General features: G+C 70.4%; 32 protein-coding genes (2 of these 32 only partly in view). 10 read left to right on the top strand and 22 right to left on the bottom strand.

Translation table 11 applies throughout. The annotated features are described in order from the left end of the window. From ACE1OC_RS15510 to ACE1OC_RS15595, 18 genes are all read right to left on the bottom strand, one after another. Nucleotides 1–275 carry the 5' portion of a galactose oxidase-like domain-containing protein gene (locus ACE1OC_RS15510; RefSeq protein WP_407837526.1) on the bottom strand. Its footprint begins 2143 nt before the window's first position, so only the first 275 of its 2418 coding nucleotides appear in the window; it begins with the start codon at nt 273–275; its stop codon lies off the left edge, out of view. A gap of 36 nt (nt 276–311) precedes the next feature. After that, a complete protein-coding gene (locus ACE1OC_RS15515; protein ID WP_407837527.1) occupies nt 312–1505 on the bottom strand; it encodes a glycosyltransferase in 1194 nt (397 codons plus the stop codon). A gap of 6 nt (nt 1506–1511) precedes the next feature. Next, nucleotides 1512–3146: an ArnT family glycosyltransferase gene (locus tag ACE1OC_RS15520; RefSeq protein ID WP_407841571.1), complete on the bottom strand. Its 1635-nt coding sequence runs from the start codon at nt 3144–3146 to the stop codon at nt 1512–1514. Nucleotides 3147–3220: 74 nt separating this feature from the next. Further along, the gene (locus tag ACE1OC_RS15525) at nt 3221–4537 is read right to left on the bottom strand and encodes a glycosyltransferase (protein ID WP_407837528.1); all 1317 of its coding nucleotides are present in this window, start codon (nt 4535–4537) and stop codon (nt 3221–3223) included. A gap of 291 nt (nt 4538–4828) precedes the next feature. Then, complete coding sequence (locus ACE1OC_RS15530; protein ID WP_407837529.1) at nt 4829–6892, bottom strand: thioredoxin domain-containing protein; 2064 nt, start codon at nt 6890–6892, stop codon at nt 4829–4831. 81 nt (nt 6893–6973) lie between these two features. Then, nucleotides 6974–8275 (bottom strand): cation:proton antiporter, encoded by a 1302-nt coding sequence (locus ACE1OC_RS15535; RefSeq protein ID WP_407837530.1) that lies wholly within the window; start codon nt 8273–8275, stop codon nt 6974–6976. 44 nt (nt 8276–8319) lie between these two features. Next, a complete protein-coding gene (locus ACE1OC_RS15540; protein WP_407837531.1) occupies nt 8320–20490 on the bottom strand; it encodes an amino acid adenylation domain-containing protein in 12171 nt (4056 codons plus the stop codon). A 126-nt stretch (nt 20491–20616) separates the two neighbouring features. After that, on the bottom strand, nt 20617–21453 hold the full coding sequence (locus ACE1OC_RS15545) for a siderophore-interacting protein (protein WP_407837532.1): 837 nt from the start codon (nt 21451–21453) through the stop codon (nt 20617–20619). After that, entirely contained in the window at nt 21453–24041 is a 2589-nt protein-coding gene (locus ACE1OC_RS15550) for an amino acid adenylation domain-containing protein (protein ID WP_407837533.1), read from the bottom strand. Before ACE1OC_RS15550 ends, ACE1OC_RS15545 begins: the two co-directional genes overlap by 1 nt. 67 nt (nt 24042–24108) lie before the next feature. Further along, nucleotides 24109–24909, bottom strand: coding sequence for a 2-keto-4-pentenoate hydratase (locus tag ACE1OC_RS15555; RefSeq protein ID WP_407837534.1), 801 nt, complete (start codon nt 24907–24909; stop codon nt 24109–24111). Between the two features lie 14 nt (nt 24910–24923). Beyond that, nucleotides 24924–25916 (bottom strand): SAM-dependent methyltransferase, encoded by a 993-nt coding sequence (locus ACE1OC_RS15560; RefSeq protein ID WP_407837535.1) that lies wholly within the window; start codon nt 25914–25916, stop codon nt 24924–24926. A 29-nt stretch (nt 25917–25945) separates the two neighbouring features. After that, complete coding sequence (dmpG, locus tag ACE1OC_RS15565; RefSeq protein ID WP_407837536.1) at nt 25946–26983, bottom strand: 4-hydroxy-2-oxovalerate aldolase; 1038 nt, start codon at nt 26981–26983, stop codon at nt 25946–25948. Further along, on the bottom strand, nt 26980–27837 hold the full coding sequence (locus ACE1OC_RS15570) for an acetaldehyde dehydrogenase (acetylating) (RefSeq protein WP_407837537.1): 858 nt from the start codon (nt 27835–27837) through the stop codon (nt 26980–26982). Before ACE1OC_RS15570 ends, dmpG begins: the two co-directional genes overlap by 4 nt. 107 nt (nt 27838–27944) lie before the next feature. Beyond that, entirely contained in the window at nt 27945–29117 is a 1173-nt protein-coding gene (locus ACE1OC_RS15575) for a prephenate dehydrogenase (protein WP_407837538.1), read from the bottom strand. Between the two features lie 23 nt (nt 29118–29140). Then, complete coding sequence (locus ACE1OC_RS15580) at nt 29141–30631, bottom strand: tryptophan 7-halogenase (protein ID WP_407837539.1); 1491 nt, start codon at nt 30629–30631, stop codon at nt 29141–29143. A 56-nt stretch (nt 30632–30687) separates the two neighbouring features. Beyond that, entirely contained in the window at nt 30688–31782 is a 1095-nt protein-coding gene (locus tag ACE1OC_RS15585) for an alpha-hydroxy acid oxidase (RefSeq protein ID WP_407837540.1), read from the bottom strand. A gap of 1 nt (nt 31783) precedes the next feature. Further along, nucleotides 31784–32869 carry a 4-hydroxyphenylpyruvate dioxygenase gene (hppD, locus tag ACE1OC_RS15590; protein WP_407837541.1) on the bottom strand — a complete coding sequence of 362 codons (1086 nt, stop codon included), beginning with the start codon at nt 32867–32869 and terminating at the stop codon, nt 31784–31786. A gap of 62 nt (nt 32870–32931) precedes the next feature. Next, the gene (locus tag ACE1OC_RS15595; RefSeq protein ID WP_351376935.1) at nt 32932–33144 is read right to left on the bottom strand and encodes an MbtH family protein; all 213 of its coding nucleotides are present in this window, start codon (nt 33142–33144) and stop codon (nt 32932–32934) included. A 772-nt stretch (nt 33145–33916) separates the two neighbouring features. On the opposite strand from ACE1OC_RS15595, the gene ACE1OC_RS15600 reads away from it, so the two are divergent. The 6 genes from ACE1OC_RS15600 (at nt 33917) to ACE1OC_RS15625 (ending at nt 49365) form a co-directional block, all read left to right on the top strand. Next, the gene (locus ACE1OC_RS15600; protein ID WP_407837542.1) at nt 33917–35005 is read left to right on the top strand and encodes a ParB/RepB/Spo0J family partition protein; all 1089 of its coding nucleotides are present in this window, start codon (nt 33917–33919) and stop codon (nt 35003–35005) included. A 216-nt stretch (nt 35006–35221) separates the two neighbouring features. Further along, the gene (locus ACE1OC_RS15605; protein WP_407837543.1) at nt 35222–44104 is read left to right on the top strand and encodes an amino acid adenylation domain-containing protein; all 8883 of its coding nucleotides are present in this window, start codon (nt 35222–35224) and stop codon (nt 44102–44104) included. Between the two features lie 75 nt (nt 44105–44179). Beyond that, nucleotides 44180–45511, top strand: coding sequence for an MFS transporter (locus ACE1OC_RS15610; protein ID WP_407837544.1), 1332 nt, complete (start codon nt 44180–44182; stop codon nt 45509–45511). Between the two features lie 53 nt (nt 45512–45564). Then, on the top strand, nt 45565–46905 hold the full coding sequence (locus ACE1OC_RS15615; RefSeq protein WP_407837545.1) for a PLP-dependent aminotransferase family protein: 1341 nt from the start codon (nt 45565–45567) through the stop codon (nt 46903–46905). Between the two features lie 30 nt (nt 46906–46935). Then, nucleotides 46936–48201, top strand: coding sequence for a cytochrome P450 (locus ACE1OC_RS15620; protein ID WP_407837546.1), 1266 nt, complete (start codon nt 46936–46938; stop codon nt 48199–48201). A gap of 66 nt (nt 48202–48267) precedes the next feature. Beyond that, nucleotides 48268–49365: a hypothetical protein gene (locus tag ACE1OC_RS15625; RefSeq protein WP_407837547.1), complete on the top strand. Its 1098-nt coding sequence runs from the start codon at nt 48268–48270 to the stop codon at nt 49363–49365. A gap of 275 nt (nt 49366–49640) precedes the next feature. On the opposite strand, the gene ACE1OC_RS15630 is transcribed toward ACE1OC_RS15625, so the two are convergent. Further along, the gene (locus ACE1OC_RS15630) at nt 49641–49988 is read right to left on the bottom strand and encodes a hypothetical protein (protein WP_407837548.1); all 348 of its coding nucleotides are present in this window, start codon (nt 49986–49988) and stop codon (nt 49641–49643) included. 933 nt (nt 49989–50921) lie between these two features. Between ACE1OC_RS15630 and ACE1OC_RS15635 the strand changes: the two genes are divergently transcribed. Both ACE1OC_RS15635 and ACE1OC_RS15640 read left to right on the top strand, forming a co-directional pair. Next, entirely contained in the window at nt 50922–51788 is an 867-nt protein-coding gene (locus ACE1OC_RS15635) for a helix-turn-helix transcriptional regulator (protein WP_407837549.1), read from the top strand. Nucleotides 51789–51920: 132 nt separating this feature from the next. Continuing rightward, nucleotides 51921–55154 (top strand): tetratricopeptide repeat protein, encoded by a 3234-nt coding sequence (locus tag ACE1OC_RS15640; RefSeq protein WP_407837550.1) that lies wholly within the window; start codon nt 51921–51923, stop codon nt 55152–55154. A 141-nt stretch (nt 55155–55295) separates the two neighbouring features. Here ACE1OC_RS15640 and ACE1OC_RS15645 read toward each other — a convergent pair whose 3' ends face one another. Together ACE1OC_RS15645 and mca are read right to left on the bottom strand one after the other, a co-directional pair. Then, nucleotides 55296–55514 carry a hypothetical protein gene (locus ACE1OC_RS15645; protein WP_407837551.1) on the bottom strand — a complete coding sequence of 73 codons (219 nt, stop codon included), beginning with the start codon at nt 55512–55514 and terminating at the stop codon, nt 55296–55298. A 2-nt stretch (nt 55515–55516) separates the two neighbouring features. Beyond that, nucleotides 55517–56398: a mycothiol conjugate amidase Mca gene (gene mca / locus ACE1OC_RS15650; RefSeq protein WP_250751581.1), complete on the bottom strand. Its 882-nt coding sequence runs from the start codon at nt 56396–56398 to the stop codon at nt 55517–55519. Between the two features lie 121 nt (nt 56399–56519). On the opposite strand from mca, the gene ACE1OC_RS15655 reads away from it, so the two are divergent. Together ACE1OC_RS15655 and greA are read left to right on the top strand one after the other, a co-directional pair. Continuing rightward, a complete protein-coding gene (locus tag ACE1OC_RS15655; RefSeq protein ID WP_407837552.1) occupies nt 56520–56933 on the top strand; it encodes a DUF4307 domain-containing protein in 414 nt (137 codons plus the stop codon). A 113-nt stretch (nt 56934–57046) separates the two neighbouring features. After that, the gene (gene greA / locus ACE1OC_RS15660) at nt 57047–57544 is read left to right on the top strand and encodes a transcription elongation factor GreA (protein ID WP_250751585.1); all 498 of its coding nucleotides are present in this window, start codon (nt 57047–57049) and stop codon (nt 57542–57544) included. A 73-nt stretch (nt 57545–57617) separates the two neighbouring features. On the opposite strand, the gene ACE1OC_RS15665 is transcribed toward greA, so the two are convergent. Next, a protein-coding gene (locus ACE1OC_RS15665; protein WP_407837553.1) for an ABC transporter permease crosses the window boundary here: on the bottom strand, nt 57618–57671 show its end. Its footprint extends 798 nt past the window's final position; only the last 54 of its 852 coding nucleotides appear in the window; the start codon falls outside the window, past its right edge; the stop codon is at nt 57618–57620.

The raw sequence follows: 57671 nt of genomic DNA on the forward strand, positions 1-57671 counted from the left end.
CGGCGGGTGAGCGAGACCTTCATCGCCTTGGTGCCGGAGTGCGCGTCGGCGACGGTCGCGAAGGTGAAGTCGTTGTCGCCCCAGCCGGATTTCGACCAGCAGGACGGCATGTCGGAGCCGGCCGGGCCGGCGGTCTCGAAACCGGGGTTGGTGAGCAGGTTGGGCGGTCCGGCCGTGGCCTGCTGCGGCGCGGTCAGCAGCAGGCCCGCGGTCATCGCCCCGACGGCCAGCAGGGCGGCCCGCCACCTTGCCCTGCCCCGGATCTTCCTTCGCATGGGGAGCATCCCTTCGTGCGGCTCAACTCGTGCGGGTCAACTCGTGTGCGTGCGGCCCGCCTTGCGCGGGAGGTAGACGAGCGCCTCCGTCGCCGCGAAACGCAGGACGAAGGTGGTGACCAGGGCGAGCGCGGTCGCGGACAGGACCCCGAAGCCCCATGTGCCGACGAACACCGCGATCAGCGGGATCCGCAGCAGCAGATCGGCATTGGCCAGCAGCGTGAAGCGACCGAGGCGGTCGGCCCAGTGCCGGTGCCGGCGCCGGTCGCGGAAGAGCAGGGTCTCGATGAGGAGGAAGTTCCACAGCACCCCGGCCTGGTTCGCCACCACTTCGGCGACCAGGTAGTTCATGCCGGTGTGCGTGAGCATCCACAGCGCGGCCAGGTTCGGGACGAAGCCGGAGAGCCCGATCAGCCCGAAGCCGATCATGCGGGCCAGCGGGGTCGAGGAGCGCAGCGAGGCCAGGTGGGTGAGGAAGCGCAGGCCCTCGCGGGCGGTGGACTTCGACTCCCCCGAGAAGCGGTCCTGGAAGACGAAGGGCACCTCGGCCACCCGCGCCGGCCGGCAGCGCACGGCCAGCTCCAGCAGGATCTTGTAGCCCAGCGGCTTCAGCGCCTCCTCGGTGACCGCCGAGCGGCGCATCGCGAAGAACCCGCTCATCGGGTCGCTGATCCCGCGCAGGGCGCGCGGGAAGAGCCCCTTGGTCAGCCATGTCGCTCCGCGCGAGACGGCGATCCGGTAGTTGCCGGCGAGCCCGGCCCGGCTGCCCCCGGCGATGTAGCGGGAGGCCACGACCAGGTCGGCGCCGGTGCGCGCCCCCTCCCCGACGAGCTCGGGGACCAGGTGGGGCGGGTGCTGGAGGTCGGCGTCCATGACGACGATCCAGTCGGTGTCCGCCCGGCCGATCCCCTCCACGACGGCCCCGCCGAGTCCGCCGTCGGGGCTCTCGCGGTGCAGGACCTCCACCGGGAAGGCGCAGTCCAGGGCAGCCTTCTCGATGACGGCCGGGGTGTCGTCCGTGGAGTCGTCGACGAACAGCACCGACACGGGCAGGTGAGCGGGGAGCGCGGCGGCCAGCCTGCTCAGCAACTCGTCGATGTTTCCGGACTCGTTGAAGGTCGGGATGATGAGGGTGACGCTGCCCGGGGCGGGCGCCTCGTCGGCGGCCTCCGGCAGGTGCGGGGCGCTCGGTGCGTGCAGGGCGTGCGGGGCCCACAGGTCTTCGCTCATTCCGGATCAACTCCCGTTGACGGTGCGGGACGTGGCCGTGGGATCGGTGCTGTCCGTACGCCGGATCTCGATGCGGTCCTCGCCCTCGCCGAAGACGGCGACCGGCGTCGAATGCTCCAGCGCGGCCTTCACGTTGGGCAGTTGCGCCGCGTCGCGCCGGACGGTGGGCGAGGAGACCACGTAGTCGATGTCCCGCCAGCCGCCCGGCAGGGTCTTGGTGACCGCCGGGTCCAGGTCGGCCTTGTAGAACCAGATGGCGCCGAGCCCCGGGTCGAACCCGTGGTGTACGGCGTCCAGCCACAGCGCGTCGTCGACCAGCACCCGGGTCGTGGCGGGCTCGCGCACCTCGCGCCCGAGCCAGGCCGCGGCCTGCCGGTACGGGGCGTTCGCGTCGACCGTGAGCGCCGTGCGGTTGCCGTCGTACCAGCGCGGCAGGAGGTACAGGGCGGCCGAGGCGGCCAGGACGCCGATCAGCGCCCACCGCCCGTAGGCCAGGGAGCGCCGCTCCCCCGGCGCGCGGCGGCGGCGCAGCACGGCGTGAGTGACGCTGGCCGCGCCCCCGGCGAGGACCAGCGCCAGGAACGGCAGCGCCTGGATCACGTACATCGCCGGGAGGTAGCCGGAGGGGCGCAGCGCGACGAGGCCGAGGATGACCACGGCCAGCGCCGGGCCGGCGAGCGCCCGGGCCGTGACCGACCAGCGGATGGTGACGAGGAGCAGCACCGCGCCGGCCAGACCGCCGAGCGGCAGCACGGTGTCGTAGTACAGCCAGGACTCGAAGACCCCGTGCGAGCCGGAGCCGGGGTCGAGGATGAAGCCGGAGCCTTCCCGGCCCATCTGGTAGACGATCCCGCCGATGAGGGAGACGTGGCCGGAGCCGGGCAGCAGCTCGGCGTTGAGCAGCGCGTACAGGGGGTACGTGACCCCGATGAGCACGCAGGCGGTGACGGCTCCGGTGACGGCGAACTTGCGGGTGTCCCGGTGGCTGTGGCGCCACATCGTCACCAGCAGCGCCGGGAGCACCACCAGCATCGTCTCCTTCGTCAGCACGGCGGTGGCGGCCGCCAGGCCGGAGGCGAAGTGGTGCCACAGGTGGCGACTGGGGGACGCGGCGAGGCAGAAGGCCAGCAGCATCCACATCACGGCGATGTTGTCGAGGAAGATCTCCCGCTGGAGCACGACGGAGAGCGGGGAGAGCCCGAACAGGCCCATGGCGAGACCGGCCGCCCAGCGCGGCAGCCAGAGCCGGCGCGCGAGCACGTACAGCAGGACCGCGCTGGCGGCGGACACGGCGAGCATCGAGAACCGCATCGGTGCGACGGTCATCGACTCGGGCACGAACAGGGACGGCAGGTACGTCAGGCCCGCTATCTGGATCCAGCCGAGCGGGGGATGGTCGTACCAGTAGGTGTAGTGGGCCAGGCCCTTGCCCTGCTGGACGGCCCAGGCCTGCGCGAGGTAGGTGCCCTCGTCGTCGCTGAGGGTCGGGAAGTTCGTGATGTTCCAGCCCTGCACGAGGAGGATCGCCAGCAGCAGCGCACCGCAGAGCAGCAGGTCGGGCCGGGAGGAGCGGAAGCGGACGAGCGGCCGGGCCGGCGCGGTCGGGCGGACCCCGAGGCCGCCGGTGCGCTGGCGCGGGATGAGGGCGGCATCGGCGGCGGAGTCGGTGGCTGTCGAACCGGGCGCGGGCTCAGTGGCCGTGGGCAGGGTGGCGGTCACCGCTGGCTGTCCTCTCGGGTGAGGGTCTTCGGGCTGCTCGGGCTGCTCGGACGGCTCGGGACGTCGCCGGACGGGGTCGCGAGGTGGGCTCCGGTGTGGCTCGTGAGCTCCCACTCGTTGCGTCCGCGCTGCTCGCGCCAGACCGCGCGGATCGCGGCGCCGGCCAGCATCACCTGGTAGAACGGGCCGCCGACCACGAGCTTGACGTAGTGCACGAAGCGCACCCGCATCCCGTACTGGCGGCCGAAGTCGTGCAGGCCGACCACTTCGAAGACGAAGGTCACCATCGCCGTGATCATCGGCAGGAAGGTGACGATCGCGACGCCGACGGGCACGTCGAGGAAGACGGCGACGGCGAAGTTCACCGGGATGATCACCCCGGAGGTGGCCTGCATGAACGGGGTCATGAGCGTGTAGCGGGCCAGCCACCGCTGGCCGCGGCCGGGCAGCTGCTGCCAGTCCTTCTTGCGGTAGACCTGGAGGAAGCCCTGGTTCCAGCGGGTGCGCTGCTTGAGCAGGCTCACCAGGGACCCCGGGGTCTCCTCGCGGGTCACCATGTCGGAGTCGTAGGCGACGACGACCTTCTTGCCGACGGAGGACAGCCGCACGCCCAGGTCGCAGTCCTCGGCGAGGCAGTTCGGGTCCCAGCCGCCGGCCTCGCGCAGGACCTCGGTGCGCACGAAGACGGTGTTGCCGCCGAGCGGGATGAAGCCCTTCTCGGCGTGCAGGTGCAGTCGGGAGCGGAACCAGAAGAAGTACTCCAGGCAGTTGCGCAGGCTGTACCAGCTGGAGTGGAAGTTGATGAGCTGGACCCCGCCCTGGACCACGTCGGCGTCGGTGGCGCGGAAGGCGTGGTCCACGTGGGACAGCAGCTCGGGATGGACCTGGTCCTCGGCGTCGAAGACCCCGACGATGTCGCCCCGGCAGTGCGGGAGGGCGGTGTTGAGGGCCTTCGGCTTGTTCTTGACCTCGTGGTGGTCGGTGACGACGCGTACGAGACCGGGCGCACGGGCGGCGGCCCGCTCGGCCACCTCCGCGGTCCCGGGGTCGTCGTGGCCGACGATCACGATGATCTCGTAGTCGCGGTGGCTCGATTCCAGGAGCCGTTCGATGGTGTGCTCCAGGACCGCCTGCTCGTGGCGGGCGGGCAGCAGCAGGGAGAAGGCCAGCCGGCCGCCGCCGTCGGGGCGGTCGAAGCGGGTCGAGGCGAGCGTCTCGGGCGTCCGCCACGCGTGCATCTGCCACCAGAGCGTGAACGCCGCCATCCAGAAGAGCGCGAGCGATACCACACAAATGAACACGGATATGAACAAAGCGTCCCCCACAGACATGCCGCAACCCCAGGCGGCGATCCCCAAACCCCCCGGGGGACGGGCGTGTACGGCAGGCTCCCCAGCCCGCCGTCCTCGCTCGCCCCCGATTCCCCCCTGTGCGCAACCCCCGGTGCGCGTTACCCCGGCGCACCCTGGCGCCGAGAGTGACCGATCAGTGACTCCGAAGTCATGAGACTAGGCAGCGAACATGACGCGCAGGCGCTTTCGAGATAAAAACCACGTTGCCGAACTGACCTTGAATCAAACGGAATTGACGCTACTCCATTGCTTTCAGGGATGAATCGTACCCAACTGGTCGGCCAGCTCGACCGGATCGGTCGTAGGCCGCGCGCAGACGAAATGTCGACAGACATACGCCGTCGGGAGGTCGTGCACCAGCGTGCGCTCAGCCAGAAGGGGGAACTCCCCACCACTGCCGTCCGCCGCCCCCGGCAGACCCGTCGCCACGACCGCCCCGGGAGCCGTCCCCAGCAACGCGACCCGGTGCAGCTCCGCCCGCGCCGGATCCTCCGGATGACCCACCACGGCGACCTCGCGCGGCCCGTCGACCAGCGCCTCGGCGACCGCCAGCCCGTGCCCGATGAACCGCGGAGCGCGCGGCCCGAGCGCGTGCACCACGGCCAGCGCCCGCTCGGCCGCCGTACGGTGCGCCTGCGATCCGGTGTGTGCGGCGTACGAGAGCAGCGCGCCGGCGGCGGCCGTCCAGCCCGAGGGGGCCGCGGTGTCGGTCGGGTCCTGCGGGCGCCTGATCAGCTGCTCCGCGTCGTGCGCGGTGTCGTACAGCGAGCCGTCCTCGGCGGTGAACCGGTCCAGGACCAGATCGACGAGGAACCCGGCGAATTCCAGCCAGACCCCTTCGCCGGTGACGGCAGCCAGCGCCAGGAACCCCTCGGCGACGTCCCCGTAGTCCTCCAGCACCCCGGCGTTGACCCCGACGACCCCGTCCCGGCTCGTCCGCGCGAGCCGGGCCCGGCCGGCTGCCGCGTCGAAGTGCACCCGCACGAGCAGATCGGCGGCCTCCGTGGCCCGCTCGACCAGGTCGGGCCGGTCGAAGAAGGCCCCGCACTCGGCGAGGGCCGCGATGGCCAGCCCGTTCCAGGCGGCGACGATCTTGTCGTCCCGGCCGGGCGCCGGCCGCTCCTGCCGCGCGGCGAGCAGCCGCTCCTTGAACCCGGCGAGCCGCTCGTCCCCGATGTCCGGGCCCTGCAGGGGCAGTTGGAGGACCGACATCCCGTGCTCGAAGGTCCCCTCCTCGGTCACCCCGAAGCAGGCGGCGGCCAGGTCCCCGTCCTCCTCCCCCAGCACCTCGCGCAACTGGGCGGGAGTCCAGGCGTAGTAGACGCCCTCCACGTGCTTGCCGGTCTGCGGGTCCTCGCTGTCGGCGTCCAGCGCGGAGGCGAAGCCGCCCTCGTGGGTGCGCAGTTCGCGCACCATGAAGTCGGCGGTCTCCAGGGCGACCCGTCGCGCCAGCTCGTCCCCGGTGCTGCGCCAGAGGTGGGCGTATGCCCGGCAGAGCAGCGCATTGTCGTAGAGCATCTTCTCGAAGTGCGGAACGACCCAGTCCCGGTCCACGGAGTACCGCGCGAACCCGCCCCCGAGCTGGTCGTAGATCCCGCCCCGCGCCATGGCCCCGCACGTATCGGCCGCCATCTGCAGCGCCCCCTCGGACCCGGTCCGGGCGTGGTGGCGCAGCAGGAACTCCAGCACCATGGACGGCGGGAACTTCGGCGCCCCGCCGAATCCGCCGCGCGTGGCGTCGTACTCCCGCACCAGCCCGAGCAGCGCCTGCGCGAGCTCCTCGGGCCCGGGGGTGCCGGCCTTCCCGTAGTCGAGCTGCCGCCCCGCGAGGTCCCGTACGATCCGCTGCGCGACCTCCGCCACCTCCTCGGGCCGTCCGACCCACGCGGTGCGCACGCCTTCGAGCACCTGCATGAAGGAGGGCATCCCGTGCCGGGGCTCGGGCGGGAAGTAGGTCCCGAAGTAGAAGGGCTCGGCGTCGGCCGTCAGGAACACGGTCATGGGCCACCCGCCCTGCCCGGTGGCGGCCTGCACGGCCTCCATGTAGACGGCGTCGATGTCGGGCCGCTCCTCGCGGTCGACCTTGACGTTGACGAAGTGCTCGTTCATGTAGGCCGCGGCCAGCTCGTCCTCGAAGGACTCGTGGGCCATGACGTGGCACCAGTGGCAGCTCGAATAGCCGACGCTGAGCATCACCGGCACCCCGCGCTCCCGTGCCTCCGCGAAGGCCTCCGGGGACCAGGGCCACCAGTCGACGGGGTTGTCGGCGTGCTGGAGCAGATACGGCGAGGTCTCGTTCGCGAGGCGGTTCGGCATGGTCCCATCCTCCCGTACGGATCTCCGCGGGCCGCTCTGCCCTCCGCTCTTCGTGCCGGTCGTGTCCTTCGCAGGCCGGCCTCAGCGGGCCACGGCCCGTCCCCCCTGCTTCAGGGGAAGGGAGCGCCGCTGGGCGGCGATGCGGTCGATCAGCGTGAGTGCGGGCGCCGTCAGCACCGTGGTGACCAGCGTCATCACCACCAGCATGGCGAACACGGTGGGCGTGATGATCCCCAGTTCCAGTCCGACGCCGAGCACCACGAGCTCGGTCAGCCCCCGGCAGTTCATGAGCGCGCCGAGGGAGAGCGCCTCCTGCCAGCCGAGCCCGGTCACCCGGGCCGCACCCGTGCTGCCGGCCCACTTGGTGACGGTCGCCACGGCGACGATGACGGCGCACCAGCCCCACAGGCCCGGCTCCGCGCCGATCAGCCGGAAGTCGGTCTTCAGTCCGGAGTAGGTGAAGAACAGCGGCAGGAGGAGCACCACGGTGAAGCCGCGCATCAGCTCCACGGCCGCCGCCTGGGCCGCACCGCGCGGAACGACGGCGCCGAACAGGAAGGCTCCGAAGATCGGGTGGATGCCGATCCAGTCCGTGGCGAACGACGACAGCAGGATTCCGGTGAGGAGCAGGGGCAGGACGGTGATGCCCTCGCCCAGCCGGTCCGCGTGACGCTCGGCCAGCCGGGCCAGCAGGGGGCGCAGCCCGTACATCATCCCGAAGATGAACACGGCGGTCAGGGCGACGGTGACGGCCACCCCGGTCAGGGAGGTGTCGTGACCCAGGGCCGTCGCCAGGGCGAGCAGGCACCAGGCGGTGATGTCGTCGACGGCGGCGCACGTGAGGGCGAGTGCCCCGACGGGGGTGCGGTCCATCTTCCGGTCCGTGAGGATCCGTGCGAGCACCGGGAAGGCGGTGATGCTCATCGACAGGGCCATGAAGAGCGCGAACGCCGGGAACCCGATGCCGGTGTCGGCGAAGCGCCCGTACATCGCCACCGCGAGGAGGATCCCGCCGGCCATGGGCACGGCCACGCTCACGTTGCTGACCAGGGCCGCGACCTTGCCGCGGCTGCGGACCTGCGCCACGTTCAGCTCGTATCCGACGAGGAACATGAAGAGGACCAGGCCGACCTGGGCCAGTGAGTTGATCACGGGCAGCAGGTTCGCGGGGAAGAGCCACCGCTGTCCCTCGGGCCAGACGGCTCCGAGGAGGGAGGGGCCCAGGGCGATACCGGTCATGATCTCGCCTATGACCGGGGGCTGCCCCAGCCGCCTGCAGAGGTGGCCTGCGGCGCGGCAGGCGACCATGATCAGGGCGATCATCAGGAAGAGGTGGGAGAGGGGAGATACAGCGGGTAGATCGAGTGCGAGCTCAGCCGGCATGGGCGTGGCCTCCGTTCTGTGAAGTGTCGGTCGGTTCTCTGGAGTCAGACGGCGCGCGGCCTGGTCATGCCCTGCCAGACCTCGGCGAGCACGTCCGGGCGGGCCATTTCCGCGTGGCTGCAGGCCAGGCTCTCGATGTCGAGGCGGCCCGATGTGAAGGCGTTCCAGACGGTCGCGTCGAGCGCGTCGGCGGGCCGGTCGTGGGCCGCCTCGAAGAACCGGACGTCGCCGTCGAACTCTCCGGGAACGTGCTCCGTGATGATCCGGTGGTTGTTCCGGTAGACCGCGGCGATGTCCGGGAGGTGGCGTTCGGCGAGTTCGGTGAACATGCTCCCGTCGCGGCGCAGCCCCGTCAGGATCCCCGCCATCGTGAGCGGCCCGTCGCCTCCCCCGGCCCGTACGCCGAAGAACTCGGCGAGCCCCGCCGCCACTTCCTCCTCCGTGAGGGGAAGCGGCGCCCCGGCCGGCAGCACCGGGTAGGAGTCCAGCAGGGCGAGGATCTCCACCTGCTCGCCCCGGGCCCTCAGCTGGACGGCCATCTCGTGGGCGACGACACCTCCGAAGGACCATCCCATCAGGCGGTACGGACCCGATTCCTGCACCCTCCGGATCTGCCGGACGTAGTCGGCCGCCATGTCCCGGATCGAATCCGGGAGGGCTTCCCTTCCGTCCGTTCCCCGCGCCTGGAGGGCGTGGACGGAGTGCTCCGGAGAGGAGATTCCCGCCAGCGGCGAGTAGCACCAGCCGATGCCGCTCACGGGGTGGACGCAGAAGGTGACCGTGCTGCCTCCCTGGTCCTTGATGGGCAGCAGCACCTCGAACGTCTCACCGGCCGTGGAGTCGCCGAGCTGTTCGGCGAGGGTGGCGGGGGTCGGCGCGGCGAACAGGGCCCGCAGGGCGAGGGTGTCGCCGAGGGTGTCCCGGATGCGGCCGGTCAGCTGGACCGCCAGCAGGGAGTGGCCGCCGAGCTCGAAGAAGTTGTCGTCGATACCGGCCTCGGGCACGCCCAGGACCTCCGCGAACAGGCCGCACAGGACCTCCTCGCGCGGGGTCCGGGGAGCACGCCCGGAGGCGGCCGCCTCGTACACGGGCGCGGGCAGGGCCCGCCGGTTCAGCTTGCCGTTGGCGGTCAGCGGCAGCCGCTCCAGCACCACGACGGCGGAGGGGACCATGTACTCCGGGAGGAGTCCTGCGGCGTGGGCGCGCAGCGCCTCGGTGTCCACGGCGGACACGGCGGACACGGCGTCTGCGGCGTCCACGGTGTCCGCCGTGTCCTGGCCGGCCTCGGCGACCACGTAGGCCACCAGGCGCTTGTCGCCCGGCTGGTCCTCCCGGGCCACCACCGCCACCTGGGACAGTCCCGGGAAGCGGGCCAAGACCGTCTCGATCTCGCCGAGTTCGATGCGGAAGCCGCGGATCTTGACCTGGTCGTCGACCCGGCCCAGGTACTCCAGCTGCCCGTCCTCCGACCAGCGGGCCAGGTCACCGGTGCGGTACATGCGGCTGCCCGCCGGACCGTACGGATTGGCGACGAACCGATCCGCCGTCAGGTCCGGGCGACCGAAGTACCCCCGGGCCAGACCCGCGCCCGCCAGGTACAGCTCCCCGGCCACGCCCGCCGGCACCGGCTGCAGATGTCCGTCCAGGACGTACGTCTGCATGTTGTGCAGGGGGCGGCCGATCGACGGCGCCTGCGTGACGGGCCCGTCCGTGGACCACACCGTGGCGTACACCGTGGCCTCGGTCGGGCCGTAGATGTTGTACACGCGGTCGGCCCGGACTTCGGCCTTGACCTCGGCGGCGGCCTGCACGGGCAGGGCCTCGCCGCAGAACAGCAGGGTGCCCGCAGTGGTGCGTACGTCGCCCTGGGACACGATCCGGGAGAGTGCGGACGGAACCCCGCTCACCAGGGACGCCGTACGGCCGTCGGCCTTCCGGTCGCCCAGGGCCAGCAGGTCGCGGAGCACCTCGATGCAACCGCCGGTCAGCAGCGGACCGAACATCTCGAACACGGAGACGTCGAAGTTGAGCGACGTGGTGAACAGGACGTGGGCCAGCCGCTCCGGACCGAACTCGTCACGGGCCCACACGGCCAGGTTGGCCACGTTGGCGTGGGTGACGACGACCCCCTTGGGGCGGCCGGTCGATCCCGAGGTGTAGATGACGTACGCCGGGTGCAGCGGCCGCAGGACCGTGCGGCGGTCGCGATCGGTCGGGTCGGTGGCGGGCCTGCTCTCCAGGGAGGCGACGACCTCGGGAGCGTCCAGGACCAGCCGCGGGGTCCGCGAGCCGGCCGGGAGCACCTGTGCGGTCTCCCCGACCGTGAGGACGAGCGCCGGATCGGCGTCCTCCAGCAGGTAGGCGATCCGGTCCGCCGGGTACGCGGGGTCGACGGGCATGTAGGCGGCCCCCGTCTTGAGCACGGCGAGCAGCGCCACCATCGTCTGCGCGGTGCGCGGCAGGGCCAGCGCGACGAACTGCTCGGGTCCCACCCCCTGCGCGATCAGCTCGTGGGCCAGGCGGTTGGCCCGCTCGTTCAGCTCGGCGTAGCTCAGGTCGGCGTCCGGGGCCAGGACGGCCGGGCGCTCGGGGGTCAGGGCGACCTGCGCCTGGAACAGCTCGGGAAGCGTGGCCCGGGGCACCTCGACCGCGGTGTCGTTCCAGTCGTCCAGGACCGTGCGCCGCTCCGGCGAGGAGAGGATGTCGATCCGGCCGACCGGCCGGTCCGGGTCGGCGACCGCTGCCTCCATCACCCGCACCATGCGGGTCACGAGGGTTTCGACGGTCTCCTGGTCGAACAGGTCCGTGCTGTAGTGCAGCAGACCGCCGATGCCGGCCGGGCCGCTGTCGGTGCCGTGGTGCTCGGTGAAGGTGAAGCCCAGGTCGAAGCGGCTGAAGACGACCGGGACCGCCTCCTGGGCCACGGTCAGGCCCGGCAGGCTCACCGGACCGTCGCCCGCGGCGTCCAGGCCGAAGATGACCTGGAACAGGGGGTGACGGGACAGGGACCGCTGGGGGTTGACCGCCTCGACCAGTCGTTCGAAGGGGACGTCCTGGTGGGAGTAGGCGGCGAGGTCGGTTTCCCGGGTGCGGGCGAGGAGTTCGCGGAAGCTGGGGTTTCCGGAGGTGTCGTTGCGCAGGACCAGGGTGTTGACGAAGAACCCGACGAGGTCGTCGAGGGCTTCGTCGGTGCGGCCGGCGACGGGGGTTCCCAGGGGGATGTCGGAGCCCGCGCCGAGCCGGGTGAGCAGGGTGGCGACGGCGGCCTGGAGCACCATGAACAGCGTGGTGTTGGTTTCCTGGGCCAGGTCGGCGAGCGCGCGGTGCAGGGCGGCGTCGATCCGGATCGGGACGGTGTCACCGCGGTAGTCGGGCACCTTCGGCCGCTGACGGTCGAAGGGCAGCGCGAGCTGGTCGGGAATCCCGGCCAGGGTGCTCTTCCAGAAGTCCAGCTGCCCGCTCACCACGGAATCGGGGTCTTCCTCCGTGCCGAGGAGCTCGTGCAGCCACAGGGTGTAGTCGGCGTACTGGACCGGGAGCGCGGACCACTGCGGTGCGCGACCCTCGAGCCGGGCGCGGAACGCCGTCTCCAGATCGCGGCCGAGGGGACCCATCGAGGCGCCGTCGCTGGCGATGTGGTGCATGAGCAGCAGGAGGGTGTGCGCGCCGGGAGCCGCGGTGAACAGGGTTGCCCGCAGAGGGAGTTCGACGGTTAGGTCGAACACGTACTGGCCCGCGTCGCTCAGCGCCGTGGACAGCTCGTCGGCTCGGCAGGCGGTGTGGTGCAGCTCCAGGTGGACGGCGTCCGCCGCCAGCACCACTTGGGCCGAGCTTCCGTCGAACTCCTGGAAGACGGTCCGCAGGCTCTCGTGGCGCACCACCACGTCGTTCAGCGCCCGTTCGAGAACACCGGCGTCCAGGTCACCGGTGATCCGGAAGGCCACCGGGACGTTGTACGTGGCGTTCGCGCCCTCCAGCTTGTTGAGGAACCAGAGGCGGTTCTGCGCCGGCGACAGCGGAATCCGCTCCGGGCGTGCCACCGCGGTCAGCGCGGTCCTGGCCGATCCGGCCTGCGTGATCTGCTCGGCCAGTCCGGCGATGGTCGGGGTCTCGAAGAGGGTGCGGACGGGGAGCTCGATGTCGAGGGTGGTGCGGATGCGGCTGATGAGACGGGTGGCGAGGAGGGAGTGGCCGCCGAGCTCGAAGAAGCTGTCGTCGATCCCGACGGTCGGGAGACCGAGGGTGTCGGCGAACAGGCCGCAGAGGATCTCCTCGCGCGGGGTGCGCGGTCCGCGTCCGGTTCCGGGGGCGGGCAGGTCGGGGGCGGGCAGGGCCCGGTGGTCCAGCTTGTTGTTGGTGGTCAGGGGGAGCTGGTCCAGGACCACGAGGGCGGAGGGCACCATGTACTCGGGCAGGAGTTCGGCCGTGTGGGTGCGCAGGGCTTCGGTGTCCACCGGGTCGTGGCCGGTCTCCGCGACGACGTAGGCGACGAGTCGCTTGTCGCCGGGCTGGTCCTCGCGGGCCACCACCGCGACCTGGGCCAGTCCCGGGAAGCGGCCGAGTACGGCTTCGATCTCGCCGAGTTCGATGCGGAAGCCGCGGATCTTGACCTGGTCGTCGGCGCGGCCGACGAAGTCGAGGAGTCCCTCGCCCGCCCAGCGGGCCAGGTCTCCGGTGCGGTACATGCGGCTGCCGGCCGGACCGAACGGGTCGGCGACGAAGCGTTCCGCCGTCAGGTCCGCACGTCCGTGGTAGCCGCGGGCCAGTCCCGTGCCCGCGAGGTACAGCTCGCCCGCCACGCCTTCGGGGAGCAGGGAGAGGGTGTCGTCGAGGATGTAGGCGCGCATGCCGTCCAGCGGACGTCCGACCGGGACCGGCGCCGGCACCTCGTCGCCCGCGCTCCACAGGGCCTGGGTCGCGAACAGGGTCGTCTCCGTCGGCCCGTAGGCGCAGCGGACCAGGGTGTCGGGGCTGTGTTCCAGTACCCGGCGGACCGCGGTGGGGGAGATGAGGTCGCCGCCGGTGATGACTTCCCGGACGCCGGTGAAGCAGTCGGGTGCTTCCTCGGCCATGACGCGGAACAGGCCCGCGGTGATGTCCAGTCCGGTGATCTCCTCCTCGATGATCAGTCGGGCGAGTTCGGCGACCGCGAGGTCGCCTTCGGGGGTGATGACGGTGCGCCCGCCGTGCAGCAGGGGCACCCAGAAGGCGTAGGTCGAGGGGTCGAAGGCGTACGAGGCCAGGAGCAGGACCCGCTCGTGGGCGCCGGGCCGCTCGAACATGCCGTCCACGACCAGGTCCAGGATGTCGCGGTGGGTGACCGCGACTCCCTTCGGGCGGCCCGTGGAGCCCGACGTGTACATCACGTACGCCAGCTGCTCGGGGTGGCATGCCACACCCGGGTTCTCGACGGGGAGCGAGGCCAGCTCGCTGTCCTGGTCGATCACCACGAGCTGCGGGGTGTCGGGCAGACCGCTTTCACGTGTCGCGGTGTCGGCCAGCAGCACCGGAGCGGACGTCTGGTCGACGATCCACTGCATGCGCTCCAGCGGGTACCCGCTGTGCAGCGGAAGATAGAACGCTCCGGCCTTGAGCACCGCCAGCAGTGCGATCACGAGGTCCACGGAGCGTTCCATCAACACCGCGACCGGAGCCTCCGGAGCCACACCCAGACCCACCAGCCGGTGTGCCAGCTGGTTCGACCGCTCCTCCAACTCCCGGTAGGACAACTCGCGTCCGGCGCAGCGCACCGCCACCGCGTCCGGGGACAGCAGTGCCTGCGCCGCGAAAGCCTCCTGCACCGAACCGGCGTCGAGACCCTGACGGGGCTCCGCACCCGCCCACGACTCCAGCAACCGCACGCGCTCGGCCGCATCGAGCACGTCGATGCGACTGATCGTCTGCTCCGGATCGGCGGCAACGGATTCCAGGACGCGGACGAGCGTGGCGAACAGACGCTCGACGGTCTCCCGGTCGAAGAGATCCGTGGCGTAGGTGATGTAGGCGCGCACCGGACCGGGAAGGCCGTCATCGGTGTGCTTCATGAGGAAGTTCAGCGACATGTCGAACTTCGCCGTCTGCTGCTCCCCGACGATCTCCCGGGCTGTCAGACCGGGCAGGTCCAGGGTGCTGCCGTCGCCGGTCTGCAGGTTGAGCAGGACCTGGAACAGCGGGTGCCGGGCCAGGGACCGCTGGGGGTTGACGGCCTCGACGACGCGCTCGAACGGCACGTCCTGGTGGGAGTACGCGGCCAGGTCGGTCTCCCGGACCTGCTCCAGCAGGCTGCGGAACGTCGGGTTGCCCGAGGTGTCGGTGCGCAGCACCAGGGTGTTGACGAAGAATCCGACGAGGTCGTCCAGCGCTTCGTCGGCGCGGCCCGCGACCGGGGTGCCGATCGGGATGTCCGTCCCCGCGCCCATCTTCGTCAGCGCCACCGCCAGTGCCGCCCGCACCACCATGAACGGGGTGGCACCCGTGGAACGGGCCAGGTCGGCCATCCCGCGGTGCGCTTCCGCGGCCAGCTCGAAGAAGACCGTGTCGCCGCGGTAGCCGGCCGTCTTCGGCCGGGGGCGGTCGTAGGGCAGTTCGAGCTGGTCCGGGATGCCTTCCAGGGCCTTGGTCCAGAAGGTGAGCTGCTCGCTCACCAGGGAGTCGGGGTCGTCCTCCGCTCCGAGGAGCTCGCGCTGCCACAGCGTGTAGTCCGCGTACTGCACCGGCAGCGCCGGCCACGAAGGCTCGGCCCCCTCGGCGCGGGCCTGGAAGGCGACCTCCAGGTCGCGCGTCAGCGGTCCCAGTGAGGCGCCGTCGCTCGCGATGTGGTGCAGGAGCAGGAGCAGGACGTGCTCGGCGGGGGCGACGGTGAACAGCGTGGCCCGCAGCGGAAGTTCGGCCGAGAGGTCGAAGACGTACTGACCGGCCCCGCCCAGGAGCGCGTCCAGCTCGTCCGCACCGCAGGCGACCCGGTGCAGCTGCACGCCGGCGGCGTCCTCGTTCAGGATCACCTGGACCGGGTCCCCGTCCACCTCCTGGAACACCGTCCGCAGGCTCTCGTGGCGTGCCACCACGTCGCCCAGGGCGCGTTCGAGCACGTCGGGGTCGAGCTCCCCGGCCAGCCGGAAGGCCACCGGGGCGTTGTAGGTGGCGCTGGTCTCCTCGAGCTTGTCGAGGAACCACAGCCGGTTCTGCGCCGGGGACAGCGGGATCCGCTCGGGGCGGGCCACCGCGGTCAGCGCGGGCCGGGCCGCCCCGGCCAGCGCGACCCGCTCGGCGAGGGCGGCCACCGTGGGCGCCTCGAACACGGTCCGCACGACCAGCTCGACGCCCAGGACCGCACGGATGCGGCTGGCCAGCCGGGTGGCGAGCAGGGAGTGACCGCCGAGCTCGAAGAAGTTGTCGTCGACACCGACCGCGGGCACGCCCAGCACGTCGGCGAACAGGCCGCACAGGACCTCCTCGCGCGGGGTGCGGGGAGCGCGCCCGGCGCCGGTCGACGGCAGTTCGGGGGCGGGCAGCGCGCGCCGGTCCAGCTTGCCGTTGGTGGTCAGCGGCAGCCGGTCCAGCACCACGAGGGCGGAGGGGACCATGTACTCCGGGAGGAGTCCTGCGGCGTGGGCGCGCAGCGCCTCGGTGTCCACGGCGGACACGGCGGACGCGGCCGACGCGGCCGACGCGGCGTCCTGGCCGGCCTCGGGGACCACGTAGCCCACCAGGCGCTTGTCGCCGTCCTGGTCCTCACGGGCTATGACGGCCACCTCCGACAGCCCCGGGAAGCCGGCCAGTACGGCCTCGACCTCGCCGAGTTCGATGCGGAAGCCGCGGATCTTGACCTGGTGGTCGACCCGGCCGACGAACTCCAGCAGTCCGTCCTCCTGCCAGCGCACCACGTCACCGGTGCGGTACACCCGTGCCCGGGGATCGTCGGAGAACGGGTGCTCGACGAACCGCTCCGCGGTCAGCTCCGGGCGGTTCCAGTAGCCCCGGGCGAGGCCGGGGCCGCCGACCCACAGCTCGCCGGGGATCCCGGGGGGAAGCAGGGCGCCGTTCCCGTCCACGACGAACACCTCGGTGTTCGTGATCGGCCGGCCGATGGGGAGCTGCCCCGTCCGGGGCGTGGTGCGGTCCACCTCGTAGCACGTGGTGAACACCGTCGCCTCGGTCGGGCCGTACCCGTGGATCAGGTGCTCGGGGGCCCACGGCCCGGCCACCAGCTGGTCCACCACGGGCCGGTCGATCGCCTCGCCGCCGAAGAACACGTACTGCAGGCCGGCCAGGAGGTCGGGGCAGTCCAGGAGGTGCTGGCGGAGCAGGGGGGCCGTCAGCCACATCATCGTGACACCGGAACGGTGCAGGGCGGCCTTGAGCTCGACGGCGTCGAGGAGGACCTCCTTGTCCATGACGACCATGGCGGCGCCGGACGTCAGCGCGGGCCAGCATTCGAAGGTGAAGGCGTCCCAGGCGAAGTTGGAGGGATGGGCGACCACGTGGCCGGGCCCGATGCCGGCGAACACGTCGCTGTCGACGAGCCGGCAGACCGAGCGGTGCTCGATCATGACGCCCTTGGGCGTACCGGTGGAGCCGGAGGTGTAGATGACGTGGAACAGGCTGTCGGGGCCGACCTGAACGGACGGGTCCGTGTGGGGCCGGGTGGCGATCTCGTCCCACTCCCGGTCGATCAGGAGCAGCTCGGCGTCCACGGCCCCCAGCCGGTCCCGGAGGTGTGCGTGGGTGATGACCAGCGACGCCTCCACGTCGGCGATCATGAACTCCAGCTGGTGGGACGGGTAGTCGTGGTTGAGCGGCACGTAGGCGGCGCCCGCCTTCAGTACGCCCAGGACGGCGACGACCGCGTCGATTCCCCGCTCGACACAGACCGGGACCCGCTGCTCCGCGCGCACTCCCAGGCCGATCAGGTGGTGGGCGAGCCGGTTCGCCCGCATGTCGAGCTCGCGGTAGGTCACCGCCTCCTCGCCACAGAGCACCGCCGGCGCGTCCGGAGTCCTGGCGACCTGGTCCTGGAACAGCTGGTGCACGGTGGTGGTGTCGGGGTACGGGACGGTCGTGTCGTTCCACTCGACGACGAGCTGGTGGTGTTCCTCCGGGGACAGGAGGCCGATCCGGCTCAGGGGCAGTTCCGGGTCCGCCGCGACCGCGGCGAGCAGTCGCTGCAGGGACGCCGTGATCCGCTGCGCGGTGTCCGCGGTGAACAGGTCGAGGGCGAAGCCCAGCCGGCCGGTCACCCCGTCGGGGGCTCCGTCTCCGGCGTGCTGCTCGAAGAGTTCCAGGGTGAGGTCGAACTTGGCGACGTCGGTGTCGCCCAGGGTCACGTCCGTGGTCAGGCCCGGCAGGTCCAGGCGTACGGCCGTGTTGTTCTGCATGGCGAGCAGGACCTGGAAGAGCGGGTGCTGGGCGGCGGAACGCTCCGGGTTGACGGCGTTCACCACGTGCTCGAAGGGGACGTCCTGGTGGGCGAAGGCCTCCAGGGACACCTGGCGCACCCGGGCCAGCAGGTGGCCGAAGGAGGGGTCACCGGTGGTGTCGGTCCGGATCACCAGGGTGTTGACGAAGAAGCCGACGAGGTCGCCCATGGCCTCGTCCGTCCGGTTGGCGATGGGGGTGCCGACCGGGATGTCGTGCCCGGCGCCCAGCCGGGAGAGGACCGCGGCGAAGGCGGCCTGCATCACCATGAACAGGCTGGCCTCGTGGGTGCGGCCCAGGTCGGTCAGGCGTCGGTGCAGCTCCGCGTCCAGCTCGAAGGAGACCGTGTCGCCGCGGTGGCTGGCCGTCTTCGGGCGGGCGTGGTCGTAGGGCAGTTCGAGCTGGTCCGGGATGCCTTCCAGGGCCTTGGTCCAGAAGGCGAGCTGCTCGCTCACCAGGGAGTCGGGGTCCTCCTGCGCACCGAGGAGCTCGCGCTGCCACAGCGTGTAGTCCGCGTACTGCACCGGCAGCGCCGGCCACGACGGTTCCCGCCCCGCGCACCGCGCCGCGTAGGCACGGCTGATGTCATGGGTCAGCGGGGCCAGCGACCAGCCGTCGGACGCGATGTGGTGGACGAGCAGGAACAGGACCTGTTCGGTCTGCGACAGGGAGAAGAGCCGGATCCTGACCGGCGGGTTCACGGCCAGGTCGAACCGCTCGGCGGAAAGGTCCGCGATGCTGGCGGTCAGAGCGGCCTCGTCGGTCTGCACGACCTCGAAGTCCTGCAGCGCGCGGTGCGCCGGCAGGATCTGCTGGAACGGCACGCCCCGGGCGTCCTCGGGGAAGACGGTGCGCAGGCTCTCGTGGCGTTCCACCACGTCCATGAGCGCGGCCCGCAGCGCGGCCCGGTCCAGCGGACCGGACAGCCGCACGGTGAGGGGAAGGTTGTAGGTGGCGCTGGTCTCCTCGAGCTTGTCGAGGAACCAGAGGCGGTTCTGCGCGGGAGACAGCGGGATCCGCGCGGGGCGGGCCACCGCGGTCAGTGCGGGCCGGGCCGCCCCTGCCTGCGCGACCCGCTCGGCGAGGGCGGCGACGGTGGGCGCCTCGAAGACGGTCCGCACCACCAGCTCGACGCCCAGGACCGCACGGATGCGGCTGGCCAGCCGGGTGGCGAGCAGGGAGTGACCGCCGAGCTCGAAGAAGTTGTCGTCGATGCCCACGGCCGGGAGGCCGAGGGTGTCGGCGACCAGGCCGCAGAGGATCTCCTCGCGGGGGGTGCGGGGAGCGCGCCCGGCGCCGGTCGACGGCAGTTCGGGGGCGGGCAGCGCGCGCCGGTCCAGCTTGCCGTTGGTGGTCAGGGGGAGCTGGTCGAGGACCACGAAGGCGGAGGGGACCATGTACTCCGGCAGCAGGCCGGCGGCGTGCGCACGCAGGGCCTCGGCATCCGGCGTCCCGTCGACGTGGCCCGGCTCGGCGACCACGTAGGCCACCAGGCGCTTGTCGCCCGGCTGGTCCTCACGGGCGACGACGACCACTTGGGACAGTCCCGGGAAGCGGGCCAGCACCGTCTCGATCTCGCCGAGCTCGATGCGGTGCCCGCGGATCTTGACCTGGTCGTCGGCCCGGCCCAGGAACTCCACGAGTCCCTCGGCGGACCAGCGGGCGAGGTCTCCCGTGCGGTACATGCGGGTGCCGGCCGGGCCGAAGGGGTCGGCGACGAACCGCTCCGCCGTCAGGTCCGGGCGGCCGAAGTAGCCGCGGGCCACGCCCGTGCCCGCCAGGTACAGCTCACCGGTCGTGCCGACGGGCACCGGCGACAGGCCGTCGTCGAGGACGTGGGCCTGCATGCCGTCGAGCGGAAGCCCGATCGGCAGCGGCGCCGGCAGCTCGCCGTCGCCGGACCACGGGTACTGCGTCGCGTACAGGGTGGTCTCGGTGGGACCGTACGCGCTGCGCACGACGATGCCCGGGCAGTGGTCGAGGACCCGGCGCACCGCCGTCGGGGAGACCACGTCCCCGCCCGAGATGATCTCCCGTACTCCTGCGAAGACGGTCGGGTCCTCCTCGGCCATCACCTGGAACAGCCCTGCGGAGACGTCCAGGGCGGTGATCTCCTCCTCCGCGATCAGGCGGGCGATCATCGCCACGCTCGGCTCGCCCTCGGGCGTGATGACGGTGCGCGCGCCGCGCAGCAGCGGCACCCACAGGCCGTAGATCGAGGGGTCGAAGGCGTACGGAATGACCATGAGCACCCGCTCGTGCGCGCCCGGCCGGTCGAACATGGTGTCCACCACCAGCTCCAGGACATCGCGGTGGGTGACCGCGACCCCCTTGGGACGGCCCGTGGAGCCCGACGTGTACATCACGTACGCCAGCTGGTCCGGCCGGCACCGCACACCCGGGTCGGTGACCGGGAGCGAGGCCAGCTCGGCGTCCCGGTCGACGAGGACGACCCGCGGGGCATCGGGCAGGCCCCGCTCAGCCATCGCGGCATCGGCCAGCAGCACCGGAGCCTTCGTCTCGTCGACGATCCACTGCATCCGCTCCAGCGGATACGCAGGGTGCAGCGGCAGATAGAACGCGCCGGCCTTCATGGCCGCCAGCAGCGCCACCACCAGGTCCACCGAGCGTTCCATCAGCACCGCGACCGGCGCCTCCGGACCCACCCCCAGACCCACCAGCCGGTGCGCCAGCTGATTCGCCCGCTCGTCCAGCTCCCGGTACGACAACTCCCGCCCGGCGCACCGCACCGCCACCGCACCCGGAGAACGCAGCACCTGCGCCGCAAAAGCCGCCTGCACCGAATCACCGATCAACGTCGTGCCCGACTCGAACGACCGGTCCTCGGCACAATCAACAGCAGTTGCAGCACACATGGCCAATTACTCTCTTTCAGGGATGGGGGATGCCCGGGAGAAGACCGGGAATTACGCCGGGGTCGGGTCCGCCACGTCGCGGTTCCACTCGGACTTCGTGGACTGCCAGCCGTCCTCGTCCACTCCGCGTCGCCAGTAGCCGGAAATGGACAACTGCTCGCGTGCCAGGCCGCGTTCAACCCTGAGGTGGTGCCGCAGCGACTTCACGAAGTGGGCCTCGCCGTGGACGAAGGCCTGGACCGTGCCGGCCGGGAACTCCGCTGCGGAGACGGCCTCGTGGAGCGCCGTGCCGATCTGGCCGTCACCGCGGTGCAGCCAGACGATGTCGGCATCGGCCGGCGTGTGGATCTTCTGTTCCTCGTCCGGACCGGCGACCTCGATGAACGCCTTGGCGATCGCGCCCGGGGGCAGCGCCTCCAGGGAGGCCGCGATCGCGGGCAGGGCGCTCTCGTCACCGGCGAACAGATGCCAATCGGCCTCCGTGCCGGGCGCGTAGCCGCCTCCGGGACCGACGAAGTGGATCTCGTCCCCGGGCCGGGCGTTCGCGGCCCAGCGGGCGGCCAGACCGTTGTCGCCGTGACAGGCGAAGTCCACGGCCAGCTCGACGGTCTCCGGGTCCCAGCTGCGCACGGTGTACGTACGGGTCCGGGGCCACTGGTCCCTGGGGAGGTCCTTGCGGACGGCCGCGAGGTCGAACGGCTCGGGGTACTGCACGTCCTCCAGGGGGAAGACGAGCTTGACGTAGTGATCCGTGTACTGGCCTGCGTCGAACCCCTGCAGGCCCTCGCCGCCGAGCACGACCCTGACCATGTGCGGGGTCAGCCATTCGACCCGCAGCACCTGCCCTCGGTGCATCGCCGACCTGTTGGGCTTCGGATTGTCGGACATTAGTGGCCCCTCTTCCCATCCGGTCCATCTGCGGTGTTCTTCAGCGCTCGTGCCAGAACCGGAGCGATGTCGGCGAGTGCGTCCGCACTCATCAGCTGCATGTGCGTGAAGGGAGTGACGTGGTTCTCGATCCGGCCGCTCACGTACGGCTCCCAGACCTCGGAAAGTCCGGTGGGAGCACCGTCCGGCCCGGCCGCCTCGAAGAAGAGCACGTCGCCGTCGTACTGCTCGGAGCCCGCGACCCGGCTGATCCTCAGGTTGTTCGCGGTGATGTCGATGAGAGCGGCCACCGTCCGCTCCTCCAGGCTGGCGAGCGTTCCGCCGTGGGACCTGAGGATCTCGAGGATGCGCGGCATCTCGATCGGCTCGTCACCCGGCTCGGCGTGAAAGGCGCCGATTCCGTCGAAGGCGAGTTCCAGGAGGTCGCGCTGGGTGCGCGTGCTGTCCTCGCTGGCGTGGCCACCGGTGCCGGCGTCGAGCACGGCCAGCAGGGACACCTCCTCGCCCTCCTGCTGGAGGCGGGCGGCCAGGGTGTGGGCGACCTTGCCGCCGAAGGACCAGCCCAGGAGGGCGTACGGGCCCGACGGCTGGATCGCCCGGATGCGGCCGAGGTAGTCCTCGATCAGCTCGTCCATGTCGGTGGGCAGCGCCTCGTCCGCGGCCAGTCCGCTGGCCTGGAGCCCGTACACCGGGTGGTCCTTCGGTACGTAGCGCAGCAGCCCCGCGTAGCACCAGGCCATGCCGCCTCCGGGGTGCACGCAGAACAGCGGCGTGCGGCTGCCGACCGGCCGCAGGTTCAGCACGTGCTCCAGCCCGCTGTCCTGCGCCTCGCTGTCCGCCTGGCCCAGGTTCGACAGGGCGGCCACGGTCGGCGTGTTGAGCAGGCTGCGGATCGAGAGCCGCACGCCCAGGATCGCCCGGATGCGGCTGATGAGGCGGGTGGCGAGGAGGGAGTGGCCGCCGAGCTCGAAGAAGTTGTCGTCGATGCCGACGGTGGGCACACCCAGGATCTCCGCGTACAGGCCGCAGAGGATCTCCTCGCGCGGGGTCCGCGGGCCGCGCCCGGTTCCGCGGGCGGGGGCGGGCAGGTCGGAGGCGGGCAGGGCCCGGTAGTCGACCTTGCCGTTGGTGGTCAGCGGCAGCCGGTCCAGGACCTGGAACGCCGAGGGCACCATGTACTCGGGCAGGAGCCCGACCGTGTGGGTGCGCAGGGCCGCGGTGTCCACCGTGGCCAGGCCGGTCTGGGCGACCACGTAGGCCACCAGGCGCTTGTCGCCGTCCTGGTCCTCACGGGCCACGACGGCCACCTGGGACAGTCCCGGGAAGCCGGCCAGGACGGCTTCGATCTCGCCGAGTTCGATGCGGAAGCCGCGGATCTTGACCTGGTCGTCGGCGCGGCCGACGAAGTCGAGGAGGCCCTCGCCCGACCAGCGGGCCAGGTCTCCGGTGCGGTACATGCGGCTGCCGGCCGGGCCGAAGGGGTCGGCGACGAAACGCTCGGCCGTCAGGTCGGAGCGGCCGTAGTAGCCGCGGGCCAGGCCCGTGCCCGCCAGGTACAGCTCCCCCGCCACGCCCTCGGGGAGCAGGGAGAGGGCGTCGTCGAGGATGTAGGCGCGCATGCCGTCCAGCGGACGCCCGATCGGGACCGGCGCCGGCACGTCGTCGCCCGCGGTCCAGGGGGCCTGGGTCGCGAACAGGGTCGTCTCCGTGGGCCCGTAGGCGCAGCGGACCAGGGTGTCGGGGCTGTGTTCCAGTACCCGGCGCACCGCGGTCGGGGAGATGAGGTCGCCGCCGGTGATGACCTCCCGTACGCCGGTGAAGCAGGCGGGGTCTTCCTCGGCCATGACGCGGAACAGGCCCGCGGTCACCTGGAGCCCGGTGATCTCCTCCTCCGCGATCAGCCGCGACAGCGTGGCCACGCTCAGGTCGCCCTCCGGCGACACGACCGTCCGGCCGCCGTGCAGGAGCGGAACCCACATCTCGTACGTCGAGGGGTCGAAGGCGTACGGGGCCACCATCAGCACCCGCTCGTGCGCGCCCGGCCGTTCGAACATGCCGTCCACCACCAGCTCGAGGACATCGCGGTGGGTGACCGCGACCCCCTTCGGGCGGCCCGTGGAGCCCGAGGTGTACATCACGTACGCCAGCTGGTCCGGCCGGCACCGCACACCCGGGTCGGTGACCGGGAGCGAGAGCAGCTCGGCGTCCTGGTCCACCACCACGAGCCGGGGGGCGTCGGGCAGGCCCCGCTCACGCGTCGCGGCGTCGGCCAGCAGGACCGGAGCGGACGTCTGGTCGACGATCCACTGCATGCGCTCCAGCGGGTACCCGCTGTGCAGCGGAAGATAGAACGCGCCGGCCTTCAGCACCGCCAGCAGCGCGACCACCAGGTCCACGGAGCGCTCCATCAACACCGCGACCGGAGCCTCCGGAACCACACCCAGACCCACCAGCCGGTGTGCCAGCCGGTTCGACCGCTCGTCCAACTCCCGGTAGGACAGCTCCCGTCCGGCGCACCGCACCGCCACCGCGCCCGGAGAACGCAGTACCTGCGCCGCGAAGGCCGCCTGTACCGATTCGCCGATCAACGCCGTACCCGACTCGAACGACTGATCCTCGGCAAAACGAACAGAACTTGAAATAAGCATGTGTCAATCACCCTCTTTCGGGGTCTGATGCGGAAAGGGATACCGATCCCAGGGACCCGAACGACGCCTTGACGGTGGAACCTGGCGTGAGATCGACCGCCGCGGCCAGCGATCCGGCCAGGACCACGTCGCCGGCACCGATCCCCGCACCGAAAGAGGCCAGCAAGCGCACGAGGAAGGCCACGGACTCCGCCGGATGCCCCAGCACGGCCGCACCGGTCGCCGTGAGCACGCGGTCACCCGACTCGAAGACCATGGTCTCGGCGGCGAGATCGCGTCCGTCGAAGGGAACGGCCTCACCCAGGACGACCATGGCCGACGAGGCGTTGTCCGCCACGGTGTCCACCCAGGCGATGTCCCAGTTCTCGATGCGGCTGTCGAGCACCTCCAGGGCCGGGAAGACCTCGGTGGTGGCGTCCAATACGTCCGCGGCGGTCGTACGGGGATCAGAGAGGTCGGCGCCGATCCGGAAGGCGATCTCCCCTTCGACCTTGGGCGAGATGAACCGTCCCGGATCGAGGCGGGCGCCGTCGGCGAGGATCATGGCTTCGGTCAGGAAGCCGAAATCCGGTTCGTCGACGCCGAACATCTCCTGAATGGCCAGGCTCGTCGCGCCGATCTTGTATCCGGCGTGCACCGCGCCGCTCTCGTGTTCCAGGGCGCGGAACGCGCTCTGGATGACGTAGGCGTCCTGTGCGGTGAAGTCGGGATACCGGGCCGAGATGGGCGGTATCGGCTTGCGTTCCTTCTTGGCGTTCCACAGTTCGGCGGCTATCCGCTGGTGAACGGCTCGGGGTTCCTGAAGCATCGTGCGCGACCGGGCTACTTGGTCGCCAGGAACAGCCGGCCGCCCGGCATGACCTGGGAGGACGCCTCGACGTCCGAGAAGCCTGCGCTGCGGAACTTCTCCACCCACTGGTCCTCGGTGGGCAGGTTGATGCCCATGAAGTTCGAGTGCAGGTAGGTGAAGAGGGCGCTGAACTTGCGCTCGCGGGCCTCCTGCCCGTAGGAGACCGCGTCGACCACGGCGAGGATGCCGCCGGGGGCGAGGGCCTTGTGGCAGGTGCGCAGCACGTCGTCGAAGGCGGCCTCGTCCTGCAGGACGTCGTGCATCACGAAGCAGGCCTGGATGACGTCGGCCCCCTCGAGCGGGCTGGGGTCCTCGATCAGGGACTCGACCGAGCGCTCCACGACCCGGAGACGGCCGTCGACCCCGGCGCGTACCGCGTCCTCCCGCGCGGCGGCGCAGGCCCCCGAGCTCAGGTCCAGGGCGACGCCGGTCCGGCCCTCGTCCTGGGCGAGGAGGCCGATGAGCAGGCCGGCCGCGCCCGCGCCGAGGTCGACGACGTGCTTGGCGCCGGCGGCCACGACCCGCTCGACGACGGCCGGGTAGAAGGTGCGGTCCCCGATCCAGCGCGAGCTGACCGCCACGCGGCGCCCGTCACGCTGGTAGGTCTCGGCGGCGGACTCGTCCTCGGAGAGGAAGGCGCGCGCATTCTGCAGGAACGGGCTGTTGGCGGTCAGGGACCAGGACAGGTAGCCGACCTGGTGGCGCCAGTCCGCGTAGTCGTCGGAGGCGCGGTACAGGCCGTCTCCGTCCTCGGCGGCGAGCAGTCCGGCGGACGACAGCGCGAGGACGAACTCCCCGAGGCGCTTCTGGGAAAGACCGGTCACCTCGGCCAGGTCGGCGACACTGAAGGTGCGGCCCGAGTCCAGCACCTGGTCCACGCCGATCTCGGCGCCGATCTGGAGCAGTGCGGCGACCGCCGCGTAATCCGCTCCCACTTCGCGTGCGGAATCCAACGTCAACGTCATTTCGTGCTCCTCAGTTTTCGGAAGGTCCGTCACATGACGGCGTAGAGAGAGTTCTTCTCGGCGAGATCCATCGCCACTTCGATGATCGAGTCCTCTTGGCCGGCGACGACGCCCCTGCGGCCGAGCTCCATCAGGATTTCCCGCGGGTCCACCTGGAACTGCTCGGCGGCGCGGCGCGTGGGGCCGGCGAATCCGGAGAAGACACCGGCGATTCCGCTGGTGATGGTCACGCTGTCGTTCGTCGGAACGCGCTTGACGAAGGTGGATTCCGCGAGATCGCCCGCGTCGAGGGCCGCGAACAGCTGGAGCTTGGTGTCGATCTGCTCCAAGTGCAGGTTCGCTGCGACGAGTTCGAGCGGTGCGTTGCCTGCGCCGGCGCCGAAGCCGCGCGCCGTGACGTCCACGATGGTCGCGCCGGCCTTGATGGCGGCCATGCTGTTCGTCACCGAGAGGCCGAGGTTGTTGTGGCCGTGGAAGCCGATCTCGATGTCGAGTGCCTCGACGAGCGCGCCGACCTTTTCGGCGACGGTGGCCGGGGTGTACGCACCGGCCGAGTCCATCAGGACGACCGCGTTCGCTCCGTACCCCTGCATGAGCCGCGCCTGCTCGATGAGCGTCTTGGTCGACGCCATGTGGCTCATCAGCAGCAGGCCTTTGACGGTGACGCCCATCGAACTCAGCATGGTGATCTGCTGGCGGGTCACATCCGCTTCCGAGCAGTGCGCGCCGACCCGGACCTCGTCGACCCCGCAGTCCAGTGCGGGCTTCAGATCGCGTTCGACGGTCGCGAAGCCGGGGATGGACAGGACACCGAGGCGCGTGTTCTTCAGCTGGGCGCGGGCGGCCGTGAGCATCTCGATGTCGCTCAGCGCGGCCCGTCCGACCTGGATGGACGAGGCGCCGAGTCCGTTGCCGTGCCCGACCTCCAGGAGGTCGGCGCCCGCCAGCTCGGCGGCCTTGGCGTACGCGACGATGTCCGAATGACCCAGCTGGTGCGCCACGGCGTGATTTCCGTCGCGCAGGGTCGTGTCACAGATTTCGAGCCGACGCTCGTTGGTGGTCTTCATCGACGTGCCTCCGCGCGGCCCTCGGCGACGGCCACGGCCGCGCAGGTGATGACGTCCAGATTCCCGGCGTAGCGGGGAAGCCAGTCGCCGAGCCCTTCCACTTCGATGGTCACCATGATGCGATCGCCCGTCGCAACCGGCGGAACGACCACGCGATACCCAGGTACATAGGAATTGATCCGCTTCTCCATGAGGTCGACCGAGACGCGCAGCGCCTCCATGTCGATGTTTTCGGAGGCCGGGACCGCGATGGTGTTCCTCATGACGATTCCCGGCTCTGCCGGATTGATGATGAGGATCGTCCTGGCGGTCTCCACCCGGCTGAATTCGTGTGTCGCCTTCTGGGTGGTGAAGGCGTATTCGTCGATGTTCGCCCGCGTCGCGGGGCCGACGCTCTGCGACGAGCTGGCCGTGGCGATCTCGAGGTAGCCCAGGCCGTTCTCGGAGGCTTCGCTGAAGCAGTGCGCGATGGGAACCGCGGCCTGTCCGCCGCAGGACACCATGCTCACGTTCGGCTCGGTGAGGCACTCCTCGAGGTTCAGCGCCGGAACGCAGAACCTGCCGAGGTTGGCCGGCGTGAGGTCGACGACCGGGATGCCGAGGGCTTCGAGCACCTTGTAGTTGTGGACCGCGTCCGCGGCCGAGGTGGAGTCGAAGACCAGGTCGATCCGGTCCGCGATCGCGACGATGGCGTCGAGCCCGTCGGCGGACGTCGGAACCCCGTGGGATTCGGCGAGTTCGATGCCCGGCGAGGTGGTGCGCCGCCCGGCGAACATGTCGCAGCGCAGATAGGGCGAGGCGATGACCTTGAGCAGCAGGTCGCAGCCGATGTTTCCCGTGCCGATGATGGCCACGCGAAGAGGGTTAGCAATGGTGTCATCGTATGTGAGCATTCACCCGTCCTCTTTTCCTCTGATTCGATCCGGTGAAATGTGTGTGGGGGGCCGTTCCGAAAACGGACCTACGCCACATGGAATTGATCAGCTGCGCGGCCTGCCCTTTCCGGGCTTTCATCGGCCGTCTTTCGTGCCACGGACACCGGGTCCGGGCTGACGGATTCGGCGTTCCAGCCGGCTCCGCCCAGTTCCCGTACGATCTGGCCGGCCCGCACCGGCGGGACCGCGAACACGAGCGAGAGGGTGTCGTCCTGCGCGGAGTACCGCGGTACGGCGTCCTCCTGCTCCACGTGGAGCGTCCTCAGCACGTCCAGCAGACGGACCAGCTGTCCGGGCCCCTCCGGGACCAGAACCTCCACGTACGTCTGCCGGTCCGCGACCTGCCGTTCCTGGATCGCCGCCAGTCCGGCGGCGCCCCTGTTCAGCAGATCGACCATGGGTTCCAGGGTCTGGCCCCTGGCGTCCAGCGGCGCCGTGGACAGGTCGTCGAGCGTGGCCATCAGGGTCGTCAGGTCGTCCCTGAGCTCCCGCAGCACTCCGGCGACGGCCGGCGCGTTGGCCTGCAGGATGTCGTTCCAGAGCTCGGTGTCCCGGACGGCCATCCGCGTCACGTCGCGCAGCGCCTGCCCCGCGAGCCGGAACGAGGCCCGCGAGCCGTGCTCCAGCCGCGCGGCCATCAGGCTGGCCACCACGTGCGGAGCGTGCGAGGCCAGCGCCACCGCGTCGTCGTGGGCGCGGTCGCCCATGATCGCGGGGATCGCCCCGCACAGCGCGATCATCTCGAACACCCGGTTCACCGCGTCCTGGGACGTCGTCTCCGACGGAGTCAGGACCCAGGGCCGGTCCTCGAACAGATCCGCGCGAGCGGCGAGCGGACCGCCGCGCTCGCGGCCGGCCAGCGGATGGCCGCCCACGTAACTGGCCGACGTACCGCCGGACTTCCAGATGTCCCGGGCCGTCTGCGCCTTCACGCTGGCCACGTCGGTGTAGGTCCGTGCCAGCCCTCGGGCCTGCATCCTGGCGAGCACGGCGCCCACCGCGCCCGGCGGTACGGCGATCACCGCCAGGTCGGCCGACTCGTCCGGAGCGCCCAGCACGCCCGCTCCCAGAGCGGCTGCCGTGCGGGCGGCCACCTCGTCCTTGTCGAGCAAATGCACTCGTACGCCGTGCCGGCTCACCGCCAGGCCGATCGAGGTGCCGATCAGGCCCGTGCCGACCACGGCCATGGTTCGTATCACCGCTACCCCCGTCAGCCTCTAGGTCAGTAGCTGGGGTGGGCCCAGCGCATTCCGTCGGCGGACGGCACGAGCCCGCCCTCTCGGATCGGCTCCTCGTCGTCGAGGACCTCTCCCAGCGCGGCGTGGACCTGGATCTTGGCGCCCTCCTCCAGTACGGACTGCACGAGCGTCGAGTCGAACAGGTCGCGGTCCGCTCCGGTCTCGCCGGCCGGCTCGTCGACCAGGTCGGAGAACTCCCGGAAGGTGGACTCGTGCTGCTCGGCGTAGGAGCCGGCGTTGACCAGCCCGCTTTCGCGCGAGGCGCCGCCGCCGACCAGTTCCACGAAGGACTCGAGTCCGGACGAGGAGCTGTTCATGACCTTCTTGGCGGTCCAGAAGTACGAGTCCTCGTCCCGGTGCATGTCGTAGAACGCCACCAGGAAGTCGTGGAAGAGCGCGTACTCGTTCCGGTACCGGGCCTCGTACTCCTCGAAGACCTTCTCCTCCTCGAAGTCCCCGCCCAGGACCGAGTTGATGGAGCGCGCGGCCAGCAGACCGCTGTAGGTGGCGAGGTGCACGCCGGAGGAGAAGACCGGGTCGATGAAGCACGCCGCGTCGCCCACCAGCACCATGCCGGGGCGCCAGAACTTCTCCTGGATGTACGAGTAGTCCTTGCGGATCCGGATCTCGCCGTACGGGCCGCTCTCCACCCGGCGCGCCTCGGACAGGTGCTCCGCGATGAGCGGGCACTCGTCGATCAGGCTCATCAGAGCCTTCTCCTTGTCGCCCTGCACGCGCTCCAGCGCCTCGCGCCGCAGCACCGCGCCGACGCTGGTGAGCTCGTCGGTCAGCGGGATGTACCAGAACCAGCCGTCGTCGAAGGCGGCGCAGAGGATGTTGCCGGAGTTGGGTGCCGGGAGGCGCTTGCCGCCTTCGAAGTAGCCGAAGAGGGCGATGTTCTGGAAGAACTCCGAGTAGTGGCGGGTGCCGCCGATCTTGCTGTGGATGCGGCTCTTGTTGCCGGAGGCGTCCACGACGAAGCGGCTGCGCACCTCGTGGCGCACCCCGTCGGCGTCGGCGTACCGCACACCGCGGATGACGCCGTCCTCCTCGATGACGTCGACCACGGAGCTCTTCTCGCGGACCTCGACGCCCTTGGAGCGCGCGTTGTCCAGGAGGATCTGGTCGAACTTCATCCGCTCGACCTGGTAGGCCAGCGAGGTCGGGCCCGAGAAGGTCTCGGAGACGGAGAAGGAGAACGTCCAGGGTTCGGGGCTGCTCCCCCACCGGAAGGTGCCGCCGCGCTTGGGCATGAACGCGGCCTTCTCCAGCTCCTCCGAGACACCGAGGAGCTTGCAGATGCCGTGCACCGTGGAGGGCAGCAGGGACTCTCCGATCTGGTACCGGGGGAACTCCTCCTTCTCCAGGAGCAGGACGCGGTGCCCCTGCATGGCCATCAGGGTCGACGCGGTGGAACCGCCCGGACCACCACCTACGACGACGACATCGAACTGATGGTCGTTCTGCTCAGACATGACTTCATTTCTCCTTCGATGGCACCGGAGGGCGTCCAGGCCGCAAACAGCGGTACTCAGACCCGCAAACCGGAAATAATTGAGCGCAAGGTGCGTGCGGCGGCCAGATCGGCACAGCCGGCTAGGAGGAGGGCCTCTTCGAGTTCCGTCCGCAGGATCGAGAACACCTGGGCGACTCCCGGCGCCCCGGCCGCGCTCAGCCCCCACAGCACCGGGCGCCCGATCAGGACCGCGTCGGCGCCCAGCGCGAGAGCGCGCAGGATGTCGGTGCCGCTGCGGACACCGCTGTCCATGAGGACCCGGCACTGCCCGCCCACCGCTTCGGCCACCCAGGGCAGTGCGGTGATGCTGGCCGGCGCGCCGTCCAGCTGCCGGCCGCCGTGGTTGGACACCACCACGGCATCCGCCCCGAGCCGTACGGCCTGTTCCGCATCCTGGGGATCGAGGATGCCCTTGACCACCAGGGGAAGCCGTGTCTGCTCCCGGATCCATTCCAGGTCGGACCAGCCGAAGGTCGGGTCGAAGGCCAGCTTCGTGTGGGCGGCCACGGCCGACTCGCCCGGCCGGCGCGCATGGGCCGCGGAGGGCCCGTCGGACTCCAGGTTGGCGCTGCGGATCCAGGACGGGAGCGTGAACTCGTTGCGCAGGTCGCGCAGCCGGCGGCCCATGATCGGGACGTCCACGGTCACCATCAGGGCCCGGCAGCCGACTTGTTCGGCGCGGCGGATCAGCTCGACCATCCGGCCGCGATCGTGCAGCCAGTAGAGCTGGAACCACAGGTCCGCTCCGACCGCGGCGATCTCCTCCAGCGAGTGACTGCTGATGGTGCTGACCACGAAGGGCACCCCCGCCGCCAGAGCACCCTGCGCGGCGGCGAGTTCGCCCTCCGGGTGCAGCAGGCGCTGGTACGCCATCGGTGCGACCGCGAGGGGCAGCGCGGCCGGTCCGCCCGGCAACTGCGCTCCGGTGTCGACCGACTTGACGCCTGCCAACACCCGGGGCACCAGCGAAACGCCGTCCAGTGCAGCCCGGTTGGCCTGCAGGGTCGATTCGGTTCCGCTGCCGCCGGAAATGAAGTCCCACACCGCCGGCGCCAGGCGTGCGGCGGCGGACCGTCGCAGGTCCTCCACGCACAGGGGCTGATGGGTCATGTCACTTCCCGACCTCTGCGTCGGCCCGCTGACGTTCGACCGCTTCGTAGAGCGCCTTGATGTTTCCGCTTCCGAAGGTACGGGCGCCCATGCGCTCGATGACCTCCATGAACAGCGTGCGGCGCGGGTGGACCGAGGCGGTGAAGATCTGGAACAGCTGGCCGTCGTGGTCCTCGTCGACCAGGACGTCCAGTTCCTTGAGTTCGGAGACCGAGTACTTCGTCAGATCGACGCCCAGCAGCCGGTAGTAGGCGGCGGGAGTGCTCAGGAAGGACACGCCCCGCGACTTCATGAGGCCGACCGACTCCACGATGCTGTCCACGGTGAAGGCGATGTGCTGGACACCGGCCCCGTCGTGGTTCTTCAGGAATCCGTCGATCTGTCCCGGCTCCAGCGAGGTGTCGGGTTCGATCAGGGTGAGCGTGACACCACCGGACCGGCTCTGGACCACCTTGGAATCCATGGCCTGGCTGCCCACCACGATGCGCTCTTCGAAGATCGTCTGGAAGTCCAGGACCTTCTCGTAGAACTCCACGGTGGGTGCCAGCTGCCCGGCTTCGAGGCAGATGGCGAAATGGTCGATCGTGTTCAGGCCGCTGTCGAACCGGGGGCCCGTCCCGGGAACCGGGGAGAGTCCCGGAAGCTCCCGTACATCGCTGCCGCCCGGACGCTGCACGAAGGTGTGGAACACGTCCCCGAAGCCTCTGATCGAGGCCGTCAGCACGCCGTCCCGCTCCTCCGGCTCCGCCACCGCCACGGCACCGCGACGCACCGCCTCGGCGAACATTCCCCGGGCGTTGGGGGTCGTCAGGGCGATGTTGGCCACCCCGTCACCGTGCTGCGCCACGTAGGCGGCCGCGGGATGGTCGGCGCCCTGCGCCGACGTCAGGACCAGCCGGATCTCGTTCCTGCCGAGCGCCACCGACCGTACGGGCGTGGCGGATTCCGCCGAGTCGGCGGAGGCTCCGTAGATCTCGAATCCGTAGCCGTCGATGAACTGCTCCGCGGCCACCGCGGTGTCCTGGACGTAGAACTCGACGTGATCGACGGCGAGCCCGTCGAATATGGACGCGTTCGAATGAGTCATGCACTTCACCGTTCCGGTCGTCTGCCTGGGCAGGAACTGGAGGTCGTCGGAGAGGAGAACGCTCACGCCGTCGCGCTCATCTGCTGGACCAGGCTGTACGGCCGCATTTCCGTCCAGGTCGAGTTGATGTACTCGATGCACGAGGCGCGGTCACTCCGGTGAACGGCGGACCAGCCTGCCGGCACCTCGGCGAACTTCGGCCAGAGCGAATACTGCTTCTCCTCGTTGATCAGTACGAGGTATTCCGCTTCGGGGTCTTCGAAAGGATTGGTCACGACCTCACTCCTTCTGCTTATTCATCCTTGACGAACTGAAGGCATGAAAGAAATCGCCGGCACGGACACAGCGGCCTTCTGGAGCGAGATTTGCATGATCACGGGGAGGAATTCAACTCGTTTGCCGTTGCGTTGAATACGCCGCTTCACAAGGAATTCCTCACACGCCGGCGGCCTCACCGGTAAGGCGCCGCACGGTAATCGGGGGGTCTCCCTGCTCACCGTGCGGCGTCACCCGCAAAGGCCTGGTCCGGCGGGGTGTTCATCTGCGGCACTGCCGCAGTTGGACGCCCCCGGTCTCTCCTCACTCACCTTCACAGCCGTCGGACCTGCGTTGTTGCGCCGGTGCCGTGGCTGTCCCCGCAGCATGGTCCATGCCCTCGAGTCCGGTCCAGGCGGCGAGTGGACACCGGAGAACGGCTCCACCAGGGGCTTTTCGGGGAATGGCCGCTAGAGGACTGGCCGGTGAATGCCAATGCGAAAACACGCTGGTCGACCGCTTTTCCGGGAGCCCCCGACTGGCACCAAACGGCCCGGGCTAGTCCTGCCACCCACAAGTCCTTACGAGCAGGGTGTGCAGAGGGAGAAGCTCTCTCCATCACCACCGGGAACGGCCTCCGAACAGGCCAGATGCCCGGCCATCGACCACATCTCTCTCTTGGAGGAGCACCGCTATGCCTCGCGCCCCGCGTGGCCGGATCGACCCGCGTCGTCTTGAGGGCCTGCGCACCGGCCCCCTCCTCATCACTGCCCACCTTCGGAGGCCGACCCAGTGAGAGCGACGTACGCAGCGACCGCCGACGACGGAGCCGAGAGCCCGATCCGACCGACCGGATCCGGAGCGGAACCACACGGAACACAGTGCGCCGAGGTTCCCGTCACCGCGGTGACCGTCGGCGAGTCGCCCCGGTCCACGGGGGCCGACGAGGAACACATCGCCCGGCTGGCCGAAACCGAGGAGCAGCTTCCGCCCATCCTGGTGGACCGCCGGACCATGCGCGTCATAGACGGGGTGCACCGCCTCGCCGCCGCCCGGCTGCGCGGTCGGCAGACCATTTCGGTGAAGTTCTTCGACGGCTGCGCCGACGACGCGTTCCTGCGCGGCGTCGAGGCGAACGTCGCGCACGGGCTCCCCCTGTCCCAGGCAGATCGGCGCGCTGCCGCGGCAAGGATCGTGGCGACCCATCCGCACCTGTCCGACCGTTCCATCGCCCGGGCCTCGGGCCTCGGCGCCAAGACGGTGGCGGCGCTCCGCCGGAGTTCCGGCGCGGGCACCCGGGACAACCTCCGGGTCGGCGGGGACGGCCGGGTCCGGCCGCTGAGCAGCGTGGAGGGCCGGCAGCGCGCGGCCGAGATCCTGGCCGAGCAGCCGCAGGCATCCCTGCGCGAGGTGGCACGGATGGCCGGCATCTCGCCGACGACGGTGAGCGACGTCCGCAAGCTCCTGGAGGCAGGCCGGGATCCCCTCACTCCGGGCGGCGGTCCCGGAGCCCGCGCCGACGTCAACTCCTGCTTGGAACAGGGACGCTCGAGCACGTCGATCACCACACCGATCACCGCGGTGGTCAGCCCGGCGGGGCGGCGCGCACAACCGCACCGGGTGGACCCCGCGGCGGTGCTGCAGAAGCTGGTGCGCGACCCCGCACTGCGCCAGCGGGAATCCGGCCGCCACCTGCTGCGCCTGCTGCAGCACAACGCCGTCGAGCAGCACATGTGGGCCGACCTGGCCGCCGCGGTACCGGCACACGCCGGCGGCCTGGTAGCGGATCTGGCCCGCCAGTACGCACAGACCTGGGCCGCGCTCGCGCAGGAATTGTACGAACGATCCGAGGACCTGGAGAGCCAAAGGATGACCGGGTGAGCCGCCGCCCCGACGACTGCCGTTCATCAGGCCGATCGCGCAGCGGAAATGCACCGCGACGATCCCCCTGACATCCGTGTAGCCGCGTTGCCGGCCCACCTGAATTCGCGCGACCCCAACCCCGAAAGAGAGTTATTGGCAATGCGTGCTGCAACTGCTGTTGATTTTGCTGAGGATCAGCCGTTCGAGTCGGGTACGGCGTTGATCGGTGATTCCGTGCAGGCGGCTTTTGCGGCGCAGGCATTGCGTTCTCCGGGCGCGGTGGCGGTGCGGTGCGCCGGGCGGGAGCTGTCGTACCGGGAACTGGACGAGCAGGCGAACCGGCTGGCGCACCGGCTGGTCGGCCTGGGCGTGGGTCCGGAAGCGCCGGTCGCGGTGCTGATGGAACGCTCCGTGGACCTGGTGGTCGCACTCCTGGCGGTCCTGAAGGCAGGCGCCTTCTACCTGCCGCTGCACAGCGGGTACCCGCTGGAGCGCATGCAGTGGATCGTCGACGAGACGAACGCTCCGGTCCTCCTGGCCGACGCCGCGAAGCGTGAGCGGGGCCTGCCCGACGCCCGGCAGACCGTCCTCGTCGACCGGGACGCCGAGCTGGCCTCGCTGCCGGTCACCGACCCGGGTGTGGCCTGCCGGCCGGACCAGCTGGCGTACGTGATGTACACCTCGGGCTCCACGGGCCGTCCCAAGGGAGTCGCGGTCACCCACCGCGATGTCCTCGAGCTCGTCGTGGACGGACTGTTCGAGCGGCCCGGCGCCCACGAGCGGGTGCTGATGGTGGCCCCGTACGCCTTCGACCCCTCGACGTACGAGATGTGGGTTCCGCTCCTGCACGGCGGCCGGACCGTGGTGTCGCCGGAGGGCGACCTCAGCGTGGCCACGCTGTCACGGCTGATCGCGGAGGAGGGGATCACCGGACTCCAGCTCACGGCCGGCCTGTTCCGCGTCATCGCCGACGAGGCCCCGCACTGCTTCACCGGCGTACGGGAGGTCATCACCGGCGGCGACGTCATCTCCCCGACCGCGGTCCGCCGCGTGCTGGAGCACTGCCCCGACACCGTGGTGCGCTCGACGTACGGACCCACCGAGACGACCCTGTTCGCGACCCAGGCCCCCTGGACCGCGGCCGACACCGTGCCCGCGCCGATCCCGATCGGGCGTCCGCTGGACGGCATGCGCGCCTACATCCTCGACGACCGCATGGAGCCCGTCGAGGACGGGACCGGGGAGCTCTACCTGGCGGGTGCGGGTCTGGCCCGCGGCTACTACGGCCGCTCCGACCTGACCGCGGAACGCTTCGTCGCCGACCCCTTCGGCCCGGCCGGCAGCCGCATGTACCGCACCGGAGACCTCGCCCGCTGGGCGGGCGACGGACTCCTCGACTTCGTCGGCCGCGCCGACGACCAGGTCAAGATCCGCGGCTTCCGCATCGAACTCGGCGAGATCGAAGCCGTACTCGGCCAGTTCCCCGGACTCTCCCAGGTGGCGGTCGTGGCCCGGGAGGACCAGCCCGGCGGCAAGCGCCTGGTGGCCTACGTGGTCGTCGAGAGCGGCCACCCCACGGTGGACTCAGAAGACCTGCACACCCACGCGTCCGCGCTCCTCCCGGAGTTCATGGTCCCCTCCGTCATGGTGGTCCTGGACCAGCTGCCGCTGACCAGCAACGGCAAGGTCGACTACCAGGCCCTGCCCGCGCCCTCGTACGAGGCGGACGCGTCCAGGCGCGCGCCCCGCACCCCGCGCGAGGAGATCCTCTGCGGCCTGTTCGCCGAGATCCTGGGCGTATCCGAGGTCGGCATCGACGACAGCTTCTTCGAGCTCGGCGGCCACTCCCTCCTCGCCACCCGTCTCATCAGCCGCATCCGTACCACCCTCGACATCGAGATCCCCTTCCGCACCTTCTTCGAGACGCCCACCGTCGTCGGCCTGGCCGACGAGATCACGCGGGCCGGATCGGCCAGGACCGCGCTGACCGCGGTGGCACGCCCGGAGCGGATCCCGCTGTCTCCGGCGCAGAACCGCCTCTGGTTCCTCAACCAGCTGGACAGGACGACCGCCACGTACGTCCTTCCGCTCGCGGTGCGGCTCTCCGGGCACCTCGACCCCGCGGCCCTGGAAGCGGCGATGTGCGAGGTCATCGATCGGCACGAGAGCCTGCGGACGGTGTTCCCGGAGGTCGACGGCGAGCCGCAGCAGCGCATCCTGGAGCCCGGCGAGGTCCGCCCCGAGCTTCCCGTGGTGGAGGTCGATGCGGCGGACCTGGAGGAGGCGCTCCGAGCCGCCGGCAACACCACCTTCGACGTCACCGTCGATCCGCCGCTCCAGGCCCGGTTGTTCACGACCGGCCCGGACCGGCACGTCCTGCTCCTCCTGCTGCACCACATCGGAAACGACGGCTGGTCGCTGGGCCCGATGGCCCGCGACATCAGCCTCGCCTACGCCGCACGCCGCACGGGTACGGCACCGGCCTGGTCACCGCTGCCCGTGCAGTACGCCGACTACACCCTGTGGCAGCGCGAGACCCTCGGCACCGAGGACGATCCCCACTCCCCGATGAGCGAACAACTCGCCTTCTGGAAGCAGGCCTTGGCCGGGATACCCGACCAGCTCGAGCTGCCCTTCGACCGCCAGCGTCCCAAGGTCGCCGACTACCGCGGCGACACCGTCCCGATCCGGATCGACGCCGCCCTGCACCGCGCGCTCGCCGACCTGGCCCAGGAAACCAACACCACGCTGTTCATGGTGCTCCAGGCCGCCGTCGCCACCCTGCTCACCCGGCTCGGCGCGGGCTCCGACATCCCCCTGGGAACCCCCGTCGCCGGCCGCACCGACGAAGCCCTCGACGACCTCGTCGGGTTCTTCGTCAACACCCTGGTCCTGCGCAACGACACCTCCGGAAACCCCAGCTTCCGCGAACTCCTCGCCCGCACCCGGGAAACCGACCTGGCCGCCTACTCCCACCAGGACGTCCCCTTCGAACGACTGGTGGAGATCCTCAACCCGGAGCGCTCGCTGGCCCGCAATCCCCTGTTCCAGGTGATGCTGGTGCTGCAGTCCCAGGCTGCTCCCGTCTTCGAACTGCCCGGCCTGTCGGCCGTCATCGAGGACCGCACCAAGGACGTGACCAGCTTCGACCTCACGTTCAACTTCTCCGAGACCACGGACGCCGCCGGGGCCCCCGCAGGGATCGAAGGCTTCCTGGAGTACCGCACCGACCTGTCCGACCCGACCACCGCGGAGCGGTTCACCGAGGGTTTGCGGCTGCTGCTGACCGCCTTCGCCGACCACCCCGACCTGCCGATCAGCGCCGCCGCGCTGCTCTCCCCCGCCGAGCGGAGCGAACTGCTCGCCGATGGCGCCGGGGCCCCCGCCCCCGAACACCGCTTCCTCACCGATGTGTTCGAGGAGCACGCGGCGCGGCGCCCCGAGGCACCGGCGCTGGAGCACGAGGGCGCCGTACTCACCTACGCCGAGCTGAACACGCGGGCCAACCAGGTCGCCCACTGGCTCATCCAGCAGGGCGTCGGCTCCGAGCACCTGGTGGCGCTGGCGGTGCCCCGGTCCGTGGAGATGGTGGCCGCGCTGCTGGGCATCCTGAAGGCCGGCGCGGCCTTCCTCCCCGTCGATCCGGACTACCCGGCGGACCGCATCGCGTTCATGCTCCGGGACGCCGCCCCGGTCCGGGTGCTCACCAGCCGCGAGGTGGCCGGGCTGCTCCCCCAGGACGGCCCGCCGGCCCTGCTGCTGGACGACCCCGCGGCCCTGGCCGGACTCGACGGCGCCGATCCCACGGATGCCGGCCGGACCGACCGGCTCCGGCCGGACGGCCTGGCCTACACCATCTACACCTCGGGCTCCACCGGCACTCCCAAGGGCGTGGCCGTCACCCACCGCGGCATCGTCGGACTGGCCACCACGCTGGCGGAGAAGTACACGGTCAGGCCCGAGGACCGGATCCTGCAGTTGGCCTCGATCAGCTTCGACATGGCGTTCGAGGACTTCATCCGGGCGTTCTGGTTCGGCGCGACCCTCGTCGTCCCCGCCCCCGGCCCGCTGGTCGGGGACGCCCTCGGCGACTTCCTGGAGCGGCGCCGGATCTCCTGCGCCGACATGCCGCCGAGCGTGCTCGACACCGTGCCGGCACGGCACTTCCCCGACCTGCGCGTACTGAGCGTCGGCGGCGAGGGGTGCCCGCCCGCGCTGATCGCGCGCTGGGCGGACGGACGGCGGATGCTGAACTTCTACGGGCCCACCGAGACCACGATCTCGGCGACGGCCAGCGAGCCGCTGTCCGCCGCCGGCCCGGCCGCCACCATCCCCATCGGGGCGCCGGTGACGGGGGCCCGGGCGTACGTCCTGGACGAGCGCCTGAACGTGGCACCGCGAGGGGTGCCGGGAGAGCTGTACATCGCGGGCGCGGGCCTGGCCCGGGGCTACCTGCGGCGTCCGGGGCTGACGGCGGAACGCTTCGTCGCCGACCCCTTCGGCCCGGCCGGCAGCCGCATGTACCGCACCGGTGACCTGGTGCGGTGGCGCGAGGACGCCCAGCTGGAGTTCGTCGGCCGGGCCGACGCCCAGGTCAAGATCCGCGGCCTGCGCATCGAGCTGGGCGAGATCGAAGCCGTGCTGGGCCGTCATCCGGCGGTGGCCCAGGTCGCGGTGGTGGTACGGGAGGACCGGCCGGGCGACAAGCGCCTGGTGGGGTACGTGGTCGGGGCCGAGTCCGCGGGCTCCGAGGTGAGCGCGGATGACCTGCGCACCCATGCGGGTGGCTCCCTGCCGCAGTTCATGGTTCCCGCGGCGTTCGTGGTACTGGACCGGCTGCCGCTGACCACCAACGGCAAGCTGGACCGACGGGCCCTGCCCGCGCCCCTGTACGAGGCGGAGACCGGCGGTCGCGCTGCGCGCAGTCCCCAGGAGGAGATCCTGTGCGGCCTGTTCGCGGAGACCCTGGACGTGCCGACGGTGGGCATCGACGACAGCTTCTTCGCGCTGGGCGGGCATTCCCTGCTGGCGGCCAAGCTCGTCAGCCGGATCAGGTCGGTCCTGGGCGTCGAAGTGCCCGTACGGGCCTTGTTCGAAGCTCCTACGGTTGCCGCCCTGACCGGACACGTGGCGCAGGCAGATACGGCCAGGCCCGCGCTGACCGTCGTGGAGCGCCCGGAACTGGTGCCGCTGTCGCCGGCGCAGAACCGGCTGTGGTTCCTGAACGAGCTGGAAGGGCCGAGCGCCACCTATAACGTTCCGACGGCGTTCCGGCTCACCGGAGACCTGGACGAGCAGGCACTGGAGCAGGCGCTGAACGACGTAGCGGTTCGGCACCAGAGCCTGCGGACGGTGTTCCAGGAGATCGACGGCCGGCCGGCACAGACCGTGCTGGACGCGGACGCCGCACCCGTGAGGCTGCACCACATCGACTGCGGTGCGAGCGGGCTGACTGCGGCGCTGCACGCGGCCGGGCAGTACGTCTTCGACCTGTCGGCCGAACCCCCTTTCCGGGCAACGCTGTTCACCGTAGGCCCGGAGGAGCGGGTGCTGCTGCTGCTCATGCACCACATCGCGAGCGACGGCTCCTCGATGGGGCCCTTCGGACGCGATCTGGAGACGGCGTTCCGCGCCCGGATCCGGGGCCAGGCACCGCAGTGGTCCGCGCTCCCGGCGCAGTACGCCGACTACACCCTGTGGCAGCGCCGGCTCCTCGGCGCGGAATCGGACCCCGACTCCACCGTGAGCAGGCAACTGGACTACTGGATCGATGCGTTGGCGGGCACGCCGGAGCGTCTTGAGCTGCCCTTCGACCGTCCCCGGCCCAAGACGGCCAGCTACCGCGGCGACATCGTTCCGCTCCGGATCGACGCCGAGCTGCACCGTGCGCTCGTCGCCCTGGCCCGGGACACCAACACCACGGTGTTCATGGTGATCCAGGCCGCCGTCGCCACCCTGCTGAGCCGGCTGGGCGCGGGCAGCGACATCCCCCTGGGCGCCCCCGTCGCAGGCCGCACCGACGAGGCTCTCGACGACATGGTCGGGGTCTTCCTCAACACGCTCGTGCTCCGGACGGACACCTCGGGAAACCCGACGTTCCGGGAGCTCCTGGAACGGGTCCGCGGGACCGCCCTGGCCGCGTACACGCATCAGGACGTGCCGTTCGAGCGGGTGGTCGAGGCCGTGAACCCGACGCGCTCGCCTTCCTGGCACCCGCTCTTCCAGGTCATGGTCGTCCTGCAGAACTCGATGGGTAGCGCGCTGTCGCTGCCCGGCCTGGTGGTGGAAGCCGAGGAGGCCTTCAGCACCCGTACGGCCAAGTTCGATCTCGGCTTCGTCCTCAACGAGTGCTACGAGGCCGACAACAGCCCGGCCGGATTCGCCGGAATGCTGGAGTACAGCACCGACGTCTTCGAGAAGGACACCGCCGAACGGATGGCGTCCCAGCTGGTGGCGGTACTGACACAGCTCAGCGCCGCTCCCGACCGCCGGATCGGCGAAGCACAGGTCCTGTCGCCGGCCGAGCGTGTGCGGTTGCTGGAGTCGTGGGCGGGTGCGGAGCCCCGCCAGAACCTCGACGCCGGTTCCGTGCAGGAGGCCTTCGCCGCGCAGGCACTGCTGTCCCCGGACGCGGTGGCGGTGCGCTGCGCCGGACGCGAGCTGTCCTACCGGGAGTTGGACGAGCGGTCGAACCAGCTGGCACACCGGCTGGTGGGTCTGGGTGTGGCTCCGGAGGCGCCGGTCGCGGTGCTGATGGAACGCTCCGTGGACCTCGTGATCGCACTGCTGGCGGTGCTCAAGGCCGGAGCGTTCTACCTGCCGCTGCACAGCGGGTACCCGCTGGAGCGCATGCAGTGGATCGTCGACCAGACGTCCGCTCCGGTCCTGCTGGCCGACACCGCGACGCGTGAGCGGGGCCTGCCCGACACCCCGCAGCTCGTGGTGATCGACCAGGACAGCGAGCTGGCCTCGCTCCCCGTCGAGAACCCGGGTGTGGCATGCCACCCCGAGCAGCTGGCGTACGTGATGTACACGTCGGGCTCCACGGGCCGCCCGAAGGGAGTCGCGGTCACCCACCGCGACATCCTGGACCTGGTCGTGGACGGCATGTTCGAGCGGCCCGGCGCCCACGAGCGGGTCCTGCTCCTGGCCTCGTACGCCTTCGACCCCTCGACCTACGCCTTCTGGGTGCCCCTGCTGCACGGCGGGCGCACCGTCATCACCCCCGAAGGCGACCTCGCGGTCGCCGAACTCGCCCGACTGATCATCGAGGAGGAGATCACCGGACTGGACATCACCGCGGGCCTGTTCCGCGTCATGGCCGAGGAAGCCCCCGACTGCTTCACCGGCGTCCGGGAAGTCATCACCGGCGGCGACCTCATCTCCCCCACCGCGGTCCGCCGGGTACTGGAACACAGCCCCGACACCCTGGTCCGCTGCGCCTACGGGCCCACCGAAACCACCCTGTTCGCGACCCAGTCCCCCTGGACCGCGGGCGACGAGGTGCCGGCACCCGTCCCCGTCGGACGTCCGCTGGACGGCATGCGCGCCTACATCCTCGACGACACCCTCTCCCTCCTCCCCCAAGGCGTAGCCGGAGAGCTCTACCTGGCGGGCACGGGACTGGCCCGCGGCTACCACGGACGCTCCGACCTGACCGCGGAACGCTTCGTCGCCGACCCGTTCGGTCCGGCCGGCAGCCGCATGTACCGCACCGGAGACCTCGCCCGCTGGGCGGGCGAGGGCCTCCTCGACTTCGTCGGCCGCGCCGACGACCAGGTCAAGATCCGCGGCTTCCGCATCGAACTCGGCGAAATCGAAGCCGTACTCGGCCGCTTCCCCGGACTCTCCCAGGTCGCAGTCATCGCCCGGGAAGACAAGCCGGGCGACAAGCGACTCGTCGCCTACGTCGTCGCCGAAACCGGCCACGACACCCCGGACACCGAAGCCCTGCGCACCCACACGGCCGGACTCCTCCCCGAATACATGGTCCCCTCCGCCTTCCTGGTCCTGGACCAGCTTCCCCTGACCACCAACAGCAAGCTCGACCACCGAGCCCTGCCCGCCCCCTCGTACGAGGCGAACGCGTCCGGGCGCGGACCTCGCACCCCGCGCGAGGAAACCCTCTGCGGCCTGTTCGCCGAGATCCTCGGCGTACGCGAGGTCGGGATCGACGACAATTTCTTCGAACTCGGCGGCCATTCCCTCCTCGCCACCGGCCTCATCAGCCGCATCCGCACCACTCTCGACATCGAACTTCCCGTCCGCAGCCTCTTCGAGACCCCCACCATCGCCGCGCTGGTCGAGCAGCTCGACCAGGCGCCCGGGACCTCTTCGGGGAACGGGAACGGGAACTCGTTGGGCGTCCTGCTCCCGCTCCGCACCGAAGGAGACCTCGACCCGCTGTTCTGCGTCCATCCGGCGATCGGGCTCAGCTGGTCGTACTCCGGGCTCTTGCCCCACCTGGACCGCCGGCAGCCCCTCTACGGACTGCAGGCACGCAGGTTCAGCGAGCCGGATGCCCCGTCCCCCGGGCTGGAGGAGATGGTCGAGGACTACCTGCGGGAGATCCGGGCGGTTCAGCCCTCCGGCCCGTACTCCCTCCTGGGCTGGTCCTTCGGCGGCATCGTGGCCCACTCCCTTGCGGTCCGCCTGCAGGCGGAGGGCGAGGAAGTCGCGCTGCTCGCCCTGATGGACAGCTACCTGCCGACCGACGGCTGGGAGAGCGCGCAGCTGTCGTACGACAGCCCGGAGGTGCTGGGTGCCATCACCGAGTCCATCGGGCACGACCCGACATCACCGGCAAGTCCTCTCGCCGGACTCGGCGCGCAGGGGTTGTCGGCGCTGGTCGGGGTCTTCGTGGACATCGCCAACCTGAGCGAACACATCAGTGCCGGGACGTTCATGGGCGACATCCTCTTCTTCGCCGCCACGGCCGACAAGCCGGGCAGCGACCTCACTCCCGACGTCTGGTCTCCGCATACGACCGGACGGATCGACGTGCACGAGATCGACTGCGTGCACGGAGCCATGACCCAACCCCGCCATCTGTCCGCCATAGGACAGGTATTGGCGGCCCGCTTGGCCGACCACCCGGGGAGCCGGGACAAGGCGTGACCCTCCCCCAGTCCCTCCGGGGCTGTCCCTGTCTCGGTGCAGCCATCCATGAACGCATATCTCAGGAGAAACACGATGTTCAGCAGTAAAGAGAAGGAAGCCCAGCCGCGCATGAGCAGCAGCTTCAACAAGGTGTGGGTGGCGACGATCTCCTCGTCCCTGGGCGATGGCGTCCAGATGGCCGCGCTGCCCCTGCTGGCCGTCCAGCTGACCGATGACCCCATGCTCATCGGTGCGTCCGGCGCGGTCGCGATGCTGCCCTGGTTCCTGTTCGGTCTGCCGGCCGGAGCCCTGGTGGACCGGTGGAACCGCAAGAAGGTGATGTTGCGTGCGGACCTCGTCCGGCTCGCCATCCTGGCCCTGCTCGCGGTCGCCGTACTGACCGGCAACATCAACATCTACATGCTGATCGTGGCGGGATTCGCGCTGGGTTGCGGAGACATCTTCTTCGACATCGCCGCGCAGGCCGTCATGCCGGTGGTCACCTCCGGGGAGAAGGAGCTCATCCGGGGCAACAGCCGGATCTCCGCGGCTCAGATCAACGGCGAGCAGCTCGTGGGCCCCACGCTCGGCGGTGTGCTCTTCACCGTGTCGCATTCCCTGCCGTTCATCGGGAACGCGATCTCCTTCCTGATCAGCGCCGTCTGCGTCGGTTCCCTGAAGGGTGACTTCGGGAACGCGCCCACCGAGGAGCCGGCCCGAAGGAACCTTCGCGCCGAGGTCATGGAGGGCCTGACCTGGCTGCTGAAGCACCCGGTCCTGCGCACGCTGGCCGGCACGGCCGCCATCGGCAACCTCGTCTTCACCGCCCAGATGTCGCTGCTGGTCCTGCTGGCCAAGCACGAGCTCGGTCTCGGAGAGATCGGCTACGGCCTGCTGCTCAGCTCGACCGCCGTCGGTGCCTTCATCGGCAGCTTCGCGGCCTCGGCGATCTCCAAGAAGCTCCCGGTCGGCACCATGCGGGTCCTCGGCATGTCGCTCGAAGGACTGGCGATCATCGGCCAGGGCCTGACCGGAAGCCCCTGGGTGGCCGGCGCGATGATGGCCGTCATCGGCTTCTCGATGAGCGTCCAGATCGTCATCGTCGGCTCGCTGCGCCAGCGTCTCGCGCCGGCGAACATCCGTGGCCGCGTGCTCTCCGCCAGCCGGCTGATCTCGCTCGTGGGCGCGCCCATCGGCGGTCTGCTCGGCGGCTACCTCGCGAGCACGGTCTCCCTGCGGACGCCCTTCGTCTGGGGCGGTGCCCTGATGGTCCTGGTGGCCCTGGCCAGCTACCCCGCGCTCAGCAACCGCGCCATTCGCGCGGCGACGGAAGCGCTGGCCGACCCGGCGGCCGACCCGAAGGCCGACACCACGGCCGACACGACGGAAGCCGCGGAAGAGCCCGCCGGCGCGTCGTCGAAGTAGCCCACCTCGAAGTAGTCGCGGGACCACCGGTCCCCCTAGGCAAGCGAGATTGCATGAACGACAGCGGAGTGGAACTCCTGGCCGCCGACCTCAGCACGGATCGGCTGCACGCAGCGCTCCAGGACCCGGCGCTGGCCTCCATGAACTTCTTGAACGAGGTGTCCGGCCGGTTCCCCGAGGCAATCTCGCTCGCCGCCGGCCGGCCCCGCGAGGACTTCTACGACGTGGAGGACCTGTCCCGGTACCTGCGGATCTTCTGCGACCACCTGGCGGCCGAGAAGGGGGCGGACCCGGAGACGGTCCGCCGCACCCTCTTCCAGTACGGCCGGACCAAGGGCATCATCCACGACCTGCTCGCCCGGCACCTGGTCCGCGACGAGGGCATCGACGTCGACCCCGAGTCGATCGTCGTCACGGTCGGCTGCCAGGAGGCGATGTTCCTGGTGCTCCGGGCACTGCGCCGGGACGAGGACGACGTCGTCCTGTCTGTTTCGCCGGGCTACGTCGGGCTGACGGGTGCCGCGCGACTGGTGGACATGCCCGTATGGCCGGTACGGGACGACGAGCGCGGCATCGACCTCGACGACCTGGTCGACCAGATCGAGGCGGTCCGCGCCGCCGGCAAGCGGCCGCGGGCCTTCTACCTCGTCCCGGACTTCGCCAACCCCTCCGGCGCGAGCCTCGACCTGGAGGCCCGTCGCAGACTGCTCGCCATCGCGGCCGAGCACGATCTGCTGATCCTCGAAGACAATCCGTACAGCCTGTTCCAGTCCGAGGACGGAAAGCGCCTGCCCACGCTCAAGGCGCTCGACACCTCGCGCCGGGTCGTCTATCTCGGCTCGCTCTCCAAGACCTGTTTCCCCGGAGCCCGGATCGGCTTCGTCGTCGCCAATCAGCACGTCGCCGGTGCGGAGGGGGAATTCACGCTCTTCGCGGACGAACTGTCCAAGATAAAGAGCATGCTCACCGTCAACACCCCGCCCGTGGCCCAGGCCATAGCGGGAGGGAAGCTGCTGGAGCACGACTGCAGTCTGGTCGAGGCCAATACCCGGGAAATCCAGTTCTACCGCCGGAATCTGCGGCTGCTGCTGGACGGCCTGAGCCTTCGTTTCCCGCCCGGTGGAAACCACCAGATCTCCTGGAATGCTCCCAGCGGTGGATTCTTCGTGGTGGTGACCGTTCCCTTCATCGCCGACAACGCCGCGCTGGAATACGGGGCCGGAAAGTACGGCGTGCTGTGGACACCGATGAGCCACTTCTACGACGGCCCCGGCGGAGAGGACAAGCTGCGCCTTTCCCTGAGCGCGGTATCGCCGGACCAGATCGAGGCAGCACTGGACCGCTTGGCGTTGCTCTTCGCCGACCTTTCCGGCCCGCGAACATCCATGCACTAGTCCCTCGTTCCGAGGGCCAGGAGATTTCACATGTCACATAGAGGCACACTGACCGAGGACCTCACCCGCGTGGACCTCACGGACCCGAGCGCATTCCTGCACCCCGGAATGGAAGATTTCTGGCAGCGCGCCCGGACCGAGCAGCCCGTATATCTGCACCCGGCCACGGAGCGCGGAACCGCCTTCTGGGTGGTGTCCCGCTACGCGGACGTCATGGCCGTGCTGCAGGACTCCGAGCACTTCAGCTCGAAGCCCGGAAACATGATGTCCTCGCTGCACAAGCCCGGGGGCGATCCGGCGGCCGGCAAGATCCTCGCGCTCACCGACGCACCGCGCCACAACGCCATGCGGAGCATCCTGCTGAAGGCGTTCAGTCCCCGGACCCGCAAGGCCGTGACGGACAAGCTGCAGCAGAGGGTCGACCAGCTCATCGGCAGCGCCATGGCCAAGGGGACCTTCGACTTCGCCAAGGAGGTCGCGGAAGCGATCCCCATGGGGATGATCTGCGATCTCCTCGGCTTCCCGTCGCAGGATCACCAGTACCTCCTCGACCTGAGCCAGAAGGCGCTCAGCACGGACGAGGACGGGCTGACCGCCGAGGACATCTGGCTGTCCCGCAACGAACTCCTCATCTACTGCCAGGAGATCATCGAGGCCCGCCGCGAGAATCCCCAGGACGACCTGATCAGCGCGATGGCCACCTCCGAGATCAACGGTGTGCCGATGACCGACGACGAAGTGGTCGTCAACTGCTACGGGTTCATCCTCGCGGGAGATCACACCAGCCGCCTGGCCATGATCGGCGCCGTGCACGCCTTTTCCCGGTACCCCGATCAGTGGCGGGCGCTGAAGGAGGGCCGCGTCCAGATCTCCAGTGCGATCGAGGAGATCCTGCGCTGGACGACGCCGGCCATGCACACCGGTCGCACGGCGAAGGCCGAGGTCACCATCGGCGGCCAAACGATCCAGGAGGGCGACCACGTCATCCTCTGGAACAGCTCCGCCAACCGCGACGAGGACGTCTTCCCGAATCCGCAGGTTTTCGACCTGGCGAGGACTCCCAACAAGCACCTGTCCTTCGGCGCCGGATCCCACTTCTGCTTCGGGTCCTACCTCGCTCGAGCCGAAATCACCGCCGTCCTGAAGACCCTCTGCGCCACGGTGGACCGCATCGAGCTCGCGGGCGAGCCCAAGCCGCTCCTCTCGACGTTCCTCAGCGGATACAGCAGCCTGCCGGTCTCCTTTGTTACCGGCGAGTCGGCCGCGTTTGCTACCGGCGAGTCAACCGCGCAATAGCCGGCCCGCTCCTCCTGCTCCGTCCCGGATCGCGCACACCACGTTCAACGCGAAGGATTTTGTGAAGTGATTGAGGTTGAAACCCAGGCTCATCATGCGAATGTCCCGCCGCTCCACCTCCTGAAGGCGGAACAGCTCCCCACCTCACGGAGCGCCGTCACGGGCCTGATGAACCAGCGCACGGCGGACGCCCTGCGGACCGTCCTCGACATACCCCCGCACGAGTCCGACCGGCGTGCGTGGGCCGCCGTCGATGCCGCCCTGGCCTGCCTGGCCGCACCGGTCGCCTCCGCCCGGTACACCGATGCGGAGCGAAAGTCCGTGCCGGAGGACCTCTACGAGGAACACGACCTGTTCTTCGGCGCGGTCAGGGTCACCGGGAACCCGGTGGAGACGTTCACCTACACGATGCTCGAATCCCTCCGCAGCCAGCTCGGCGACGCCATCGCGGCCGGGATCAGCCTCAGCAGCGGGGAACGGGCCCAACTGCGCGAGTCCTTCTGGACCACCTTCCACGGGCTGTGGCGGATGGGAGTCGCGGGAACCCCGTTCGAGTACGCGGCCCGCGTCCGCACGCGGGGCACGGGCACGGAGCTCGACGACACCACGAGCGATCCCCTGACCCGCTGGTGCCTCGGCCATCAGGTGTTCTTCGCACTCATCCAGGCCCTGATCGTGTCGGTGGGCTGCCTCCATGAATACCTCAAGGAAGATCCGGACGACGTCGACGGCGCCTGCAGCCTGATCGAGGACGCCACGGTGCTGATGATCGGGTCCGGCACGTCGATGCGGTACGCCGGCGACTTCACGAGCACGCACTACACGGACTCGGTGCGCCCCGCGATGATGCCGCCGTTCATCAATGCCAAGTTCAGCGGTCTCCAAGTGCGTGATCACCGGATCCTGCTCAAGCTGCTCAACCGGGTCAAGCCGCTGCTCGCGACGCCCGCCCCGGCCGTGGACAAGTCCTACAGGCAGCTGCTCGACGCGATGTCGACGGCGTACGACGCACACATCGCGGTCTGCTCGAGGTTCGGCGGCGATCGTGAATCGAGTCTGCGCACGCCCGGCTCCAAGGTCCCCGCGGCTCAGATCCTCGAACGGTTCCGTACCCGGCGGATCGGCGCCGCGACGCCGGTGTGCCCGATGGCGGCGGTGCGGTGATCTGAGATCGAATCGTCTGCCCGGCTCCGGGCGTACCGGCTTCGAGCCACGAGGTGCGGCCCGGAGCGCACAACGCAAGCAGTCGCCTCGGTCGGAAACGACCTTGGCGACGGCATTGCAGCAACCCGAGCGAGGAGCTACTGGTGGGGCGGTGTGGTGATGTTGTGGACAGGGGGTCGATTTTCGGCCGGACCATGCTCCAGGCCCTCGGCCTCGGCGACCACGCCCCGGGGTCCGCGCACCGCGATCACCCAGCTCAACCGGCTCGGCTGCGGCTACATGTCGAAGATGCGGGTTCCCTGAGGGGCGATCAGTCCAACGCCTGAGCTGGATTCCCGGGACAGGTCCACGGCGGAGCATTCGACGACGCTCCAGCCCCGTAAGGCGCCTGCCCGTCTCACAGCACGGTCAATGAGCTTCCGGGCCTGGGTGGTTGCACGCACCTTGTCGACCGCGGACATGAACGCCATGAGGCCGAACCGGCCCTCCGCGTCGTCGACCACTGTGAGGTGTTCCAGGCCGTCCTGCGGTTCAGCCGTCGCCCAGACGACCTCCTCCACCACGCCGGATCGTGCCTTCTCGGCATCGGGGGCCGGGATCATACGGATGAGTACAGCGAGCATGGAACTGCTCCTCGGATCACGGGCCCCAGGTGAAGGTGTCGGACGGGCCGGACGCCGACACTACGACGTTCGCGGCGGGCTCCGTGTCTGCGGCACCGGGGCCGGCAGCGGTGAAAGTTCCGACCAGAGCGAGCAGGGCAACCAGGGCAAAGTTCTTAAAACGCGGCTTTCCAGGCATGGCGGTACTCCTCAGAAGTGGGGAAGGTCAATTCCGCTTCAGCTGGCTGCCGTTGGGCTCGACCGGCTGGCGATGACTAGAGCTTGGCCCGCCCCCACCCCGCCCCGTAAGGACTTCAGGGTGGCATGATCCGCGCTGTCACCATGGTGCAAACCCGAGCACCCCCCGGCAGGGCGTTGACCACGCAGTTCTTCCCCGTGGCAGTCTCGTGCCTGGCCGCGAGATGCCAGTCCGGATCCGGTGCTCGGCGGGCGCGCTTTCCGGACATAACCTTTTGAGGCCAAAGGGCATGGAGGGTGCATGCCGCACTTCACAGGCTTCGTGGACTCATATCGTCAAGAAGCAGTGCGCCGAGATCGCGCCAATTGAATCGTGTGCCCGTTACCGAAACGAGCTATGATCCCTCGGACGCCGACAGGGGAACGTCGGCGTCCAACTGACCTCGGGGGAGTGCAGAGCAGCGTGCTTGGCGTACGGGAAATCAGGGGAGACAACTGCGGACAGACCATCCGCAGGCGTCCGCATGCCCCAATACCGCCCAATCGCCTCTCGCTGGACGGCTACGACCACTCGGAATCGCAGAACGTCGCGTACCCCGACCCCTGTCGTCGCCGTACCAGCACGAAAGAGGTGAAGCCTTGCTCGAAGCACTCGGCCTGGAACCCGCCGCTGAAGTAGTTTACCGCTCACTCTTGGACTCCCCACAGTTGGGGATCGAGGAACTGTGCGCCCGCTCGGGACTTACCGAGAACGCGGTGCGAACCGCCTTGGACCAACTGGCCCACCTCCATCTGCTGCGCCCCAGCGGACCAGGGTCGGAAGGCCTTCGTCCGGTCGATCCGGGGGTAAGTCTCAGTGCGCTGCACGCGCGTCAGAGCGCCTCTCTGACACGACATCAAAAGCAGCTGGAAGAGGCCAAGGAATCCATAGCCGCACTGGCCGCCGAGTACGGCGGCGCCCGCCGGGAATTCCTGCCCGAGGTCGCCGAATGCCTCGACGGAATCGACGCGGTCCGCGACCGCCTGGAGGAACTGGCGGAGAGCACCAAGGAAGAGTGCCTGTCCTTCGTCATCGGCGGCGCGCAGCGCCCCGAGGACATGTCCGCCGCCAAGGGGCCCGACCAATTGGCCCTGGAGCGCGGCGTCTCCGTGCGCTCGATCTACCAGGACAGCCTGCGCAACGACGCGGCGACCACCGGCTACGTCCGCTGGCTCTCCGCGCTCGGCAGTGAGACCCGCACCGTTCCTGTGCTGCCCATGCGCATGATCATCGTGGACCGGAAGGTCGCGGTCGTCCCCCTGGAGCCGGGCAACCCCCTCAAGGGCGCCCTGGTCCTGCACAGCCCGGGAGCCGTCATGGCCCTCGTGATGCTCTTCGAGGAGGTGTGGAGGAACGGCACCCCCTGGGGCGTGCCGCTGCCGAAGGACCACCGCGGCCTCGGCCCCCAGGAGCGCGAACTGCTGCGGCTGCTCGCCGCGGGCTCCACCGACGAGGTCGCCGCGCGCCACCTCGCCATTTCGGTGCGCACGGTCCGCCGGCTCGCCGCCGATCTCATGACCCGTCTCAATGCGCACAGCCGGTTTGAGGCCGGCGTGCTCGCCACCCGCGAGGGATGGGTGTGACCGCCTCGCCGAGGCGTCGCACTCTCCCCTCTGAGGTCAACTCCCTCTGAACTAGCTCAGATTCTCTCGCGCTCGCGACCGTCACGGCGGACACTTGAGGCTCCAAGCCGGAGCTCTCTGAGGGGGATGCCGATGCGGGACAGTCATCGCGGTGAGGCCGAGCGGCTGCTGGGGCGGGCCGTGGAGGAGGAGTCCCGGCGGGGAGCGGGCGGGGCGGCGGCGACTCCGGAGGCCAAGGCGGCGCTGCTGGCGCGCGGCAAGCAGGCTCTGGACTCGCTCGCGGCGAGCGCGGCCACCGAGTACGAGGCGTACACGCGCGCACTGGACGAGGCGGCGGCCGGGGACGAGTCGCTCGGCGAGGCCTTCCGGCGCGCGAACACCTCGACTGCACTGCTGGTCACGGGAGTTGCGGCGGCTGCCGCCATCGTGGCCGACCTGGCCTTCAGCGTGGCGATCGGCACCGCACTGACCACCGGCGCCATCGTGGGCGTGGCCGGGGCGACGGCGACCGTGGCCAAGGTGACGGCCCTGCACCTGCCCGCGGCGAACCGGCGCGCCGGGGAGCTGGGCCGGCCGGGCGGCGCCGAGCAGCTCAAGCTGCAGTGGCTGTCGGCGCTGGAGGTGCGCGGGATACGCCCCTTCCTGGAGCAGCAGCGCAAGGTGGCAGCGGCGCTGCACGCCCCGCCCAAGGTGAACGGGACCAACGGCACCACCGGCTCCGCCCTCCAGCTGCGCGGGGCCAATCGCAGCGCCGAGGCCCGCCGGCGGGCCATGCTGGAGCAGTCCTTCGGGCAACTCCCTGCCCTGGACGGTGCGTTCGTCGGCCGCCGGGCCGAGCTGGCCCGGATCGCGCAATGGGTGCACAGCGCCCGCGCGAGCACCGAGACCCGTCCGGTGGTCGTGGTGCTGCACGGGGAGCCCGGGGTGGGCCGCACCACGCTCGCACTCCACGCCGCGCAGGCGCTGCGGGACCAGTTCCGGGGCGCCTGCGTGGTGGACCTGCGCGGCGGAGGCGCCTCCGCACCCTCGGCAGCTCCCCTCCCAACCCGCGAGGCACTCCTGCACCTCATGAACCGGCTCGGCGCGCCCCGCGAGCAGCTGCTGTTCCGCGAGGGCTCGTCGGCGGAGCAACAGGTGCGCAGGCTGGGCGAGTTGTACCACCAGCACGTGCAGGGCACCCCGGTGGCGGTGGTCCTGGACGATGCCGTGGACGCCGCTCAGGTACGGATGCTCGTGCCCGAGCGCTCCGAGAGCCTGGTCCTGGTCACGGCCCGGGAGCCGCTGGAGCTGCCCGCCGAACTGGCGGCCTGGGTGTACCAGCTGCCGGTGACCCGGCTGGCGGAGGAAGCCGGCGCGGAGCTGGTCCGCACGGCGGACACGCCCGCAGCCGGGTACCCGCAGGACACCGTACGGGAACTGCTCGCGCTCGGCGCCGGGCTGCCGCTGGCGCTGCGCGTGCTGGCCCCGCTCGGGAACGTCGGGGAGGCTCCGCAGGCGGGCGGTTCGCTGGACGCCGCCCTGGACCTGGCCTACGCGGCCCTGCCCGAGGAGCGGCGCCGGCTCCTGCGCCGGCTGACCCTGGCGGGCCGGGCCTCGCTCGGTGCGGCGGCCGCGGCGGCGCTGATCGACGCGGACCAGGTGGAGGCCGGGCGGCTGCTGCGCGAGCTGGCGCGCGCGGGGCTGCTGGACCACGTGCGCGGGGACCGGTTCCGGATGCACGACGCGGTGCGTGCGTACGCGGCGGCGCGGCTGGCGCAGGACGAGGACCGGGCCGACGCCTCGGCGGCGCACGAGCGGCTGATCCGTACGTACGCGCAGCTCGCGGACTCGGTGATCCGGATGGTCGACGGGAAGATGTCCACGCGGGCGAACGCCCTGTCCAAGGCGAGCACGGTCGGCGGGCACGGCTTCGCCTCCCTGGACGCGGCCCTGCGCTGGCTGGACGACGAGTCGAGCTTCATCACGGCGGCGCTGCGCCACTCGGAGGGCGTGGACCAGCAGGCCGTACTGGACCTCCTGGGCGCGCTCTGCGACTTCTGCCTGCTGCGCGGCGACCTGTACCGGCTCGGTGAGATCAACGAGCTCACGCAGGCCGTCGACCAGGGCCTGCTGGTCCGCTCGGTGCAGTGGCGTACGGGCATCGCGGCCCGCCAGCTCGGCGAGCTGGACAAGTCCCGCACCACCCTGACCTCGCTGGTCGACCAGTACATGGAGGCCCGGCAGGAGGCCGGCGCGGGCATGGCGCTGGTCTCGCTCGGCATCACCCTGCACCACCAGGGCAACCTCCCGGAGGCCTCGGCGCGCATCCGCGAGGCACTGGTGCTCCAGGCTCCGGACGAGCTGGCGGGCGACCGGGCGTGGGGCCTGCACGCGCTCGGCGCGGTGGAGCGCGACCGCGCCCACCTCGCGGAGGCGCTGCGGCTGCTGCGCGAATCCCTCGTCCTGCACCGGGAGAGCGAGAGCGTGCACGGCGAGGCCTGGGCGCACCTGCAGCTCGGCCAGGTGTACCTGCGCCTGGGCGAGGTGCCGCGCGCGGAGGCGGAGCTGCGCCTGGCGCTGGAGCTGTACGGGCGCACGCGCGACGACCGCGGCCAGGCGTGGGCGCTGACCCAGCTGGGCCGGGCCCGGGTGGTCGACGGGGATCCGGGGCCGGCGCTGGACCGGCTGCGGGACGCGCTGGCCCGGCACCGGGAGGCGGAGGACGCGCGCGGCGAGGCGTGGACGCTGTACTACCTCGGGCAGGCGCTGGAGGAGGCCGGGGAGCGGGACCGGGCGGTGCGGGAGCTGGAGCGGGCCCGCACGATGTTCTCCCGGATGCGGGACGTGTACGGGCTGGCGCACGCCCGCCACCACTCGGGCCGGGTCACCCGCGACCAGCGGGCGGCGCAGACGGGGAACCTGAAGAACTCCGGCTTCGCCCGTCAGCTGCTGGTGGACGCGCGGGCCGACTTCCGGCGGATCGGGCTGGCCCACGGGGAGGCCTGGACCTGTCTGGAGCTGGCGGTGGTGGACGCGGGCAACGGGCGGACCGCGCAGGCGCTGGACCTCTGCGAGGAGGCGGTGCGGCTGTTCATCTCCTACGGGGACCGGCGCGGGGAGGACTGGGCGCGCTTCCTGCGCTGCACGCTCCTGCCGTACGCGCTCCCGGCGGCCCCGGACGAGGCGCGGACGGAGCTGGCGCGGCTGGCGGCGGCCCCGCATCCGAAGCGGGACGGGCGGCTGGAGGACTGCCTGGAGTCCTACACGGTGATCCTGGCGCGCGGGGTGGACCCGGCGGAGGGCTGGCAGGCGTGGCGGCTGTCGCTCGTACCGAACCTGCACTCGCGGGAGATCATGGGCGTCCCGGTGCCGCTGCCTTCGGTGTAGCCCGGCGGGGCCGCCCCGGCGCAGGGCGGTGCCGCCGCCCCGGCGCAGGGCGGTGCCGCCGCCCCGGCGCAGGGCGTGCGGAGACCCGCCGCCCGGCCGCGCAGGGCGGCCGGGCCGGCGGTCATCCGGTCCGGACGGCCCTTACGGGGCGCGCGTGCCCTCCGCCGGGGCGGGCTCGGGGGCTTCCTTGAAGTCGACGCGGCCCATGTGGCGGCTCATCGACTTCATCAGGCCCCACACCCCGAGGGCGAGGGCCGCGAACACGACGAATCCCAGGAGGCCCGGGGTCACCTTGTTCTTGTCGAAGGTGTCGCCGGCCAGCGGGAGGAGCTGGACGATTGCTTCGTGCGTAGCGCTCATAGCTACGCATTCTCCCGGATGCCCGCGAAGAGGTCGGACTCGGGGAGGGAAGTGTCCACGAGGGACTTCGCGAGCTCGTACTCCTCCGTCGGCCAGACCTCCTTCTGGATCTCCATCGGGACGCGGAACCAGCCGCCGTCGGGGTCGATCTGCGTGGCGTGGGCGATGAGCGCCTTGTCACGGATCTCGAAGAAGTCGGCGCAGGGCACGTGGGTGGTCAGGGTCCGCTCCTTGCGCTCGAACTCCTTCCACCGCTCCAGCCACTCCCCGTACGGGGATTCCAGGCCGCGGGCGAGCAGCGCCTCGTGCAGGGCGATGGTGCGCGGCTTGTTGAAGCCCTGGTTGTAGTAGAGCTTCTGCGGCTGGTACGCCGGGCCGAACTCGGCCTCGGGGTACTTCTCGGTGTCGGCCGCGTGATCGAAGGCCACCATCGTGATCTTGTGGGTCATGATGTGGTCGGGGTGCGGGTAGCCCCCGTTCTCGTCGTACGTGGTGACGGCCTGCGGCCGGAAGGCGCGGATCTTCTTCACCAGGCGGCCGGCCGCCTCGTCGACGTCCGCCAGGGCGAAGCAGCCCTCGGGCAGCGGCGGCAGCGGGTCGCCCTCGGGCAGGCCGGAGTCGACGTATCCCAGCCACTCCTGGTCGACGCCGAGGATCTCGCGCGCCTCGTCCATCTCCTTGGCGCGCACCTCGTGGATGTGCTCCTCGATGTACTTGTCACCCTGGAGCTTGGGGTTCAGGACCGAGCCGCGCTCGCCGCCGGTGCAGGTCACGACCAGCACGGACACCCCCTCGGACACGTACTTGGCCATGGTGGCCGCGCCCTTGCTCGACTCGTCGTCGGGGTGGGCGTGGACGGCCATCAGTCGAAGCTGCTCGGTCAAGACAGGATCCTCTTTGAGTCGTCAGGGCGGGCGCTCCTATAGTGACCGAATCGGACGGTGGAAAAATTCCGGGGGGTCACCCCGGGATCCCGGTGTTCGGCCACCTCGAAGGGAACGATCGATGAGCGCGGTGCGCGAAGAGCTGCCCGAGGGCCGCTACGGCCGGTCGGCGGATGAGCGTACCGACCGCAGGCTCAAGGTCATCGGCTCCGTCCTCGGGGTCGCGCTGCTGGGTGTGGTCGGCTGGATCGGCTGGGACTACGTGGCCGGGCAGAGCGTGAGCGCCGAGCTCATCAAGTACAAGGTCGTCTCGGACTCCGCGGTCGAGGTGCACCTGGAGGTGCGCAAGGAGGCCTCGGTCACCGGGGTGTGCACGCTGAGTTCGCAGGACGAGTCGCACGGTGAGGTGGGCCGCGCCGACTTCACCTTCGCGCAGAAGAGCGGGCGCGTGGACGACATGGTCACGCTGAAGACCACCGGGCGCGCCACGATGATCGAAATCGTCGGCTGCCGTCCGGCCGGTTCCGCGGGCTGATCGGACGCAGTTCACACACTTGGCGTCCTCCCCCTTTTCTTCCCGAATTGTTAGGCTCGTGGTTTCGTCCGCCGCTGGCGGCTTTGTAGTCCCTGTACCGACGAGGAGCACCCGTGACCCAGACGAGCGAGAGCGTCACCTGGCTGACCCAGGCGGCGTACGACCAGCTGAAGGCCGAGCTGGAGTACCTCTCTGGTCCCGCACGGTCGGAGATCACGATCAAGATCGCGGCGGCCCGCGAGGAGGGTGACCTCCGCGAGAACGGCGGTTACCACGCGGCCAAGGAAGAGCAGGGCAAGCAGGAGCTGCGCATCCGCCAGCTCACGCAGCTGCTGGAGAAGGCCAAGGTCGGCACGGCCCCCGCCTCCGAGGGCGAGGTGGCCCCCGGCACCCTGGTCAAGATCGCCTTCGACGGCGACGAGAGCGACACCATGGAGTTCCTGCTGGCCTCGCGCGAGTACGCGTCCTCGGACTTCGAGACCTACTCCCCGCAGTCCCCGCTGGGCTCCGGCGTGCTGGGCAAGAAGATCGGCGAGGACGCCCAGTACGAGCTGCCGAACGGCAAGCAGGCGTCGGTCAAGATCCTCGACGTCAAGCCCTTCACCGGCTGATCACCCCCCTTTCTTTTCAGCACGAAGCCCCGCCGAGCAGCAGCTCGGCGGGGCTTCGTGCTGGGGGCGATGCCTACGCCGTGGCCGACCGGTACTTGCGTACGGCCAGGGTCCGGAACACCACGAT

The sequence above is a fragment of the Streptomyces stoeckheimensis genome (assembly GCF_045822005.1).
GTDB classification, from domain to species: domain Bacteria; phylum Actinomycetota; class Actinomycetes; order Streptomycetales; family Streptomycetaceae; genus Streptomyces; species Streptomyces stoeckheimensis.

Bases quoted from the DNA above. Each gene is read 5' to 3' on its own strand.
- ACE1OC_RS15530 (WP_407837529.1), bottom strand. From the start codon at position 6,892: ATGCCGAACCGCCTCGCGAACGAGACCTCGCCGTATCTGCTCCAGCAC.
- ACE1OC_RS15610 (WP_407837544.1), top strand. From the start codon at position 44,180: ATGTTCAGCAGTAAAGAGAAGGAAGCCCAGCCGCGCATGAGCAGCAGC.
- ACE1OC_RS15545 (WP_407837532.1), bottom strand. From the start codon at position 21,453: ATGTCCGACAATCCGAAGCCCAACAGGTCGGCGATGCACCGAGGGCAG.
- ACE1OC_RS15645 (WP_407837551.1), bottom strand. From the start codon at position 55,514: ATGAGCGCTACGCACGAAGCAATCGTCCAGCTCCTCCCGCTGGCCGGC.
- dmpG (WP_407837536.1), bottom strand. From the start codon at position 26,983: ATGAAGACCACCAACGAGCGTCGGCTCGAAATCTGTGACACGACCCTG.
- ACE1OC_RS15615 (WP_407837545.1), top strand. From the start codon at position 45,565: ATGAACGACAGCGGAGTGGAACTCCTGGCCGCCGACCTCAGCACGGAT.
- ACE1OC_RS15580 (WP_407837539.1), bottom strand. From the start codon at position 30,631: ATGTCTGAGCAGAACGACCATCAGTTCGATGTCGTCGTCGTAGGTGGT.
- ACE1OC_RS15620 (WP_407837546.1), top strand. From the start codon at position 46,936: ATGTCACATAGAGGCACACTGACCGAGGACCTCACCCGCGTGGACCTC.
- ACE1OC_RS15640 (WP_407837550.1), top strand. From the start codon at position 51,921: ATGCGGGACAGTCATCGCGGTGAGGCCGAGCGGCTGCTGGGGCGGGCC.
- ACE1OC_RS15515 (WP_407837527.1), bottom strand. From the start codon at position 1,505: ATGAGCGAAGACCTGTGGGCCCCGCACGCCCTGCACGCACCGAGCGCC.
- ACE1OC_RS15655 (WP_407837552.1), top strand. From the start codon at position 56,520: ATGAGCGCGGTGCGCGAAGAGCTGCCCGAGGGCCGCTACGGCCGGTCG.
- ACE1OC_RS15560 (WP_407837535.1), bottom strand. From the start codon at position 25,916: ATGACGTTGACGTTGGATTCCGCACGCGAAGTGGGAGCGGATTACGCG.
- ACE1OC_RS15535 (WP_407837530.1), bottom strand. From the start codon at position 8,275: ATGCCGGCTGAGCTCGCACTCGATCTACCCGCTGTATCTCCCCTCTCC.
- ACE1OC_RS15585 (WP_407837540.1), bottom strand. From the start codon at position 31,782: ATGACCCATCAGCCCCTGTGCGTGGAGGACCTGCGACGGTCCGCCGCC.
- ACE1OC_RS15630 (WP_407837548.1), bottom strand. From the start codon at position 49,988: ATGCTCGCTGTACTCATCCGTATGATCCCGGCCCCCGATGCCGAGAAG.
- hppD (WP_407837541.1), bottom strand. From the start codon at position 32,869: ATGACTCATTCGAACGCGTCCATATTCGACGGGCTCGCCGTCGATCAC.
- ACE1OC_RS15555 (WP_407837534.1), bottom strand. From the start codon at position 24,909: ATGCTTCAGGAACCCCGAGCCGTTCACCAGCGGATAGCCGCCGAACTG.